Genomic DNA, 57671 nt, shown 5'->3' with positions numbered 1-57671 from the left:
TCTGATATCTTTAAGTTTCGGAAGCTTATAAACACATTTGCCCCTTTCAAATATGCGGACCAGCAGTTTTTTCGCTGTGAAATTTGTAAGCGTTTTATGTTTCCATATATGCTCTGGGTCAAAAATCTCATACGGGCGGGTTTCATCAATGTTTTCGTTGTATAGAGTAATTACATCGGCAATTGCTTTGCCGCTTTCGTTATCGAAAAGCCTCCAGACCTGCTTAAAGCCGGGGTTAGTTATTTTTTCAACATTCTCGCTGATTTTTATTTTAGGTATTATTTTACCGTTTTCCTCAACGGCGGACAATTTATACACACCGCCGAAAACAGGTTCGGAACGTGAAGTAATAAGCCGTTCGCCGACGCCAAAGGAATCAACCTTTGCGCCCTGCATCAGAATATCGCGAATAATATACTCGTCAAGCGAATTTGACGCAACAATCTTGCAGTCGGGGAATCCAGCGTCATCAAGCATTTTTCTCGCTTTTATTGAAAGATAAGTGATATCACCGCTATCTATACGGATACCCGCTGGCCTGAAGCCTTTGGGGACGATTACTTCGTTGAAGGTGCGGATTGCATTGGGTACGCCAGATTTCAGGACATTGTAAGTGTCGACGAGCAAAACGCAGTTGCTCGGATAGAGTTCAGCGTAACACTTAAAGGCTTCGAGTTCGGTGGGGAACATTTGTATCCAACTATGAGCCATTGTCCCAAGTGCCGGTACGTCGAATTCACGGTCGGAAATAGCGCAGGCAGTGCCAGTGCAGCCTCCGATATATGAAGCGCGAGCGCCGAGTATGGCGCCGTCTGGGCCTTGCGCACGGCGCGAACCGAACTCCATTACAGGCCTTCCTTGGGCAGCCCTTACAATCCTGTTGGATTTAGTTGCAATCAAGCTTTGATGATTAATTGTCAGCAGAATCATGGTTTCCAAGAGCTGTGCCTGAACAGCAGGGCCTCTGACGATGACTATTGGTTCGCCGGGGAAAATCGGTGTTCCCTCAGGGATAGCCCATACATCACATTCAAATTTAAAGTTCTTGAGGTAGTTTAAAAATTCCTCATTGAAAATCTTTTTAGTTCTAAGATATTCAATATCCTCGTCGCTGAAGCTGAGGTTATTTAAGTAGTCAATAACCTGCTCAAGTCCAGCCATTATCGCAAAGCCACCATTGTCGGGGATCTTTCTGAAAAACATGTCAAAGTAGGTTATCTTATCTTTAAAACCGCAGCAAAAATAGCCGTTTGCCATTGTAAGTTCATAAAAATCCATTAACATTGAGAGGTTATTGCGCTTTTCATCTTTCATAATTATACCTTCATTCTTTGGATATTATCAAAATTAACTATTAATATAAAAACTTTGATAGAAGTTTTATTGATAAATTATAGATTTCATCTATTCTATTATGTTTTCAAAAGTGTAATTTGTCAAAATAAATAATTAACGATTATGATTAACAGTTTTTAATAAGTTATATAAACTATGCACATTAAACAGGTGATTAAAAGGAAGAAAGGCAAGCTTGGATAATAGAAAGTATTTTATATAGTATGACAGGCAGTCATTTTAACAGGACACCCCGAATAACTTTTTATGTATGGTTTTATTGCCTCGGGGGTGTTTGAATGCCGAGAAGCACCAGAAGCAGTGTTGTCAAAGGCACAATGATTCTTATAGTCGGAAACATAATCGTAAAAATAATCGGTGCATTCTTTAAGCTGCCTCTTGCCAATATTATCGGTGCAGACGGTATGGGGCTATATAACTCGTCTTTTACAGTATATGACATCTTTCTGGTGCTTTCAACATCAGGTTATACACTTGCGATATCAAAAATGGTTTCGACCTGCTATGCCTACGGCAAGGACGGCGAGGCTTTGGAAATCTTGAGGATAACGAGAAATCTTCTTGCTGTGATTGGACTTGCATTTTCAGTAATAATGTTCGCCGGAGCGAGGATTTTCGCAGGCCTTATCGGAAACACACGTTCCTTTTACTGCATTTTGATGTTGTCGCCTGCAGTCCTGCTTGTTTCTATCATGTGCTCATACCGCGGATACTATCAGGGAACCAACGATATGATACCAACGACAGTTTCGCAGGTTATAGAGGCGGTTGTGCGGCTTGTTGTTGGTCTTGCAGCTTCTGCCTACCTCAAATACAAAGGATTCGGTATGGAGATAGTCGCTGCGGGTGCTTTGGCGGGCATAACGCTTGGCGAATTCTCATCAACATTTACGCTTGCCATGCTGCATAAGTTTAAAAGGCGGGGCAAGAGAATCAGGAGAATAAACGCCGCACGGCCAGCCCGAATATTAAAGACGCTTTTTGCGACATCAATTCCAATCGGAATCAGCGGAATTATCATTAGCATTATAAATATTATCGATAATTCTATACTTATGCACAGGCTGCAGTATATTGGCTGCAGCGAGCAAGAAGCGAATACTCTCAACGGCGCTTTTAATATGGCATATACTGTTTTCAGCCTGCCAATAACAGTTGTTATGGCGGTGACAACGAGTGTATTCCCTATATTGTCATATGCACACGCCTGCGGGAACAAGGTCCGTATTCAAAAGCTCGTAATGGCATCTCTCAGGATAATTATGATTGTTTCAACGGCAACGGCGGCGATTTTTCTATCACTTTCGAAGCCAATAGTCAGCATTATATACTTTGGTCAGCCGCGGGACGCAACAATAGCGGCTCCGTTGTTAATTTTGATGTCACCAGCGGCAATTCTCATTTCAATCGCAGTTATGACGGGAACGGTATTGCAGGCAGTTGACAAACTGCTTGTACCGTCGAGGTCGACAATTATCGGCGGATCCATTTGCCTTGTTATCAATTGGTATCTGATAGGAAATCCGAAAATCGGTATATATGGTGTGCCAATCGGCATTTGTATCTGCTATTTTATTGTTTCTGCCTTGAATATTATTGAGATAAAAAGGTGCGGCATAAAGCTGAAACTTAAAGAAATTATGATGAAACCGCTGCTGCCGTCTTTAGTTCTCGCGATATCACTTGCTGTGGTCTACTATATGACATATAGAACATTGGGCCTTATTTATGCAACGGTTTTGAGCCTTGCTGTTGGCCTCATTCTGTATCTGACAGTAATGTTCACGACAAAAACAATTGAAAAGGAAGACCTGGATATGATTCCAGGTGGGAAAAAGATTATTAAAATCCTTGAAAAGCTGCATTTCATAGATACTAAGGGCACTATTAAAACATATTAGTAAATTGAAACTGAATAGAAATTCTGCCATTTAGAATTTTGATATATTTCATAAAAAACTAAAATAAACCCGAATTTAAGCAAAAAACAAGCAGTAAATCATAGTTTCACAAAAAAGCATGGGCCGACATACGCTGTTATTGCATAAAAAGGCGTGGAGGTAGGTGTATGAATATGAATGACAGCATGAACGATGTAAAAATTATGTCAGATATAATGCGTATGCCGGATGAAGATTCAATGGATGAAGATATGCGCCGCTTCATGGCGGATGGATACATAATGGGGAAAACCTGCTTTGGAAGCGATTCCACACAGTATGCAGACAGATTAATGGAATTTGTAAACGATGAGTTTTCAGATTATCTTTATTACATTCAGCTGTCAAAAAGAGCGCCGACACAGTCGGCAAGGCGCATATTTAGGCAATTTTCAGAAGATGAGATTGGTCATGCGAGAAGATTTGCCGCGGCATATTTTTTGATTACAGGAAAAAGGTATTTCCCCACAAGGAATTCGGTCGAACCAGTTGTTGTTCCGCCCTTATACATACAGGCGCTGCGCCAGCGTTATCTCGCCGAATCGCGTGACGCGGTAAAATACCGTCTGTTTTCGCAGCATACAAGGGATCTGTGTTTAAAGAAAATCGCTGTTGATACAAGTGAAGATGAAAGAAAACACGCCCAGAAGCTAATGGAGCTGCTGCAGACGGTTTGACTTAGGCAAATGGCATTGTAGTTTGACAAGGCAGTGGTAATGGAGTATAATATAACAAAACTTAATAGGGGTGCTGACGGATGTCGGCTGAGAGGGAATATGAGTATTCCCAACCCATGAACCTGATCCGGATAATGCCGGCGTAGGGAGCTGCTTTGTAGTGAATTATTGCCGCGCCGGGTTTCCGGCACGGCAATTTTTTATAGGGAGAAATGGGAAATGAACCAAAAAACTTTAAGACTTGTTGAAACTGGTGTCCTTATCGCATTAGCTATTGCCCTTAGCAATGTCAAACTGTATCACATGCCATACGGAGGCTCGGTTACATTGTGCAGCATGCTGCCTGTAATGCTCATTTCGTATCGCCATGGGGTGAAGTGGGGCTTAGGCAGTGCTTTCGCATATTCGCTTGTACATATGTTTATTAGCATGTTTGTTTATGGAGATTTGCTTTCATGGGGTCTTACCGCACAAGCACTGATAGCCAGCATATTTCTTGATTATGTGCTTGCTTTTACAAGCCTCGGACTTGCCGGCATATTTGGAACAAAGTTATGGCAGTACATGGGCGGAATGAGTTTTGCGGTTGCGCTCCGTTATCTTTTCCACGTCATATCGGGTGTAGCTATTTTCGGCTCAGCACTCCCGGAAAACTTCTCAAACCCGCTTATATATTCTATTGTGTATAATTCGTTTTTAATTCCGGAGCTTGCGCTTTGCCTTATAATGGGAGCCCTGCTTTATGTTCCCCTCAAAAAATATATCAGTATAACTAAAAATGTATGATATATGGGAAAAAATAAAGAGCACCGGCATAATTGAAACTATGCCGGTGCTTTCTGTATGCAATATCGATTAAAGTTATCAATTGAAACTCTTTACTAATTTTTTTATACCTTCAATAGTTCGATTCGCATATTCCTCGCTGTGTGAATATGCTTTTTTGGGATATTCAATCAGCATACCTTTGGCCCCTGTAGTAGTGGCCCAGGCGCTGAAGTATCCGTGATTGGAACTTGTGAAGTTGCGCTGACTAGTGATTTTCAAACTGTCTTTAAAGTATTTCGCCAAAGAAGCGTCACCAATAAACATATTGCCCCATCCGTGACAGTCTATAACCACGTCTGGATTCAGTGACTCGACTAATTCTTTGAGTGCCTGCGTTTCTGGGGTGGCGAAGGGTTTCTTTAGGGTGTGATTGCGCTTTTGGTTGTAAACTTTAAAGCAGTAGTCAAAATCCCTGTTCATATCAACCCCTAATGAGACTTGGCATCTGCCGATACCGTTGTTTGTTTTGCCGTTTGATAGACCGTCCGGATTTAAAGAAGAGATTATATATAACTCTGTATTGCCAAGTTTGTCTCTGTTGTTTTTAAAATAGTCTGCTATCTGGTTGCCGATTTTGACGAGGACTTGTCCGTCTTTTGGGGCCAAATCTTCATAGCCGTGAATTTCAAAACCCATTAATACTTTGTGCTTTGCCACATTTGTCGGAGATATTTTAGTACATACCAAATCTGCGCCTAACCCGCTTTTGCCGTAAACAATTTGCCCATAATCCTCAATTGAAGTGTCCTGTGTGAGAATGGTCTTAGGAGTATACTCCAATGTACTTGTCTGAACCTTTTTGTTTGGCTTTTCCCCGGTTGATTCAAGCGGATATAATAGGAAGCAGACAATGATAGCGGACACAACCACTATTCCAAATGAAAAAAAGGATTTATATAAAGACATTGAATCATACCTTTGTTAAAAATTTTCCTGTAAGATTAATATAATTTTATCAGTAAAATGTTGTTCTGACAATATGAAGTATTAAAAATAATTACCGAATTATCCCGAATTTTGATTGTTAAATGTCTAAATCTGTCCATTTGCAAAACAATTACTGCGGCGGACAGCATACGCTGCATGGAGTATAGCCTGCCGCTTTTGCCTCTTTGAGTGAGATTTTTATTTTACTTCGCTTTAAGTATCTGCATCCTGAACAGTGATATTTTTTCCCGGTTTTCGTTATATAGACAATGGTTGATTTCTTATCTTCTGATTTTTTGGAACTTTTTTTGGTAGACTTGTTGCTTTGATCGGCTGAATTAGTGGTTTTCTTGTATTCTGAAGACGAAGTGTTTGATACAGTTGTATTGTCATTTGAAGTATCGGTTTGTGTATATAAGAAACCGGCGGATGATGTGTTTGAAGATTCTTCACTATATGTAGTATTATACGATATGTCCGAACTATAAGCTGAATCGTATAATGAACTGCTGCTGTTCGTTGAAATATCCGAACTACAGGACGTTAAAACAAATAAACTAAGAATCAAAGCAGACAGGATAACAGAAATTCCTTTTTTCATATTTGTACCTCCCGTCACTGACATATTACAACAGCAATATTGCGTAAAATGTCAAAAAAGGAGATACAAGCAGGTTTTAAATAAGAAAGTTTACAATTTGTTTTGCATTTATCTATTTTTATGTTATACAATTAAGTTGTTGATTTACTTCAACGTTAAAATATGAATTAGAATTTATTTATCTTAATACTGCATAAGGAGCAGAAAATTGTTTGGATATTTAAGGCCCTATAAGCCTGAGCTGAAAGTAAAAGACTATTCGATATATAAGGCCGTTTACTGTGGATTGTGCAATACACTTGGTAAACGGTATGGTTTCATTGCCCGTAATATTCTGACCTATGACGCAACGCTGATGTGCATAATTGACATGTCGAGAGGCAGCGCCTGCAAAGGTTTCAGAAGCGGAAGATGCCCGGTAAAACCGTATAAAAAATGTGATTTTGCAAACGAAAATGAGGCATTGGAATATTGGGCGGATGTCAGCGTCATACTCGCCTTTTATAAAGTGCTGGATAACTACAAGGACGGCGGATTTTTAAAGAAAGCTGCTATTCTGACTATCCTGCCCGTGATGAAGCACCTGTTCAAAAAAGCGGCGAAAAACAACCCATTCGCCGCTCAATGCGCGAAAGAATATATTAAAGCGCAGACAGCCGTAGAAGAAAAGAATACGCGTTCGGTTGACGAGGCGGCCCAGCCAACTGCTGAATTAATGTCAAAGCTTTTGTCGAAGAATGCGCAGAATGAAACTGAAAGGCGCGTGCTCGACCGAGCGGGGTATTTTATCGGGCGATGGATATATTTTGCCGACGCGGCGGATGACTTAAAAGACGATAAAAAAAGCGGCGCATATAACCCATTTGCCGCTCAGGAATACAGCGAGGGCATGAAAATCGCCGAACGTCTTTTAAATTCATGTATATTTGAAATTGGAAATGCAATTTCACTCCTGCAGGCTAACAGATTTGGTGAAATCATAAATAATGTAGTTTATTTGGGGCTTCCAAAGGTTAAAGAAGCTATTTTGTCTGGATTGGATAAGAAGGAGCGTATAAAGCGTTTCCCGGCTGTTTATAGAATTTGAAATTATTAATTGACAACAAGTTTGATACATTGGATAATATAATTATGTTTTGTTCATAGATTAAAGATTTAAAAATAAGGAGTTATAAATGGATCCATATAAAGTATTAGGAGTATCACCTGATGCAAGCGATGAAGAAATAAAAGCTGCATATAGGGCTCTTGCAAAAAAGTATCACCCTGATGCATACGCTAATAATCCACTGGCGGATCTTGCCGCGGAAAAAATGAAAGAGATTAATATGGCGTATGATCAGATTATGAAAATGCGCAAAAACGGTGGGAACAGTGGTTATTCCGGAGGTTATAACGACTACTCAAGCTCAGGTTCATATTCTTCCGGTGGATATACAAACAGCAGTTTCCCCAATATAAGGGAGCTTATAAACGCTGGAAGACTGGCTGAAGCGGAAGCAGCACTGAACGCTGTACCTCCGGCTTCGCGAAACGCAGAATGGCATTTTTTACGCGGTTGTGTGCTTTATAGATTCGGATGGGTCAATGAAGCATATCTCGAATTCCAAAATGCCGTGCAGATGGACGGAGGAAACGGTGAGTACCGCGAGGCCTTTGAAAGAATCCGACAGCAGATGAACGGAGGTTTCAATCCGTACGGCGGGTACTATCCCGGAGGAATGCAGAATTCTGGCTGTACCGCCTGTGACCTCTGCGCCGGATTAGCCTGTGCCGACTGTCTGTGCAACGGGGGCTGTTGATAATTGGAAAAGAAAATTACAACTTTTTCGATTGCGCTTGGCGGCATTCTGGCAGCGTTATCGGTAGCGCTGATGTTTTTGACTGCGCTTTTCCCGATTGCAGAATTTGTTTTTCCCGGTATGGCAGGTATCCTGCTTATTGCCGCCGTTTTTGAAATGGGCGAAAAGCGGGCATTCCTCATTTTTGCCGCGGTCGGAATCCTGTCTCTGCTGCTGCCTATAGAAAAAAGCTCGGCAGTGTATTATATACTCTTTTTGGGTCATTATCCGATTGTAAAAAGTTATATTGAAAGGATTCAGAACAATGTTATAAAATGGGCAGTGAAAGTTGTATTTTTCAATATCTGCTGCGCTTTGACACTGCTAATTTCAGTTTTCCTGCTGAACTTTGATGTCAACGCACTCAAATACGGTTTGCTTCTAACGATAATCTTGTTCAATGTGACTTTTATAATTTACGATATTGCAGTTTCAAAAATTATTGTTTTATATAGTTCAAAAATCAGAAAATTAATAAAGAGGCACTGAATAATATAAAAGGATAGGGGCCTTAGCGTATTTTTTAGCTGAGGTCCCTATCCTTATTTATGCAGTTTAGTCGGGTCTTAAAATTAAGCCTATTAAATCTAAGAGTTATATACGAATTCTTCTGGTTTTTCACCCATTCCGAAATAATAGAGAATAGCTTCAGCAATACGCTTACTCGCGCGGCCGTCACCGTAAGGATTGACTGCGTGAGACATTTTTTTATAGGCGCTTGTGCTTGTCAGCAGTTCTGCTGACAACGAGTAGATATTATCTTTTTCTATGCCGGCTATTCTGACTGTGTCGGCGTCTATCGCCTCAGGCCGTTCTGTCTCATTACGCATGACAATTACAGGTTTGCCCAAAGCAGGTGCTTCTTCTTGAAGCCCTCCGCTGTCTGTCAAAACGATGTATGAGTGCGCAATAAGATTGTGCATGTCTTCAACGCAGAGCGGCTCACACAATATAACATTTTGGATATTGCTAAGCATGGAGTACACTGTTTTTTGTACCGAAGGGTTTAAATGCACAGGATAAACGATTTTTACGTCTGGAAAATCTTCCGCAAGACGCTTTACCGCGGCACAGATGTTTTCAAGTGGGAGACCGAGGTTTTCACGCCTGTGCGCGGTGACGAGGACGATACGGTTTTTGCAGTCATGCAAGCTTTGGAGCGAAGATGATTTGAATTTATAGTCTTTTTTTACTGTCAATTTGATGGCGTCTATTACAGTATTGCCACAAACGAACACATTATCTGTTATGTTTTCACGCAGAAGATTTTCTTTATTTCTTTGTGTAGGAGCAAAGTGAAGAGTTGAAATATGCGAAGTCAGCCTCCGGTTTATTTCTTCCGGGAAAGGTGAATAAATATTATATGTTCGCAGCCCCGCTTCGACATGCCCCACAGGTATCTTAGCATAAAAAGCCGAGAGCGCCGCAGCAAAAGTTGTTGTTGTGTCCCCGTGAACAAGGACGAGGTCAGGGCGTTCTTCTGAAAGAATCTTGTCCAAACCATGCAGTACGCTGCTGGTTATATGAGATAGGCTCTGCGAAGGCTTCATAATGTCGAGGTCAAAGTCGGGCTTTATATTAAAAATCGAGAGAACCTGGTCAAGCATCTGCCTGTGCTGGGCGGTTACACAGATTTTAACGTCAAAGTGTCCGTCATTATTCAGTTCGAGGGCAAGAGGCGCCATTTTGATGGCTTCCGGTCGTGTGCCGAAAACCAGCATGACTTTTATTTTTTTCATCAGTGTCCTCCGTCATTCAAGTGCTTGGAGCCATTTAATTATTACAATTATACCACAGCGGCTGGCAGTATAAAACGGACATTCCAAAATATACCGTAATAAAACCTGTCCTCTTTTGCATATAATTTGCAAAGGAGGGATGTATTGTGAATGAAAGCCCCAATCGCGTCCGACCGAGGCTGAGTGACATTAGAAACAGCAGGACTGTCAAAAAGAAAGGCGGATTTTTTCTCACAGGGGCCCAAACGGTAATTTGCATAATATGCCTGATAACGGCGTTTGCATTAAAAACTTATGGCGGTGAGTATTATCAGTCTGCAAGGGCTTTTGCAAAAGACGCATATAACAATAGTATCAAGAAAGAAGATATAACCGAAGCGCTCAAATCTATCAGCGGGGATTTTCCAAGTGCCGAGGAAGTATTTAAAAATCAAGCCTCGTCCACTGCTAATTCATCAAAATCCACGTCATCAAAAACTGAATCAAGTTCAGATATGAACAGTTCATCAAATGCAACTACATCGTCTGATGTAGGCGACGATAATTCGGCTGATGCCGCGGCAGCTATAAAAACCGGTTTAAAACCACAGACACTGTCTTATCAGGGGGAAGGGGACCAGCCATTAGAAATAACAAAGGTCCTTTCCGGCAGCCCGCCAGTGGAAAAGACGATAAGTATGACACCGTATAAGTTGTCTGTCAAACCGGTTGAGCCGGTTAAAGGCAATATATCATCTAAATTCGGCAACAGGATTAACCCTATCACTAACGCACAGAGTTTTCATACGGGTATTGATATTGCTGCCCCATCCGGCACACCGATAGAGGCTGCATATGATGGAGTAGTTGAGAAAACCGGAGTTTCTGAGGTTTACGGGAATTATGTATTGATGGACAACGGCGGGGGTATCGAAACTTTTTACGGCCATTGCGGGACTATAAACGTAAAATCTAACGACAAGATCAGCGCCGGAACAACGATTGCGAGTGTTGGTTCAACCGGGATGTCTACCGGATACCATCTGCATTTCGAGGTGCGTATCAACGGAGTTTATGTGGACCCGCAATATTGTCTCTCGGAATAAAGCTGCTCGGGGGTATTGAAATATAAAGAAACGTCTGACAATTAGTATATACTTTGCGGTATTCGTTGCTTGTGTATTGATACTTGACAGATCAGGTCTTGCGGGGCTTGGTCTTTTATGCGTTTTAATACACGAATCTGGGCACATTATGGCGATTGAGTTATTGAAAGTACAGGTTGACAGGATTGAATTCAGACTGTTCGGCATCAATATTGTTTTAAAAAAGGGGACGACTGTAAGCTACAGGCAGGAAATATTGCTTGCTTTGGCGGGATGCGCTGCGAATCTTCTCGCTTGTATTCCTCTATATGTGCTATACAAATTTGGAATCGGCGGTAAATTCACGGGGACATTGTTATTATTTAATCTGCTTTTGGGCGGTTTTAACCTTATGCCGGTCGTTTCCCTTGACGGCGGGCGGGCACTTGAGTCTTATTTGTGCTTAAAAACTAACTATCAGAAAGCAGAAAGAATAATAATGATCTTATCGCTTATATTTTTGATACCGACTGCTGCGGCTGGGTTTTATATTGTAATGCAGACAGGATACAATATCTCGCTTGCGGCAGCAGCAGTTTATATTTTTGTAGCTCTTGTTATAAAAAGCGGCAAAAAGCTCTCTTGCCGTTGAAATTGTGCCGGTTTTGGGTTATAGTATTATGGAATCGTGATAATTATTTGCCATTTATATATTTCGCACGGAGGTACGGCGTTGGATAAAAAAGTTGAAATGGCGCTTCGAAAAGTTCAAAAACCGGCAAGATACACCGGCGGGGAACTTAACAGCGTTATAAAGGACAAGCATAATGTAGATGTTAGATTTGCCTTTTGTTTTCCTGACATATACGAGATCGGCATGTCGCATCTTGGCGGGAAAATACTTTATGGACTGCTGAATAGTATAGATTATGTCTGGTGTGAGAGAGTATTTGCCCCTTGGTTTGATTTTGAGGAGCAGATGAGGTGTAATGGTATACACCTTTACGGGCTTGAGAGCGGCGATGATATCAGCACGTTTGATTTCATCGGCTTTTCGCTGATGTATGAGATGAGTTATACAAACGTCTTGAATATGCTTGATCTTGCTGGCATTCCGATAAGGTCCGCAGACAGAAAGGATTTGTCGCCTATAGTGATATTGGGCGGCCCTTGTGCATGCAATCCTGAGCCCCTCGCCCCGTTTGCCGATATAGTATGCCTCGGCGAGGGCGAAGAAACTCTATGTGAAGTAATAGAACTTTACAGGAAGTGCAAGATTAATAAACTTTCAAAAACTGAGTTTTTGAAAAAAGCTGCCAAGATAAATGGTGTTTATGTACCGTCTTTTTATGATGTTGATTACAATGAAGACGGAACAGTTAAAGCGGTGACGCCAAATGTCAGCGAAGCGCCGGCCATTGTGCGAAAAAGCGTTGTAAAGGATTTTGACAAGGCGTATTTTCCGGACAAGTTTGTAGTGCCGTATATTGATATTGTGCACGATAGGGCTATGCTTGAGTTGTTCAGGGGTTGTATCCGCGGCTGCCGTTTCTGCCAGGCAGGATTTATTTACCGCCCAATCCGCTCAAGAAAACCAGAAACCTTGAATCGTCAAGCGTCGCTGTTGTGCAAAACCACCGGCTACGATGAAATCTCGCTTTCATCTCTTTCGACAAGTGATTACCGCTATCTTCCCGAACTTATGCCTGAGCTGATGGATTGGACTGAGAAAGAAGGCGTGAGCCTTTCGCTGCCATCGCTGCGTGTCGACAACTTCTCCCGTTCCCTTATGGAAAAAATCAGCTCAGTGAGAAAGAGCAGCCTTACGTTCGCGCCAGAAGCGGGTACGCAAAGGCTCAGGGACGCCATTAACAAGAACGTAAGCGAGGATGAAATCTTCAAGACCTGCCGGCTTGCGTTTGAAGGCGGTTGGACAAGCGTAAAACTCTATTTTATGCTGGGTCTTCCAACCGAGACAATGAAGGATGTAGAAGGTATTGCAGAACTCTCTCAGCGTATTGTTGATACTTATTACTCAATGCCGAATCGGCCGAAAGGCAAATCGGTAAATGTTTCGATCAGCGTTGCAACATTCGTGCCAAAGCCTTTTACGCCTTTCCAGTGGGAAGCGCAGGACACTTCAGAAATGATTATTGAAAAGCAGCAGCATTTGCGCGAAGCAATAAAGAGTAAAAAGATCTCGCTCAGCTGCCATGAAAATCACACGAGCTTTCTTGAAGCCGTTTTGGCGAGGGGAGACCGCAGGCTAGCGGATGTAATTGAAACTGCTTGGCGTTCTGGCTGCCATTTTGACAGTTGGGACGAAGGCTTCGATTATGATAAATGGATGGACGCGTTCAAAAAATGCGGCATTGACCCTGCGTTTTACGCAAATCGCAAGCGTTCCTTTGATGAAGTCTTGCCGTGGGACCATATTTTCTATGGTGTTAATAAGAAATTCTTGCAGAGAGAAAACGAAAAAGCATACAGGAACGAAACTTCATTTAATTGCCGTGAAAAATGCGGCGCTTGCGGAGCCTCAATATTGACAGGAGGTGTTTGCAATGCAGCCGATTAGGATATTCTTTAAAAAGGAAGGCCGGGCGAAATATATCTCACACCTCGATTTAAACCGCGTTATGCAGAGGGCATTAAGGCGTGCCTGTATTCCGGTATGGAGAACACAGGGGTTTAATCCTCATCCATATATCGCTTTTGGACTGCCGCTTTCGTTGTTTTATGAAAGCGACTGTGAAGTCATGGACGCAAGACTTGACGGCGATATGAGTCTTCCTGAAGTCAAAAAAAGGCTGTCTGAGCAAATGCCAGAGGGGATTGAGATAACTGCGGTAAAACGTCCAGAGCATAAACTGACAGACATCTGCTTTGCCTCATATCAACTTTCCCTTGAGTTCGACGGTATGGCAAAAAAGGACTTAGAAGATATGCTGTCAAAGGTCATGTCGAATGAACAGATAATAATAGAGAAGAAAACAAAACATCGTACAGTCGAACTTGATGTGAAGAAGTATTTTGAATCAGCAGATATAGTGGTATCGGACGGTTTAATAAGGATAGATGTAACTGTACCTGCTGGCCCCACGGAAAACCTCAATCCGGCTTTCTTTGCAACCGCTTTTGAGAAATATGGAGTAAAACCTGATTTCGAAAATGTGCGGAGATTAAGGTTGCTGACAAAAGATATGAACATTTTTTCTTAAATAAATTAAATTATACTTATTCAAAGCATTGACTATTTCTGCCGTTTGTGATAAAATATTTAGGCATTTGATATCCGCCGACGGTTTTTTCCGTCAGGTGAGGGTTAATTGCCGGGAAACCGGAAATTAAACGGGCAGTCCTCTGCGTTATAGATTGACGACAAGAATGCCTAAAGAAAAAGGGGAATTATAAATGGATGCTTTAAAATCATTGGTGAGCAGCCAGCTTAAGAGCGAGTTGCCAGAAGTGAACATCGGCGATACCGTCAGAGTTCACGTTAAAATCAAAGAAGGAGACCGTGAAAGAGTTCAGGTCTTCGAGGGCACAGTAATTGCCCGTAGAGGCGGAGGCATTTCCGAAACCTTTACAGTCCGCTCTATTTCTTATGGCGTAGGTGTTGAAAGGGTATTCCCGATCCACTCGCCGCATGTTGAAAAGGTTGAGGTTGTCCGCCGCGGTAAAGTTCGCAGAAGCAAACTGTATTATCTGCGTAACAGAGTTGGTAAGGCAGCCAAAGTTAAAGAGCGCTTATAATTTGCCGAATTTCAAAAGAGGGACTTTTTGTCCCTTTTTTGATTATATTCGAAACTATTTATTTTAAAGTTGCGCTTAGTCAGTATGTAAGGATAGGCAGCGTCGAATGGGGGCAAATGGGAATGAGCGAAAACAATGAGATAAATCCAGAAGTATTGAATGAGCAAAAGCAAAAAATCAGTGTTACTTCGGAATTATACGAATGGGTGGAATCAATTGTTTTTGCCCTCGCCTTCGTCGTTGTCATTTTCACGTTCCTATTAAGGCCTGTCGGTGTTGAAGGCATATCTATGATGGACACGCTTAAAAACGGTGACAAAGTTGTTATTTACAACATAAATTATGTACCGAAACAGGGCGATATCGTCGTTCTTTCAATACCTAATTCAAAAGAACTGAAAGCGCCAATAATTAAGCGTGTCGTTGCGGTCGGTGGTCAAAAGGTGCGTATAGACTACGATAACAACAAAGTTTATGTTGATGGCAAAGAGTTTGTCGCACCGATAAAGGAACCGATGGCTCCACGTGTAGGTAGTGACTTCTATCCGACTGAGCTGACAGTGCCTGATGATTGCGTATTTGTAATGGGTGACAATCGCAACAATAGTTTTGACAGCAGATATAAAGAAATCGGGCCTGTTAAGGTTAAGAATATTCTTGGGCGTGCTGTATTTCGCATATTGCCTTTCAGCGGTTTCGGTTTCTTGCAATAAAATTTTAACAATATGCTCAAACTGGCACTGGATTAACAATGGCTTTCAATATAAGCAAGACAAGACTACTTTAGTTAATTTGGAATAAATGGGAGTAAAAATGTCAGAGCAGGTTTCTATACAATGGTTTCCAGGCCATATGGCAAAAACGCGCAGGCTTATTAAAGAAAGCCTGCCGCTTGTCGACTGTGTGGCTGAAATCATCGATGCCCGTATTCCGAAAAGCAGCAGAAATCCTGAATTGGACGCTCTTTGCTCCTCAAAACCAAGAATAGTGCTGCTTAATAAAATTGACCTTGCAGACCCCGCAATAACAGAGCGTTGGGTTGAGTATATAAGAAAGAGCGGGGCAATGCCGCTTGCAGTTGACTGCAAAAGCGGACGCGGATTGAATAAGTTTCTCCCGCTTGTCAAGGAATTGCTTAAGGATAAGATTGAACAAAATGCAAGAAGAGGCATGTCGGGGAAAAAAATCAGAGTAATGGTGGCCGGAATTCCAAACTGCGGGAAGTCTACATTTATCAACAGGATGGCCGGTTCAAAAAAGCTGAAAGCAGAAGACCGGCCAGGTGTAACACGCGGTACTCAATGGATTGACCTTGGTTCTGGTATTGAAATGATGGACACCCCCGGTATGCTTTGGCCGAAATTTGAAGACCCAACCGTTGGTGAGAATCTTGCGTTTTGCGGGTCGGTCAAAGATGAAGTAATTGATATCGAATTGCTGGCACGCCGGCTACTGGAAACCATCGCAAAAACTTATCCTGATTTTCTAAGGGCAAGATATAAACTGAACGGTGAGCTTCCAGAGGAAGGCGCGGAGCTTCTTGCGCTTGTCGGACGCAAAAGAGGCATGTTGATTTCGGGCGGAGAAGTTGATACTGAACGCGCTTCAGCAGTGGTGCTTGATGAATTCAGAAGCGGCAAAATCGGCAGAATTTCGCTCGAAAAGCCAGATATGACAGAAAGCGGGCAGTAAATGGACCTATTTTATGAGAATAATTTAAAATCTGCGGGTTTTCAGAATATCTGCGGTATAGATGAGGCGGGGAGAGGGCCGCTTGCTGGCCCTGTCTGCGCTGCGGCAGTTATTTTGCCTGAAAACGCCGATTTGCCGGGGTTAAACGATTCAAAAAAACTAACTCCCCAAAAGCGTGACGTTCTGTTTGATTTGATAAAATCTCAGGCAATCGCATACGGAATAGGTTGGGCCACTGAAAAAGAGATTGATGAATTGAATATTCTAAACGCCACTTTTTTGGCAATGAAAAGGGCAGTTGAGAAGTTAAATATAGCTCCCGATGCTGCCCTTGTAGACGGAAATCGTGACCCAAAGCTTGGCATACCTACCCTTTGCGTTGTTGGTGGGGACGGAAAAAGCCCTTCAATTGCGGCGGCATCAATTCTCGCAAAAGTCAGCCGTGACAGATTCATGGATGAGCTTGACAAACGGTACCCCGATTACTTATTTGCCCAGCATAAAGGGTATCCGACAAAACTTCATTATCAGATGATTTTAAAACATGGAATATTGCCGATACATAGAAAAAGCTTTTTAAAAAATCTGTCAGAAAAGGCTGAGGCATATGGGGCGAAATAGTTCCGGAAAAATAGGCGAGGATGCAGCAGCAGAATTTCTGACAGATAAAGGCTGGAATATCATAGAACGAAATTATCACACAAGACAAGGTGAAATAGACATAATAGCTACTTTCGGGGGCTATATTATTTTTGTCGAAGTAAAAACAAGATTGGAAAATTCGCTGTTCCTTCCCCGCGAAGCTGTTGACCAAAAGAAACAGGCAAAGCTTATTCAAGCAGCGCTTATGTATATATCCTCGCATGAAATTGGCTTATTGCAGCCCAGATTTGATGTTATTGAGGTAATAGCTTCAAAAAATAAAGAAATTAAACAAATAAATCTAATTGAGAATGCTTTTGGATTATAGCTTATCCACTTTATTTAAATAACACATTAAAATTTATGCTTACAACGAATTTTGAAAAATGTTTTGACTGTCGTTAAAGTTGTAATAATATTATAAATGCTCATTAAAAAGCAGTTAACATTTACATGGTAAAACGGAGGGCAGCTCTATGATTTATAAGAGTACAAGAGACAGTTCTATTTCTGTCACTTCTGCGCAGGCAATCAGTATGGGAATTTCGTCTGAAGGAGGACTGTTCGTCCCAGCGAGTATGCCATGGCTCTCCTATAATGATATGAAAGAATTGGCGGAACAGAACTATGTCTCTCGTGCTGCATATGTACTGAGCCGCTTCCTCACAGATTACACCTCAACAGAAATAAATGATTGTGTATCTAAGGCATACACAATGGAAAAGTTTGAAACAGAAAGTATCGCTCCGCTTTACGAGCTTGATCCGTCAACCTATATGCTGGAGCTTTGGCATGGCCCGACTTGCGCGTTTAAAGATATGGCGCTGCAGCTTCTGCCGCATTTGCTTTCCTATGCCACAGAAAAATGCGGCAACAAAAAGACAATGGTTATACTTGTTGCTACGTCGGGCGATACAGGCAAAGCTGCCCTTGAAGGATTCAAGGATGTTCCGGGAACAAAGATCATAGTCTTTTATCCCAAAGAGGGCGTCAGCGCGCTGCAGAAGCTCCAAATGGCGACACAGCAGGGTGAAAATGTCGGAGTTTTTGCAATTGAAGGCAATTTTGATGCTGCGCAAAGCGGAGTCAAAAAAATATTTACAGATGAAGATATAAAAAAAGCGCTTGATGAAAACGGCATGATGTTCACCAGCGCAAATTCAATCAACTGGGGACGGCTTGTTCCTCAGATTGTGTACTATATTTCCGCATATGCCGACCTTATTAAAAATGGACGGGTAAGTTGCGGCGAATTTATAAATGTCGTAGTGCCGACAGGTAACTTTGGTAATATACTTGCTGCATATTATGCCAAGAAAATGGGTATCCCGATTGGCAGACTTATCTGCGCTTCAAATGCAAATAATGTTCTTACCGATTTTATTATGACGGGCAAATATGATAAAAACAGACAGTTCTATACGACAATCTCACCGTCCATGGATATCCTTATTTCAAGTAACCTTGAACGCCTGTTATATGATCTTTCCGGCTGCGATGACGCTAAGATCAGAAGTTATATGGATTCTCTCGCGAAAGAGGGAAAATATACTGTTGACGACAGCATTAAGAATTCAATCGGCGAATACTTCTGGGCCGGCTACTGTGACGATAACATGACAAGGCAGACAATAAAAGATATCTATAATAAATACGCTTATGTTTGTGACCCTCATACTGCTGTTGCAGTCAATGTACTTGAACAATACAGGGTAAAGACAAACGATATGTCAAAAACGATAATCGCTTCTACGGCAAGTCCATTTAAATTTGCCGGAGATGTACTTGAATCCATAAAAGGCGAAAAATCGTCTGGAAGTGAGCAGGAGCAAATTAATGAGCTTGCTGAGCTTCAGATGACAACGCCGCCAAAACAAATTTCCGATTTGTTTGAGCTGCCTGTGCGTTTCACACAATCCTGCGCTAAAAACGAACTTAAAGATGTAGTTTTCAAAGCACTTGGCATTTGAAATTACGATTTAAGTTAAAAGAGCAGCCGGATTCAACTTAAAAACCTCCGCCGCAGGGCGAAGGTTTTTAAGTCAGCAGCGGGCACGTCATTTATTTAGGTCTGAAGGTCGAACATGCAGTATCTGCACTGTTAGTGGCAAAGGTCGGCCCGACTTTTATTTGACTCGCACTGCATTTGTGTTTTGGATCGTGGTAAACGCAGTTTGTTACATCGCAGTGAATTCCGCTGATATGCTCTTTTTTCGTTAATTTTTCAGATATGCGTTCGACGACATTCATCGAATCCTCCCCTTTCAACTGTATTTTTCCCGTCTAAAAATTGTTTACGCTTTGAATATATTGTTCGCTATGGCAACTATATGAGAAAATTGCTCTGTGTAGGTATTGAATGCCGCTTATTTTAGGGGGTAAAAATGTCTTTATTTGCAATCTCCGACCTTCATCTTTCGTTTGGCACTGACAAACCCATGGATATATTTAAAGGTTGGGAAAATTACATCGATAAAATAAAAACCAATTGGCGGAAAGTCGTAAGCGATAATGATACAGTTGTGATAGCAGGCGATGTTTCATGGGCAATGTCGTTGGAAACGCTTCTGCCCGACTTTGAATTTATTAATAATCTACCCGGAAGAAAACTAATCATCAAGGGAAACCACGACTTTTGGTGGAACACGATGAATAAGATGAACAAGTTCCTTGATGAAAATAATCTTAATACAATTAAAATTATCCATAACAACGCTGAACTGTTTGACAATTATGCAGTGTGCGGAACAAGGGGGTGGTTCTGCGATGCAGAAGACAACAAAAAAATATTGCTGAGAGAAGTCGGCAGGCTGGAAACTTCCATCAAGAAAGCTGAAGAAGCATCAAAAGAACCATTAGTATTTCTTCACTACCCGCCTGTTTGCAACGGATACTGCTGTGAAGAAATAATGAACGTCTTAAAAGAACATAACGTTAAGAATTGCTATTTCGGTCATCTACATGGAAGAGCGGCAGATACAGCCTTTGAAGGTGAATACGACGGAATCATATTCCGCCTTATATCATGTGACCATACGCATTTTGCTCCTGTAATCGTCAGAAATGACTGAAATCAGAATTTTGATAGAATGTTTGTCTATTTTTAAGTAATTATTTCCGCACCCTTTATTAAAAATAACAGTGGCTAAATTTTCATGGATATGATATAATAGCTTGGATAAGTTGCTGGTGCCTATTTTCTGGCAACGGCTTATATAAATTTAGGAGGATGTTAAATGGGTTTAAATAGCGCTAATAAGATTGAGACAAACAAATACGAACTTGAGATTTCTGTAGATAAGGATAAATTTGCAGAAGCTGTAGACAAAGCATTCAAGAAAAATGCTAAACGCATAAATGTTCCTGGATTCAGAAAGGGCAAGGCACCACGCAGTGTTATTGAAAAGCTTTATGGCGAAGGCATTTTTTATGAAGATGCTGTAAATTCACTTTATCCGCAGGCTTATGAAGAAGCAGTTAAGGAAGCAGGAATCGAACCTGTCGATCGTGCTGATATAGAAGTTGTCGATATTAGTAAAGAAAAAGGCGTAACATTCAAAGCGAAAGTAACAGTAAAACCGGATGTTGAGCTTGGCGAGTACAAAGGCCTTAAAGCGGTCAAAAAGGTTTATACTGTAAGTGACGATGAAGTTAACCACGAGCTTGAACACGTCCGTGAAAGAAATGCTCGTATTATTACTGTTGAAGACAGGGCTGCACAGAAGGGCGATATCGCGGTAATTGATTATGAAGGTTTCCTCGACGGTAAACCCTTCAAAGGCGGAAAAGCTGAAAAGCAAGAGCTTGAGCTTGGTTCAGGTACATTTATTCCTGGTTTCGAAGACCAGATTATCGGCCATAAAATCGGTGAGAATTTTGAAATCAATGTAACATTCCCGGAAAATTACCATTCAAAAGAACTTGCCGGCAAACCTGCTGTTTTCAAAATTGTGCTTCATGAACTCAAAGTCCGCGAACTTCCGGAGCTTGATGATGAATTTGCAAAAGATGTAAGCGAATTTGATACACTTGATGAATATAAGGCTGATATTAAAAAGCGCATTCAGGAAGCAAAAGATAAAAGGTCTGAAACTGAAGTTGAGGATGCTTTGGTTGAACAGATTATTGGAAGCATGAAGGCAGAAATTCCGGAAGTCATGTTCGAACGCGCAATCGACAATATGGTAAATGATTTTAACTATCGTCTGCAGATGCAAGGCATGAACCTCAAGACATATTTGCATTATGCCGGCATGGAAATGGATGAGTTCAGAAAGACATTCCGTGAGCAGGCTGAGCGCCAGGTTAAGATGCGTCTTGCACTTGAAAAAATTGTTGCTAATGAGAAATTTGAAGTAACCGACGAAGATCTTGACGCAGAATATAAGAAGCTTGCAGGACAGTATGGCATTGATGCTGAGAAAATCAAGAATATCATTAATGCCGATGACCTTAAGAAGGACATTGCTGTCAACAAGGCAATTGACTTTGTCCGCGACAATGCTGTCATAACTGAGGAAGCGGCTACAGAAGAGACGCACAAACATGACGACAGCGAAAGCAAGGACAAAAAAGACAGCAAAGTTACTAAGGCCAGCAAAGATAGCAAGGCTAAAACAGAGAAGAAGACCACCAGAAAAACTAAAAAGGATAGCAGTGATAAAGAATAAATAACACTGTTATGCGTATTATAATTTTTATGTGTCAATAATTTAAAAGATCGGCTATAATTATTTATGCAAGGAGTGATATTATGAGTCTCGTACCTATGGTTATTGAACAGACTAACAGGGGAGAGCGTTCCTACGATATATTTTCGAGGCTATTGAACGACCGTATCATTATGCTTTCGGAAGAGATTAATGATGCAAGTGCGAGCATCGTCGTAGCTCAGCTTTTATTCCTTGAAGGCCAGGATCCGGACAAAGATATTCAGCTTTATATCAATAGTCCTGGAGGTTCAATTACCGCAGGAATGGCTATCTATGATACAATGCAGTATATTAAATGTGATGTATCAACAATTTGTGTCGGTATGGCAGCGAGTATGGCCTCATTCCTCCTTGCTGCAGGTGCGAAGGGTAAACGCTTTGCACTTCCTAACAGTGAAATAATGATTCATCAACCATTCGGTGGCGCACAGGGACAGGCTACAGATATCAAGATTCATGCTGAGCATATTATTAGAATACGTAATAAGATGAATAAAATGTATGCTGAATTTACAGGTAAACCGATTGAAGTAATCGAACGTGATACTGAACGTGACAATTTCTTGACTGCGGAAGAAGCAGTAGAGTATGGACTCGTTGATAAGGTGATTTATAAGAGATGAGATAGGTCGGGTGATTTATGGCTAAATTTGAAGACCGCAGGGTGCTAAAGTGTTCTTTTTGCGGAAAAACACAAGATCAGGTAAAAAGGCTAATTGCCGGACCGGGTGTTTATATATGCAACGAGTGCATCGAACTTTGTCTGAGTATCCTTGAAGACGAAAATGTCGTTGAAAGGCCGAAGTCTGCAAAAGAGGATAACGAAATTACCCTCATGAGTCCGGCCGAAATGAAAAAGAAGCTCGACGAATATGTAATCGGGCAGGATGACGCAAAGGTTGCACTGTGTGTTGCAGTTTACAATCACTATAAACGTATTTTTTACGGCGATACAAGTGATGTAGATTTACAGAAGAGCAATATTTTGCTATTAGGGCCAACGGGTGTCGGCAAAACTTTGCTTGCCCAGACTTTGGCCAAGATGCTTAATGTACCATTCGCAATTGCCGATGCAACGACACTTACCGAAGCGGGATACGTAGGTGAGGACGTCGAAAACATTTTGCTGCGTCTTATTCAGGTGGCAGATTATGATGTTGAGAGGGCAGAAAAAGGTATAATCTATATCGATGAAATCGATAAAATCGCCAGAAAGTCTGAAAATCCCTCAATAACCCGTGATGTAAGTGGCGAAGGCGTGCAGCAGGCACTTTTGAAAATCCTCGAGGGAACGATTGCAAACGTCCCACCTATGGGCGGGCGCAAATACCCCCATCAGGAATTTATACAGATAAATACAAAAGACATTCTGTTTATTTGTGGCGGGGCGTTTGATGGCTTGGAAAAAATTATTGACAAGCGAATTGGTCAAAATACTCTTGGTTTCGGCGCTGAAATTAAGAGCAAAAAGGAAAAGAACACTGGAGATATATTGAAACAGGTAATTCCTCAGGATCTCGTTCGTTTCGGCTTAATTCCGGAACTTGTCGGAAGACTGCCTGTTATAACGACACTGTCATCACTCGACAGAAAGGCTTTGATAAACATCCTAACGAAGCCCAAAAATGCAATTTTCAAACAGTATGTGAAGCTGTTTGAAATGGATGGCGTTTCTCTTAATTTTGATGAGGATGCATTCAATGCTGTTGCAGACTTGGCAATAGAACGTGAAACGGGCGCAAGAGGATTGCGCGCGATAATGGAGGATATTCTGACAAAGGTAATGTTTGAGGTGCCTTCCGATCCGACTATCGAAAAGATTACTGTTACAGGGAATTGTGTCAGAAAGAAGGAGAATCCGATTATTGAGTACAATCCGGATAAACGGGCTCAGCGGATGCTGATTCCGCATAAACAAACGCACAAAAGACGTGAGAATGCATCATAAATAAAAGGCAGCCTGCGGGCTGCCTAATTTTTTAATAATATATTTCTAAATTACGAAACCTCATTTGAACTTGCACAAAATATCGAAAAAATAATAAAACAAATTGGATAAATATACTATAACTATAAATGGAATGTCAAATCTGGATGTTTGATATTGTATGATAGGGCATTTTATAATATAATCTTAAAAGAACTCTTTTTTGATATATGAATAGCGCAACTTTCTTATCCCGGAGGATAATGATATGAATACAAAGGATAAAGCTATTGAAACGGTTACAATCCCTTTTATGCCGTTGAGGGGATTAACTGTTTTTCCAAATATGATAGTAAATTTTGATGTTGGCAGAAAAAAATCTTTTGAAGCATTGATGGCAGCTATGTCTGTCAACCAAATGATTTTATTGGCAGCACAGCGCGATGCTCGCGAAGATGACCCTGAAAAAGATGATATATATGAGATTGGCACAGCAGCGAAGATAAAACAGATTGTTCATCTTCCCGGCGAAAGTGCAAGAGTGCTGATTGAGGGCGTTTATAGAGCCAGAATCACCGATATAATAAGCGACGAACCTTTTTTCACCGCCGTTGCCGAACCTTGTTTTCAGGAAGGGCGCCCAATAAGCGCTACAAGGGCGCAGGCTTATATTAGGAAAGTCCAGGACCTTGTCTCGGAATATTCTGATATAGGGCCCAAATTGCCGCAAGACGTTTTTACTGAAATCTATAATGCAAAAGATATAGGCGCGCTGTCTGACTACATAGCTTCGAATTTAATTCTCAATTTTGAGGACAAGCAGGCGGTTTTAGAGGAGCTTAATCCCTCTAAACGCATACAGTTGGTTATAAGATTACTTCAGAATGAAATAAAAATACTGAATATTGAACGCGATATAAACAAAAAGGTTCACGAGGAAATAGATAAAAACCAGCGTGAATATTATATTCGTGAGCAAATTAAGGTTTTGTCGCAGGAACTTGATGAAGGCGATAACCCGAGAAGTGAAGCGGAAGAATATCATCAAAAAATAGATGCGCTTCAATTAGGAAAGTCAGGAAACAAGGAAAAAATTGAAGCCGAAAAAGAGGCAGCGGAAAAAATGCATGAACAGGCAGACCGCCTGTTTAAGATGCCGATAGGTTCCCATGAAGCGACAGTAGTCAGAACATGGCTTGATGCTTGTCTGGCTCTTCCGTGGAATAAGCAAACGAAAGATAAGATTGACCTAGATTACGCCAGAAAGGTTCTTGACCGGGACCATTATGGCCTTGATAAAGTCAAGGACAGAATTATAGAATACCTCGCAGTCAAAAAGTTATCACCAAATGTTTCCGGTCAGATTATCTGCCTTTATGGGCCTCCGGGCGTTGGCAAAACATCAATTGCACGCTCAATTGCCAAAGCAATCGGAAGAAAGTATGTTAGGGTTTCACTCGGCGGTGTCAGGGATGAGGCTGATATCCGCGGCCACAGGAAAACATACATAGGCGCCATGCCCGGCAGAATAATAGAAGCTCTTACAAGAGCCGGCGTATCAAATCCGCTGATGCTTCTTGATGAGATTGACAAGCTTGATGGCGATTTTCGTGGTGATCCCGCTGCGGCACTGCTTGAAGTTTTAGACTCAGAGCAAAACTATGCATTCAGGGACCACTTCATTGAAATACCGTTTGATCTCAGCCATGTTATGTTCATAACTACAGCAAACACACTTGACACTATTCCTGAGCCGCTTCTTGACCGTATGGAAGTAATCTCTCTTTCCAGTTATACAAGAGAGGAAAAGTTTAATATTGCGAAGCGGCATCTTCTTAGTAAGCAACTGAAGAAACACGGACTTAATAAGCGCAAGCTTATTATAGACGACGATGTGCTGTATGGTCTTATAGATTTTTATACACGCGAAGCAGGTGTCCGCAATCTTGAGCAGGAAATCGGAACACTGTGCCGAAAAGCAGCAAAGGAAATTGTGTCAGGTAAAAAGCAAGTAAGGATAAGGGAAGAAGACCTCGAAAAACTTTTAGGCCCGAAGCGCTATAAGCCTGAAACAATCTTGAAACGGGATGAAGTCGGCGTAGTTACCGGGCTTGCTTGGACAAGTGTCGGCGGCGAAACAATGACGATTGAAGTCAATGTAATGGATGGCAGCGGCAAGCTTGAACTTACCGGTTCTCTCGGTGATGTAATGAAAGAATCGGCAAAGGCTGCAATAAGTTATATAAGATGCCGCGCGGACGAGCTTGGCATATCCAATGATTTTTATCAGTCGAAGGATATACATATCCATGTGCCAGAAGGGGCAATCCCGAAAGACGGGCCGTCGGCAGGGGTTACTATGGCCACTGCAGTCGCGTCTGCATTGACAGGCTATCCAGTAAGACGTGACGTAGCAATGACAGGCGAGATAACACTGCGTGGACGCGTTCTTCCGATAGGAGGACTTAAGGAAAAGACAATGGCTGCATACCGCGCAGGAGTAAAAACAGTAATCATTCCAGAAGACAATAAAGCCGACCTTGAAGAAATTGACAAGACCGTCAGGGAAAAGCTGCATTTTATTACAGCTGATAACATGGACACCGTCCTCAAATCTGCTATAATATTCCCTAAGAAAAAGGCTTGCAATAATAATGACAAAAAAGAAGACTTGAATTTGCTAACTAATATTCCATCGGATAATATAGCAACAGTTATCAGGCAATAATTTTACTAAGATGTAAATATCAACTCCGTTAATTTTGGAGGAAAAAGTATTAATGGACAATATTTCGCTATTCAATAAGGCGGCGGCAGCTGCGGCATTTGAGACGTCAGCATATGTGCCTTCTCAATTAATTCCGTCGGATAAACCTGAAATTGTCTTTTCAGGCAAATCCAATGTCGGGAAATCTTCGATGATTAACAGGTTAGTATCCCGCAAAGGGCTTGCAAAGGTAAGTTCCGAGCCCGGAAAAACCGCTTCCATAAATTTTTATGACTGCGGTTTTTTCCGGCTCGTTGATTTACCAGGATACGGATATGCTAAGGTGTCAAAGAAAGATAAAGAAAAATGGTCAGAGCTTATTGAAGGTTATTTTGGACAAAACCGGAATATAAAGCTGGTTGTTCAATTAGTCGATGTTCGCCGCGAACCCTCACAGGATGACGTTTTAATGTTGGATTATCTAACTCAAAACAATCTGCCTTTTGTTGTTGCTTTGACAAAGACAGATAAACTTAAAGCAACCCAGCTTGCAAAACGTAAAATTGAGGTTCCGAAAGAACTTTCTTTCTGCTCGCCAAAAATTATTTTTACATCTGCTGATAATGGTATGGGGATAGATGAATTAAAAAGTGAAATTGTGCATGCGTGTTATAAAAATAATTTAGAAGATGGAGAGTAAGGAAATTGTTTAATTCAGATTGTTTGAACATCAATGAAAAGGGAAATCTCACAATTGGAGGATATGATACCACCGAGATTGCAGCAGAATTTGGGACTCCTGTTTATGTTATGGATGAAGAGACCGTAAGGAAAAATTGCAGACTTTATAAACAGTCGATTGACAATTATTACGGCGGTAATGGACTCCCTCTTTATGCAAGCAAGGCATTGAGCTGCAAAGAAATGTGCCGTATCGCAGCAAGCGAAGGCTTGGGGCTTGATGTTGTCTCAGGCGGTGAACTTTATACAGCTATGGAGGCTGGATTTCCGGCTGACAAAATTTATTTCCACGGCAATAGTAAAACGCGGGAAGAAATTGAATACGCAGTAGACTGCAAAATTGGTTGCTTTGTGGTTGACAATATTGATGAACTGATTTTGCTTAATAAAATATGCGATGAAAAAGGCACAAAGCAGGATATAATGCTGCGATTAAAGCCAGGCATAGACGCGCATACACACGATTTCATAAGAACTGGCCAAATAGACTCGAAGTTTGGATTTGCAATTGAAACAGGCGAGGCGGACCAGGCTGTTAAAAAAGCACTGGAGTATAAAAATTTAAACCTTGTTGGCGTGCATTGCCATATAGGTTCGCAGATTTTTGAGGTAGAACCTTTTGAGTTGGCCGCCCAAGTAATGATCAATTTCATGGCGGATATGAAGGAAAAATATCATGTCGTATTGTCCCGCTTAAACCTCGGCGGAGGTTTCGGTATTAAATACATACCTGAAAACAAGCCGATAAAGTATGATAAGTATATGGAAAAGGTTTCAGAGACAGTACGAAAGACCTGTGAGGAACGCGGCCTTGATTTGCCGTATATTTTGTTGGAACCGGGCAGGTCATTAGTCGGTGAAGCCGGAATAACGCTCTATCGGATATGTTCAGTCAAGACTATTCCCGGCGTTCGCACATATGTGTTGACAGATGGCGGCATGGGAGACAATCCGCGCTATGCCCTGTATCAAGCGGAGTATGACGCCGTAATAGCAAATAAGGCTAACGAAGAGAGAACAGTAAAAGTGACAATCGGCGGTAGGTACTGCGAAAGCGGTGATCTTATTCAGGAAAATTTGATGATACAGCAGCCTGAAACTGGAGATTTGCTTGCAGTTTTCGGAACAGGTGCTTATAATTATTCAATGGCGTCAAATTACAACCGCGTTCCGCGTCCGCCTATTGTTATGATCACAGACGGCAAACCGCGTGTTATTGTAAGAAGAGAAACTTATGCAGACATTGTAAATTGCGACATTTGAGGCTGGATTGTTTTGAGCGAGAACAGGATTAATTCTTTTGATCCGATCTACGATGAAAACAGCAAAATACTGATATTAGGGACAATGCCGTCAATAGCGTCTCTTGAACAGGGAATGTATTATTCCCACCCAAGAAATGCGTTCTGGAAGATACTGAAGGACTTGACTGGCGACGATCCCGGCAACACAAATGCATCAAAGCGCAGCTTCCTATTGCGCCACAATATCGCACTCTGGGACACACTTTCATCCTGTGAACGGCAAGGGTCACTTGACGGTAATATCAAAGAAGAACGTCCGAATAATGTGGCCGGTTTGATTAAGTCATGTCCTTTAATACAAGTTATTTTTCTTAACGGAGGGGCAGCGCTAAAATACTATAAGCGTTATCATGCCTCAAAGATTGAATTGCCATATATCGCTCTGCCCTCAACCAGCCCGGCTAATGCACGCGGCGGGTATGAGAAAAAGCTTGAGGCTTGGCGAAAGGTAGCAGACTATATCGTCAAATGACTTGTTTTGGCTATATTATATTAACCCACACTTGAATGTATAGAAATTATTGTATATAATTAATATAGGTTTGGCTAATTATTGATGATTTGGATTGACATAAGTAATATAACTATAAAGGGGGACATATAGATGATTTGTAGTTATTGTAAAAGCGATATAGTTTACCTCAAGGAGTCAGAAGGTAAAACTGGCGTCTATTGCCAGAACTGTGATCGCTGGTTAAAATGGGTTGATGGCGAAGAAAAGACTAAAATATTAAATGAAATAAATAAGCGTAAGCGTGAAATTCGTATAGATGGTGCCGATTATGACATTGTTAGGGAGAAGCTAAGGACATATAAGAAGAAATATGAAGCTCTTTCAGAAGAGTTGCGCTTTTTTAAGCAGAGAAGCGCAAAGCAAAATACAAGTGACCTTGAGGCATCAGCAATGTATGAGAAAGCCTTGAAGCTCAAAGAATTGACTGCAAAGATAGCTGCATATGACGAGGTACTATTAACTCTAAGATTAAAGTAATTAGAAAAAAACCACTTATTAGATTTCCTGTTTGCCTTAGTTTATATTACATATATGGTAAGCAGAAAACCTAATAGGTGTTTTTTTATTATTTGGAATAAATGTCTAAAATAACTTCAGGATTGAAAACTTAAGGAGGCGTTACTATTGAGCAATAAAGGCCCGCTCAGCGTCTATAAAGGCTTGCCCCGCGGCATCTATATAATATTTATTTCAAGAATTATAGACAATATGGGCAGTGTTGTTATGCCCATGATAACGCTTATCCTGACACAAAAAATAGGGCTACAAAAAGATATAACGGGTATATTAGCCACTGTTTTTATGGTGACGCAGGCGCCGTTTTTATTGCTGGGCGGAAGGCTTGTGGACAGAATGGGCAGCAAAAAGGTTATTGTTCTTTTCAATACACTTGGGGCACTTGCCTATATCCCATGCGGATTCATGAAACCCAGTATTGGAATGGCGCTGCTTATTGCTCTGGCCGCAAACCTTTTTGCTGTTGCGGCTCCGGCCTACAACTCAATAGTAATCGAACTTGTCGGAGAAGACAAAATAAAAAGTGCATATTCAATCCTGTTTCTCGGATATAATCTTGGGCTTGCCATAGGACCGGCAATAGGCGGTATGCTGTTCAATAAATACTTGCAGGCCCTGTTTTTTATTGACGCGATTACCTGCCTAATATCTGTCGTCCTCGTTTATTTTTATGTTCCGGACAATTCACTTGAGAAAAAGACTGATTCTGCCTTTACATTGAATGAGTCAGCTTTAAGACTTATCTTTAAGTCTCCAATGCTTATCGTTTTTTCAATATTATTGTTAGGGTATAACTTCTGCTACTCGCAGTGGGGCTTTATGCTGCCTCTGCAGTCAGCAAGCCTGTTCTTAGAGAATGGCGCAAAATATTATAGTATACTTGTAAGTGTTAATGCGGTTTGTGTCATTTTGTTTACACCCATTCTGACACATCTTACACAAAAGTTTAGGCCGCTGTCAGTAGTTACAATAGGCGGATTATTTTACATGCTCTCATTCCTGATTTTCGCGGAAGGGAAAATCCTTTTCATTTTTATTGTTTCGGCCGCGATTATGACTATAGGTCAAATTTTGATTAATATAAATGTGAATATATATATTGCGCAGCAGGTACCTCAGGCGTATATTGGACGTGCAAATTCAGTGCTTAGTATAGTAAACGGAGCAGGTGTTGCTGTGGGCCCGGTAATAATGGGATATGTTCTTTTGCGGATCAGCTATGAAACCGCGTGGTTTATTGTTGCGGGTTTAATGTTGCTGGGTTCTTTGGGGATGTTTGCTTTAAACGCACGCCGGTATCATTTTCTGAAAGCTAACAATCACTAATTGTTTTCACGTAGCCACTCCGGTATTTCAAGCCTTTTATAGCTCAAAAGGTGCCTTTTTCCATGCCTATACAAGTTTCTGTAGTTTTCAACTGCGTCTGAACCTGTAATATACTCATTATCCATAACACAAATAATGTTAGTAAACCCGCGGTCAATCAATGATGGGGGTTTCATGCTCTTAAGTATTTTCTCACATTTGTGTTTTTTTCCAAATCTAAATGTATATTCTTTGCATAATGAAATAGCGAGATTTCTCAGCCATATCCAATTTGATAGGGAAGTTCTTGCCCATCTGCAGCAGGGATGATTGGCGTGTGTAAGCTTATAAGGCGCGAGATTGCTTTCACCAGTAAAATAATAAGCGGAACTTAGTATTTGGGTATACTCCACAATCATTTTTACTACATGCTTGTCGCAGTGAAATCTTGCGCATTTATTTACATCATGGTCAAGATAGAAAATATTCAAATTTAATCCCTTCTGCCAGAAATATTGCATAATATTATAGTAAAACAGCAGTGTTAGACGCCAGAATTATAAAATATCCAGCTTGACAATATCTTATAATAGTGTATTATAAAAGAGTTGTCTGTTTTATTATAAAAGGAAAGGAAGTGAATAATGTATATAAAAAATTAATCAAAAGGAGGGGATTATGGTAATAATAAAATTAAATATTAAAGCGCCAGGACCGATATAAATCGGTTGACGAGGTGGGGAGTTATCGAAAGATTCGGCGGGTGCTCCTCCGGCCGTTAGTGTTGCGGTCGTTAGCTCATGCTACAAAAAACGCGGGTAACCGCGCAAAAAAAGGCTGAGCATTCAGCGCTATTATTATACCTTTTTTAGGAAATTACCGTATTTATCGAGTTTTTATATACATATTTGAGCGGTTCGTTTTATTTTTGAATTATTGGAGGATATTATATATATGTGCGGTATAGTTGGATATATAGGGGACAGAAATTGTGCCGACGTTTTGTTGGACAGTTTGGCGAGTCTTGAATACCGCGGCTATGATTCAGCCGGTGTTGCGATATATGACAATGATGACGGCGCAGTAAAATGTGTCAAAACTAAAGGCAGACTGTCGGCATTAAAAGAAAAGCTGAAAAGCGTTGGGACGCCATCCGGAACTTGCGGCATAGGACATACTCGGTGGGCAACACATGGAAAACCTTCAGATAAAAATGCACATCCACATTCGGGTAAAAATGTAACAATTGTGCATAACGGAATAATTGAAAACTATTCGTCCCTTAAGAATGAACTTAAGCAAAAAGGCTATGATTTCTCATCTGATACCGATACTGAAGTTGCTGCAAAACTTATAGATTATTTCTATAAAGGGAACCCTATTGCGGCAATAAAAAACGCAGTATCAAAAATCAGAGGTTCTTATGCCTTTGGAATACTTTTTCACGATATTCCGGATAGAATTTATGCTATAAGAAAAGACAGCCCGCTAATTGCGGCAAAAGGTTGCGGTGAGAATTTTATCGCTTCGGATATTCCCGCTATCTTAAAATATACCCGGGATTATTACTTGATTGACGAAAACGAGATTGCGATAATAAGCCGTGACGATTTAAGAATAGTAGATTTTGACGGCAATGAAGTAAATAAACCGCTCCAAAAGGCGACATGGACCGTATCCGCCGCCCAAAAAGACGGTTATCCGCACTTTATGCTGAAAGAAATCTTTGAACAGCCTAAAGCTGTTAAAGATACCGTTTCAACGAGGATAACTGAAAACGGCATCAACTTTGAAGGCATAAAAGACGGCGAATTCAAGGACATCGAAAGGATTCACATAGTCGCCTGCGGAACGGCAATGCATGCTGGAATGGTCGGGAAATACATTATCGAATCAATGGCAAGAATTCCAGTTGAGGTTGACATTGCCTCCGAATTCCGTTACCGCAACCCGATACTCGGCAAAAAGGATTATTTGATAATAATTTCTCAGTCAGGCGAAACAGCAGATTCACTTGCTGCGCTGAGACTGGGAAAAAAGATGGGTGTAAAAACCCTTGCTGTTGTAAATGTTGTAGGTTCTTCAATTGCAAGGGAAGCGGATCATGTGATTTATACATGGGCAGGTCCGGAAATAGCTGTTGCTTCAACCAAAGCGTATTCGGTACAGCTTGCTGTAATATATATGCTTGCAGGCCGGATTGCCTTTGAAAACGGTAAAATCGACGACAAAAGCTATGCAGAATTGCGCGCTCAGATACTAACTCTTCCGGATTATATCTCGAAAATGTTAAAGACACAGGAAACCTGCAAGAAACTCGCAGATAAGTACAGCAATGCGCAAAATATATTCTTTATTGGCCGCGGACTCGATTATGCCGTTTCTATGGAAGGTTCGCTTAAACTCAAAGAAATATCTTATATTCACAGTGAAGCATATGCGGCTGGTGAATTAAAACACGGCACAATTTCGCTGATTGTTGACGGAATGCCTGTTGTCGCTGTTGCCGCACAAGAAGAACTCTTTGAGAAAACTTTGAGCAACATTAAAGAGGTGAAAGCAAGAGGGGCCGATGTCCTATTGCTTTGCCGTGAAGGCGAAGAAGGTATAGATGCGGCTGATGAAATAATTCAGGTACCAAGAATACCGGGAATATTTATGCCGTCGCTTACAGTTATTCCTCTTCAGCTTTTTGCGTACTATATGGCTGTAAAGCGTGGCTGTGATGTCGATAAACCACGGAACCTTGCAAAGTCCGTCACAGTGGAGTAAAATAAAAATCAAACTTAATAGATTGAAAGGTAATCTCATGAACGCGGATGCATTAATTTTTGATATGGATGGAACCCTATGGGATTCTTCCGAGACTGTTGCCGCCTCATGGAATGAAGTGTTGGCGGATTACGGAGTCACGGAACCACTGACAGCGGAGAAGTTAAAGACATTAATGGGTAAACAATTACCACAGATTGGAAAAGAATTATTTCCAAATATGGAAACCGAAGAATGTATTCAGCTTATTCAAAAATGCTGTGACCACGAACAGGAAGTAATAAAAAAGCGCGGCGGAAAACTTTATGATGGACTGGAAGAAACATTAAAAAGTCTTTCGTCGCACATGAAACTGTTTATAGTCAGTAACTGTCAAGAAGGATATATTGAAGCATTTTTTGAATTTCACAAGTTAGACAAATATTTTAATGATTATCAATGTGCAGGCTTGGCCGGAAAAACCAAAGGTGAGAATATCATTGATATAATAAGCCGCAACAATATAAAAAGCGCGTATTATGTCGGTGATACTCAAATTGATTATGAAGCAACACGAAAGGCATGTATTCCGTTTATTTATGCTTCATATGGTTTCGGCGAAGTCACAAATTACGAATACAAAATCAGCGCGATAACAGATCTGACAGAAATGTTTAAATAACTTTCAACGCTGAATCAGTTCTGTTAATCTGCTGACCATTTTCACACAATATACTCCAAATGTATAACCAAAAAAAACTCGTGTCACAAATAAAAAAGTTGTGTTAAAAATAAAAAAGTCATGTTAAAAGTCATGGTGAAAATAGGGTAGAAAGCCTTATTGGAGCCATGATTTTTATTTTAGGATTGTTAGGGTTAAGGGGCAAGGTATAAGGTTAAAAGTATTGATTTTATTGGATTTGAATAGAGTATTGATAAAAGATATTGATAAAAACTTTCCCCTTTTCCCTTGAACCTTATCCCTATTTATGACACGACTTTTTTATCTAAAATCGGGCTAAAAGTAGGAAGAAAATAGGAGATAGGCATAAGGGAAATGGGTGTTTTTTGACATGACTTTTTTATGTGGATGAGATTGGAAAAATAGGGTTGAGAATAGATGGGACAAGTGGTTGAGGGGGATGGGAATTTGACATGAATTTTTATGTGTATACATAGTTAGGATTAAGTTTTATTCTAAAAAGGGTAAAGAGGTAAGGGTGGAGAATAAAAAACTTGTGTTAAAAATAATAAAGTCACATCAAATAGATAATAAAGTTATGTTAAGATTTTAATCACATAATTATAGTTAAAGGTTAAAAGCCCTTTTCTTTTAATGATAGAAGAATAATTACAAAAATAAAAATATACTGTCATAAAAAATATACTATCAAAAGGAGCAAAACTTGTTTAATTGAAAATGAAGTTATGTTATATTAAGGTCATAATAGTATTATAGTGCGAAATAATGAAGGAGAACATTATATGATGATATTGTTGAGCATTTTTATTTTAATTATAGGGATTATCATGTTGATTAGTCCAGATACATGGTGGCAAATTACAGAATCATGGAAATCATATGCCGCAGCAGAACCTTCAGATTTTTATATAAAAATAACTCGTGTTGTAGGCGTTTTTTTTCAATTGTTGGAGTTGGCGGCATAATAGTTTTTTTGTTATTACCATAAATATATGGAAAATTATAATGCTGTGAAAAATGATTTTAATGAAATACCAGAACTTGATGACCCGAAATGGAATCATAATAACTGTTATTTCAAACAATTCATGAAACTTATCTTAGATAATGTTAATACTTACCTTAACATCGGCTGCGGTAAAGGTGAACTCTCATTTATGCTGTCCAAAAAATCTAAAAGGGGGATATGTTATGATTGGTTTGCTTAATCTTGGTAGCCTAGTGCTTGGAGTAGTTGCCTGGATACTTCCTGTTGTCAATCTTATGCGATATAAGAATCAGGGCAACAGAAATTGGGCTTTTCTTTCTATTATGAGCATCAGCGCTTGTGCTATTTCACTATGTTTACAGATTCTTTATGGCTACCATCTAGTAAAGATTGAGGACTGGTCTGCTCTTATGGACACTACTGGTGCTGCGGCGTTTGCCGCTATTATTCTTCTCACTGTTACTATCATATTAAATGCAATTACTCTGATTGCATATCGAGACAAAACGTCAAAGTAGGAGGATAGGGTGTTTTTGTTTGCATATAACTTGAAATGAAAAGAAGAACAAATAGATAGAAAGGGAAATTTATAATGAAACAAAACAAATACGATGATGACACCTTTTTTAATAAATATAGTAATATGGATAGGTCGAAAAATGGTCTTGAAGGTGCGGGGGAGTGGCATGAACTGAAAAATATGCTGCCTGACTTCAAAGATAAAAGGGTTTTGGATTTAGGCTGCGGGTTTGGATGGCATTGTCGCTATGCTGTAGAGAACGGTGCCAGGTCAGTAATTGGAATTGATATTTCACAAAAAATGTTAAGTGAAGCAAAGAGTAAAACAAAGTGTGGAAATATCGAGTATATCTGTATGCCAATAGAAGACATAGATTTTCCTGAAGAATCCTTAGATGTTGTTATCAGTTCCCTGGCGCTTCACTATGTTAAATCCTTTGAGGATGTATTAGTCAGAGTATATAAATGCCTTTCAAGGGGTGGAGATTTTATATTTTCTGTAGAGCATCCCATTTTTACTGCCCAAGGCCCTCAGGATTGGTATTATGATGATAAGGGCAATATTCTGCATTGGCCAGTTGACCATTATTTCACAGAAGGCATTCGCAATGCTAAATTTCTAGGTGAGGAAGTTATTAAATATCATCGGACACTTACTACATACTTAAACAGTCTCATAAAAATAGGCTTTGAAATAACAGGTGTTGTCGAACCAAAGCCTGCAGAAAATATGCTCAACACAGTACCTGGGATGCGGGATGAACTGCGCCGGCCGATGATGCTGCTTGTGTCAGCAAGAAAGAAGTTAATACTCCAAAACTAAAAAATAATACAACAGACTTGCAAGATCCAAGCTGAATAACATAGTTTTTCGGCACTTTCCCGGTTAATTTGCATAAAAACGGGGCTGTATCTGACGTCGATAATCTCGGCGTTTTGATACAGCCCCGTTTTTATTCTCAATGGAGCAAATAACAGAACTATATAACTAAAATAAACTCCACTCCATGATAATAAAGTTGACTCTATAAAAATAAAGTCCATTCCAAAATTCCGTAGTAGATGCAGGAGAAATCCTGAACGGCTGCGGGGTTTGCTTTTTTTACAGGGGAAGGGGCTAAGGTGTAGGGGCTAAGGTGTAGGGGTTAAGATTGTTAGGGTTAAGTGGTAAGGAATAAGGCTAAAGGCATTGATTTTAAGGGATTGAGAGTAATATATTGATTTAAGGCAATACCTAAGACGCAGGCATCTGGTATACCGAATTACACTTTACATCTTCACAGCCGGGAGGCAAATTGTAATATTTGCCTTTGCAGCTCAGACAATGGACATTAATGAGAAAGAAATTGCTGCTTTGTTATCTGAATATAACTGTAAAAGAACATTCAGTAGCCATTTTCCTTATAAAGTTATATAAAATTATTGAAAAAAAGTGTTGACGTTGATATACCAGATTGATATAATAATACATATCAATAACCTAATAATCCCTATATGAAATGCGATGAAGGAGTCCAGTGTTCCTGTTAAACCGCTTCAGAGAGCCGGTGGTTGGTGTGAACCGGCACGGTTTTGGAGCATGCCTCCCTCCCGAGCAGGTCTTCTGAAATTCGATGGCGAAAAATAGGAAGGCACGGTTAACCCCGTTACAGGTGAAGGTTTGTTAGAACCTCATGAGGTCCTTATCGTGAGATAAGGATAAAAATAGGGTGGTACCGCGTGGAGTGTATCCCTCGCCCCTGTTGTTGTATATAACGACGGGCGCGAGGGTTTTTTTATAACCTTTTTTAACCTAATTTGACTAACTGACAGTATTTCCTGAAAGCTTAGAGCCAATGGCTGACTGCGAAAGGGGGGTGACAAGAGTGAAAACATCTTAAATGTATATGACGCCCTGAGAAGATCAAAGATAAACCACATCATGGTAAGACAGGAGCAGGCTGCTGCTCACAGCGCAAGCGGCTATAAAACGGAAACGCATTTGATATACAGCTAAGTAAAATCTTACAGTCAAGCTTAATCTGAACCAAGTTGAAAATCTTATTAAACATAAAACCTATGAACCTATAAGCCGGCTTAATAAAAATAAACACTTGAAAGCGAAGGGAGTGAGCGCATGAAAAGGCACGTTTTATCTGTACTTGTAGAAAACCAGTCGGGTGTCTTGATCCGCGTATCGGGCTTGTTCAGCCGCAGGGGCTACAATATTGACAGCCTTTCGGTGGGAGAGACCGAAGACCCAAAGGTATCCCGAATGACCATAGTGGTCCGCGGTGACGACCACATACTTGAACAGATAAAAAAACAGCTAAAAAAGCTAATTGACGTCATCAAGGTGGTGGATCTGGATCCTGAGCAGTCGGTATTCAGGGAGCTTGCCTTAATAAAGGTTAAGACCAACATGACCACCCGGGCGTCGGTTATCGAAATTGTTGACATTTTCAGAGCCAATATCGTTGATGTGGCAGCCGATACCCTGACAGTTGAAATGACCGGGGACGAAGCTAAGATTGAAGCATTTATAGCTCTTATGGATTCATACGGCATTGCTGAAATTGTTCGTACCGGCCTTACGGCACTTCAAAGAGGAAATAAAGCAATTAAAAATCTTAATGAGATATAGGAGGATAATTATGGCAAAGTTGTATTATGAAAAGGATTGCAATCTGGAATTATTAAAGGGAAAGACTGTGGCTATTATCGGTTATGGAAGCCAAGGTCATGCACATGCCCTTAACCTTCATGAGTCAGGAGTAAATGTTATAGTTGGACTATATCATGGAAGCAAGTCTTGGAAGCTTGCAGAGGAAGCGGGCCTAAATGTTGCAACCGCTTTTGACGCCGCAAAGCAGGCCGATATTATAATGATTCTTGTTAATGACGAAAAACAGCCCAAACTCTATCAGGAGAGCATTGCTCCCAATCTTTCTGCAGGAAAGAGCCTTGTATTTGCTCATGGCTTTAATATTCACTTTGGTCAGATTGTGCCTCCGTCAGACGTAAATGTATTCATGATTGCTCCCAAGGGGCCCGGACATACTGTAAGAAGCCAGTTCCAGGAGGGTAGAGGTGTTCCGTGCCTTATCGCAGTTCATCAGGATGCAACAGGAAACGCAAAGGACCTTGCATTAGCTTACGCAGCAGGTATAGGCGGTGCAAGAGCAGGAATTCTTGAAACCACCTTCAAGGAAGAGACCGAAACCGATCTATTCGGTGAACAGGCAGTTCTCTGCGGCGGTGTTTGCGAGCTTATCAAGGCAGGCTTTGAAACACTGGTTGAAGCAGGCTATCAGCCCGAAAGCGCATATTTTGAGTGCTTACATGAAATGAAGCTCATTGTTGACCTTATCAATAAAGGCGGATTGAGCTTTATGCGCTACTCAATTTCAGACACAGCCGAATACGGCGATTATGTGACCGGAAAGCGCATAATCACTGAAGAAACCAGAAAAGAAATGAAAAAGGTTCTTAAGGAAATCCAGGACGGAACCTTTGCAAAGAACTGGATACTTGAAAATCAGGCTAACCGCCCGTACTTCAACGCAAGAAGGAAGATGGAGCAGGAAAGCCAGATTGAACAAGTAGGCAGAGAATTAAGAAAGATGATGAGCTGGAACAAATAAAAAACAATTTGTAAGCTTAAACCAGCGGAAAGGAGCATTATGGCAGGACGGATATATATTTTCGATACAACCTTAAGAGACGGTGAGCAGTCTCCCGGTTGCAGCATGAACCTTCAGGAAAAAATTGAGGTTGCAAGGCAATTGGAACGCCTGAAGGTGGATGTCATTGAAGCCGGGTTTGCCATAGCGTCACCGGGTGACTTCCAGTCAGTCAAGGCTATTGCCGAAACCATTAAGGACTGTACTGTGGCAAGCCTTTCAAGAGCAGTGGAAAAGGATATAGACAGGTCGACAGAAGCTTTAAAGGGAGCGGTTAATCCGCGTATTCACACCTTTTTGGCAACATCCGACATACATATGAAATATAAATTAAGGATGACCCCCGACGAAGTTCTGGAACGCACAAAGAAAATGGTTGCCTATGCCAAAAATTATTGCTCTGAAGTGGAATTCTCGGCAGAGGATGCCACAAGAAGCAATCGCGAATTTCTTTGCCGGGTGTTTGAGACGGCAATAAATGCAGGCGCAACTGTTATAAATGTTCCGGATACAGTGGGCTACACCACCCCTGACGAATTCTATGATCTCATTCAGTACCTTAAAAATAATGTTCCCAATATAGATAAGGCCATAATTTCAGTACATTGCCACAATGACCTGGGAATGGCTGTTGCAAATACCCTTGCTGCCGTAAAGGCAGGGGCAACCCAGGTGGAATGCACCATAAACGGCATCGGAGAGCGTGCAGGAAACGCGGCTCTTGAAGAAATCGTCATGGCAATGAAGACCAGAAATGACATGTTCAATACCACATGCCGTGTGGAAACCACCCAAATATACCGTTCATCCAAGCTTATCAGCAGCATTACAGGTGTTTCGGTACAGCCCAACAAGGCCATTGTAGGAGCAAATGCCTTTGCTCATGAGTCAGGCATCCATCAGCATGGAGTATTGGCTGAAAAGAGCACCTATGAAATAATGACACCCGAATCCATAGGGCTTTCCAAAAACACCATGGTTTTAGGCAAGCATTCCGGACGCCATGCATTCGATGATCGCCTGAAAGTTTTGGGCTATACACTTTCCAAGGAAGAGCTGGATGCTGCCTTTGAAAAATTCAAGATTCTGGCTGATAAGAAGAAAGTGGTTCAGGATGCAGACATTGAAGCACTCCTGTCCAATAAGGCCATTGAAATTCCCGAAACCTATAAGCTTGACCGGTTTGTTATAAACACCGGCAATACCATTACAGCTACCGCTAATGTAAGGGTCATCAAGCAAAATGGCGAACCCAAGGTTATAGAAGAGGTAGCAACCGGCGACGGTCCCATTGATGCGGCCTTTAATGCCATTGACAAAATTGTCGGTGTTACATTCAGCCTTGAAGATTATCAGCTAAAGTCGGTAACCGATGGCCAGGATGCCCAGGGTGAAGCCTATGTCAAGCTTCGCCGCGATACCAGGCTCTATACCGGCAAGGGAGTCAGTACCGACGTGTTTGAGGCAAGCGTTCTTTCCTATCTTAATGCAATTAATAAGATGATTTACCAGGAGAAGCTTGAGGAACAGCTGTAAGCATGACAGGAGAGGAGGCAATGCTGATGCAGCAGAAAGTTGACATATTTGATTCCACTCTACGTGACGGAGCCCAGGCAGAGGGGATATCCTTTTCGGTGGAAGACAAACTTAAAATAGTGAAAGCCCTGGATAACCTGGGAGTTGCATATATTGAGGCGGGAAATCCCGGTTCAAATCCCAAGGATATAGAGTTTTTCAACCGTATGCAGGGCGTTACCCTGAAGAACGCAAAGCTGGTCGCCTTTGGCAGCACAAGGCGCAGGGATATAAGTGCCAAGGACGATAAAAACGTAATGTCCCTGTTATCTGCCAACACTCCTGTTGTTGCAATCTTCGGCAAGAGCTGGGATTTTCATGTGACCAATGTTATAAAAACCACCCTTGAGGAAAACCTCAGAATGATTTCCGAAACCATTGCCTTCATGAAGGAAAAAGGAAAAGAAGTGATTTTTGACGCCGAGCATTTCTTTGACGGCTATAAAAGCAATCGTGAATATGCCATGAAGGCTCTTTCGGCAGCGGTGGAAGGCGGAGCCGACTGCCTTGTTCTCTGCGATACCAACGGAGGATGCTTCCCAAGCGAGGTTTACGAGATTGTTAAAACCGTTAAGGAAGCCTTCGGCGATGTGCAAATAGGCATACACACCCATAATGACGGGGGCATGGCTGTTGCCAATTCCATCATGGCGGTGGAGGCAGGAGCAACCCATGTTCAGGGTACCTATATAGGCTTTGGCGAAAGGTGCGGAAATGCAAATTTAAGTACTATAATTCCAAACCTGCAGCTTAAAAAGAATATAATGTGCATACCGCAAGAACAGCTTGTAAACTTAACCTTTACCGCCAGAAAGATTGCCGAAATTGCCAACATAACCTTAAGTGAACGGGAGCCCTATGTAGGAAACAGCGCCTTTGCTCATAAGGGAGGCATGCATATTGACGGTGTCTGCAAAGCTTCAAGCTCCTTTGAGCATATTGATCCATCCCTTGTAGGCAATAAGCGCAGATTCTTGATGTCCGAGGTGGCGGGAAGAAATACTATCCTTGACAAAATCCGTGAGATTAATCCGTCCATCAGTAAGGAGTCACGTGAGGCCGAAGAAATCATTAACCGTCTTAAAGAGCTTGAGCATCAGGGATATCAGTTTGAGGGAGCTGAAAGCACCTTTGAACTGGTAATAAGAAAGCAGCTTGGAAAATACAAGCCCTTCTTTGAGCTTGAGACTTTCAAGCTCATGACAGAGCAGCCAAGCCAGACAGGACCATCAGCATCAGCCCTTATTAAGGTTAAGGTGGACGGTAGATCCGAAATTACCGCCGCAGAAGGGAACGGTCCTGTGCATGCTCTTGACAGGGCGTTAAGAAAAGCTCTTGAAGTCTTTTATCCTGAACTGTCACATGTGCACCTGACCGACTTTAAAGTGCGCGTCATTGACTCCAATAAGGCCACTGCGGCAAAGGTTCGAGTATTAATTGAATCAACGGATGGAGAATCGGTATGGACCACCGTAGGTGTATCCACCGACATAATAGAAGCAAGCTGGATAGCCCTTGTGGATTCAATAGAATATAAGCTGTTAAAAGAACTTGAAAAGAAGATAAAAGTTTATTTATGACAGGGGGAAATTTAAAATGGGTATGACAATGTCGCAGAAAATTCTCGCGGCTCACGCAGGTCTTGACAAGGTTGAGCCGGGACAATTAATCGAAGCACAACTGGACCTGGTGCTGGGAAATGATATCACCACTCCTGTCGCAGTTAAGGAGTTTGAAAAGACCGGATTTACAAGGGTTTTTGATAAAAGCAAGGTTGCAATTGTACCAGACCATTTTACACCCAACAAAGACATTAAAGCTGCAGAGCAGTGCAAAATGATCCGCTGTTTTGCAAAGAAAATGGATATTGAAAACTATTTTGAGATAGGCGAAATGGGAATTGAGCACTGCCTTATTCCTGAAAAGGGTCTGGCAGTACCCGGGGACCTTATTATAGGTGCTGACTCCCACACCTGTACATACGGAGCTTTAGGCGCATTCTCAACAGGTATCGGCAGCACTGACATGGCTGCCGGCATGGCTACCGGAAAGTGCTGGTTCAAGGTACCCTCTGCCATAAAGTTTGTTCTGAAGGGCAAGCCTCAAGGTTGGGCATCCGGAAAGGACGTTATTTTGCACATCATTGGCATGATAGGTGTGGACGGTGCCCTTTACAAATCCATGGAGTTTGTAGGGGACGGGGTTAAGAACCTGACCATGGACGACCGCTTCACAATGGCAAACATGGCAATAGAAGCAGGTGCCAAGAACGGCATATTCATTGTGGATGATATAACCCTTGATTATGTGAAGAAACACTCCACAAAGCCATTTACTGTATATGAGCCTGACCCTGACGCAGTTTATGATGAGGTTTATGAGATTGATTTGGGAGAGATTAGGCCAACAGTTGCCTTCCCGCATCTTCCTGACAATACAAGGACCATTGATGAAGTCGGGGAAGTTGAAATTGACCAGGTAGTAATCGGCTCCTGCACAAATGGCCGTATGGAAGATTTAAGGGCTGCCGCAAGAATCCTTAAAGGCAACAAGGTAAAGAAAGGGGTAAGGGTTATTGTATTCCCCGGCACCCAGAATATTTATCTTGAAGCTCTGAAAGAGGGTCTTATCCAGGACATGGTTAAAGCGGGTGCTGTAGTATCAACACCTACCTGCGGACCCTGCCTTGGCGGGCACATGGGCATACTTGCCAAGGGGGAAAGAGCCATTTCCACCACCAACCGCAACTTTGTAGGACGTATGGGACACCCGGAATCCGAGGTGTATCTTGCAAGTCCCGCCGTAGCAGCAGCGTCTGCCATAACAGGCAAAATCACTGATCCTGATACCATATTAAAGCGTGATTGAGCAACGCTCCTATAGCATCGGAGGCTTGCTGCCCAAAAGGGTATCCTTAAAGGTTATCCCGGCAGGTTAAATTTTAAGGAGGAGAATTTATGAAAGCAAAAGGCAAGGTTTTTAGATATGGAGATAACGTAGATACTGATGTCATTATACCTGCCCGTTACCTTAATACCTCGGATCCTAAGGAACTGGCACTTCACTGCATGGAGGATATAGATAAGGATTTTGTTAAAAACGTTAAGCCGAGAGACATTATTGTTGCCGGAAGGAACTTTGGCTGCGGCTCATCCCGCGAGCATGCGCCAATATCCATTAAGGCGTCCGGCATATCCTGTGTAATTGCATCAACCTTTGCCCGGATATTCTATCGCAATGCCATTAACATAGGACTTCCAATCCTCGAGTGTGAAGCTGCTGTCGAGGGAATTGAGGCCGGTGATGAGGTTGAGGTTGATTTCGATTCGGGAATCATCAGGAATGTAACAAAGGGAAGCACCTTCAAAGCACAGGCGTTTCCTGAGTTCATGAAAAAAATTATGGCGGCGGATGGTCTTGTAAATTACCTTAAGTCCAAAGCCACAGATGATTTATAAAAATTTCAAAATAGCGGAGGATATCCCATGAACTATAAAATTGCAGTAATTCCCGGTGACGGGATTGGCCCGGAAGTGGTTGAACAGACCATCCGGGTTCTTGATAAAATTGGTTCAATTTACGGTCATACTTTTGAGTATTCCAAATATCTGGCTGGCGGATGCGCCATTGACGCAACAGGCGAACCTCTTCCTGAGGAGACTGTTGAAGGCTGCAGAAACAGCAATGCGGTGCTTCTGGGAGCTGTGGGTGGCCCCAAATGGGATACGCTTCCCGGGGATAAAAGACCTGAAAAAGCTCTTTTGGGCCTTAGAGGCAAGCTTGGGCTTTACGCAAATTTAAGGACGGCTGTACTTAATAAAGAGCTTAAGGATGCATGTCCGTTAAGGCCTGAGATTGTTGGCGACGGAATTGACATAATGGTTGTGCGTGAGCTTACCGGAGGCATTTATTTCGGAGAAAGAGGAATAAGAGAAAACGGAAAAATGGGCCCTGAGGCTTTTGATACCGAAACCTACAGTGTAGGAGAAGTTGAGCGCATAGCCCGCATTGCCTTTGATATAGCTTTAAAGAGAAACCGCAAGGTTACAAGTGTGGACAAGGCAAATATATTGGAAAGCTCAAGGCTCTGGCGTGAGGTTGTTGAAAGGGTTTCAAAAGATTATCCTAATGTTTCCCTTGAGCACATGTACGTTGACAACGCTTCAATGCAGCTTGTAAGAAACCCCAACCAGTTTGACGTAATTGTTACCACCAATATGTTTGGAGATATATTGTCCGATGAGGCAAGCATGATTACAGGCTCAATAGGCATGCTGCCTTCAGCAAGCCTTGGCGAGGGAAGTTTTGGACTCTATGAACCTGTACATGGCTCAGCCCCTGACATTGCGGGTCAGGATAAGGCAAACCCCATTGCCACCATCCTTTCTGCGGCAATGATGCTTAAATATACCCTGAACCTTCCAAAGGAAGCAAAGGCCATTGAACTTGCTGTTGACAGGGTTCTTGAAGAGGGCTACAGAACAGGAGATATTATGAGCCCGGGTAAAACTCTTGTTGGCACAACTAAGATGGGAGAGCTTATAGTAAGCTTCATTGAATAATACAAACATTTTTGGGAGCAAAAACGCAAGACAGCGTTTTCTCCCAAAATGGTCAGCAGCGGTTAATTAATCTTTATAAATAATAATGGGATCTATCATAAAGTAAAAAATCTTTAAACGTGGAAATCCATAAGAAAAGCACTACATTAAATCTTTTTAATACATTTTATATTCAAAATCTAAACCATTGAGTTAAGGAAGGGCGTGAAAATATGCGCAGCCATGCAGTTAAATCAGGTCTTGAGAGGGCTCCTCACAGATCACTTTTAAAATCCCTGGGCCTTACGGATGAAGAAATAAAACGTCCCTTAATTGGTATTGTAAATGCCAAAAGTGAAGTTGTACCGGGGCACATGCACCTTGATAAAATAGGAGAAGCCGTAAAAGCCGGTGTACGTATCGCCGGAGGCACACCCATTGAGTTTCCGTCAATAGGAGTATGCGATGGTATAGCTATGGGGCATATTGGAATGCATTATTCCCTTGCTTCCCGTGAGCTTATTGCAGACAGTGTCGAATCCATGGCGCTTGCTCATGGCTTTGACGGTCTTGTGCTTATACCAAACTGCGATAAGATTGTTCCCGGAATGCTTATGGGAGCGGCTCGCGTTAACATTCCCACCATTGTTGTTAGTGGCGGCCCCATGCTGGCTGGGCGCACCTGCGCAGAGGGAGTAAGCCTTACAAATATGTTTGAGGCCGTTGGAGCGGTCAAGGCCGGGAAAATGACAGAAGAAGAGCTTTCCGACCTTGAAAATACCGCTTGCCCTAGCTGCGGTTCATGTTCCGGTATGTTTACCGCTAACAGCATGAATTGCCTCTGCGAGGCAATAGGTATGGCTCTTCCTGGCAACGGCACAATACCTGCGGTGTATTCTGAAAGGCTTCGCCTTGCAAAAAAGGCAGGCATGAAAATTATGGAGCTTGTTGAAAAGGATATTAAGCCCAGAGATATTCTCACAGAAAAAGCTTTCAAGAATGCCCTTACCGTAGACATGGCACTGGGCTGCAGCACAAACAGCATGCTGCACCTGCCGGCTATAGCTTTCGAGGCTGGAATTCCTTTTGATCTGGATATGGCAAACTCCATCAGCGAAAAGACTCCCAATTTATGCAAGCTTGCTCCTGCAGGAAATCACTTCGTTGAGGACCTTAATGCTGCAGGAGGTATTTCAGCTGTTATGAAAGAGCTGTCCAAAAAGGACCTCATAGAAGAAGACTGCCTTACCGTAACATGCAAAACCATCGGAGAAAACATTAAGAATGCCGAAAACCTTAATACCAAGGTTATCAGGCCAAATGACAACCCTTACTCACAAACTGGAGGCATTGCTGTTCTCAAAGGAAATCTTGCGCCTAAGGGCAGTGTTGTAAAGAGAAGCGCCGTTGCTGAGAATATGCTTGTTCATAAGGGGCCAGCCAGGGTTTTTGATTCTGAAGAAGAAGTTATAAAGGCAATTCTTTCAGGCAGCATCAACAAGGGAGAGGTTGTAGTAATAAGGTATGAAGGTCCTAAGGGAGGACCCGGTATGAGAGAAATGCTCATGCCCACATCAGCTCTTGCCGGAATGGGGCTGGATGCCGATGTAGCATTAATAACCGACGGACGGTTCAGCGGTGCTACAAGAGGAGCCAGCATTGGCCATGTTTCTCCCGAAGCTGCCGAAGGCGGTCCCATTGCCCTTGTTAAAGACGGGGACATTATTTCAATTGATATGAATGCCTGTACCCTTACTCTGGAGGTTTCGGATGAAGAACTGGAAAGAAGAAAAGCAGAGTGGAAATGCCCGCCTCCAAAAGTTAACACAGGATACCTTGCCCGCTATGCGAAAATGGTTACATCAGCAAGCGAAGGGGCGGTATTGAAGATTTAATCCTTAGTTCAACCAAAATAGGCTGCAAGGAGGATTTGACATGCGGATGACAGGTGCTGAAATACTGATTAACTGTCTTTTGGAGCAGGGAGTAGATACCATATTTGGCTTTCCTGGAGGGGCAGTTTTACATATATACGACGCATTATACAAATACCAGGACAAAATAAGGCATATCTTGACTTCCCATGAGCAGGGTGCTGCTCATGCTGCCGACGGCTATGCAAGAGCTTCAGGCAAGGTGGGAGTTTGCCTTGCAACTTCGGGCCCCGGAGCAACAAACCTTGTAACAGGTATTGCAACGGCATATATGGATTCCATACCCATGGTTGCAATTACTGGCAATGTTGCGTCCAACCTCCTTGGAAAGGACAGTTTTCAGGAAGTTGATATTACCGGTATTACCATGCCCATTACAAAACATAATTTTGTAGTGAGGAATGTAAACGATCTTGCAGATATAGTAAGAAAAGCATTTAAAATTGCAAAGGAAGGCCGTCCGGGACCTGTACTTATTGACATACCAAAGGATATAACAGCTCAGTTTGCGGAGTATGAGCCTCAACAGAAGGAAGAGTCTGTGAGATGCATCGGAACCATAAGGGATGAAGATGTTGAAAAAGCTCTGGAGCTTATTAATGAAAGCAAAAAGCCAATTATATATGCAGGCGGAGGAGTGTGTTCCTCCGAAGCTTCCGAGGAGCTTCTGGAACTTGCTGAAAAGCTTAATTCTCCAGTTACATTGAGCCTTATGGGAATGGGAGCATTTCCAGCCACCCACGACCTTTATACGGGAATGGTTGGCATGCATGGCACTAAGACGTCCAATCTTGCCGTTACCCAGTGCGATCTGCTCATTGCCGTAGGGGCTCGGTTCAGCGACAGGGTTATTAGCAGGCTTGACAGGTTTGCTCCCAATGCCAAGATACTTCATATAGATATTGACGAGGCAGAGGTCAATAAAAACGTTATTGCGGAGCACCACATAATCGGGGATGCCAAGGAAGTCTTAAAAAGACTCAATAAAGGTATCGTGACAAAGGATCGTTCCCAGTGGCTGAGATTTATTAAAGACCTGAAACAAAAATACCCTCTCCAATATTCAGGCAACGGTTTATCGCCGCAGTACATACTGAATAAGATTTATGAGCTGACCAATGGGAATGCAATTATTGCCACAGAGGTAGGACAGCATCAGATATGGACTGCCCAGTATTATAAATTTACTAAGCCTCGTTTATTCATAAGCTCCGGAGGCCTTGGAACCATGGGCTTTGGCCTTGGCGCATCTATTGGAGCGTCCATTGCCCGTCCGAGTAAAAAAGTGTTCAATATAGCCGGAGACGGGAGCTTCAGGATGAATCTGAACGAGCTTGCAACTGCGGTTGAGTACAATGTTCCTGTAATTGTGGTTATAATGAATAACCATGCTCTGGGTATGGTTCGCCAGTGGCAGAACATGTTCTATGATGGCAGGTATTCCCAGACTACTCTTGACCGCTGCACAGATTTTGTTAAACTGGCTGAAGCCTTTGGAGCAGTTGGTTTTAACCTGACAGAAGAATCTCAGGTTGAAAGCACTTTAAAAGAGGCTATGAGTCTTGGAAGGCCCGTCGTTATAAACTGCGAGATAGACAGGGATCTTAAGGTATGGCCAATGGTTCCGCCGGGCGCAGCTCTTGAAGAGGTAATAGTTGGCGAGTCGGATATCGGCAATTAAATCCGATAAATTCTTGACAATAAATTTAATCCATCGTTGCAAAGAATGCATGGGGAAATCAAATATATGGGAGAGCGTATCAAGTACGGCCAAGTTTTATGGCAAAACCCGGTATCCCCATCAAAAGCTCTCAAATGAGAGCTTTTTTTCTGGTTTTTGAATAATACTTATTGGAGGTTGTTCTATGTGTATAATTCAAATAAACTCCACTCCGTAATAATAAACTTCGCTCTATAAAAATAAAGTTTGTTCCAAAACCTCGCGGTAGATGCAAGAGAAATCTTGTTTTGCTGCGGGGTTTGCTTTTTTTACAGGGGAAGGGGCTAAGGTGTATGTTAGGGTTAAGGAGTAAGGAATAAGGCTAAAGGCATTGATTTTAAAGGGATTAAGGAGAGTATTGATTATAGTATTGAGAGAAATATTGATACCAGGATTGATAAAAAGATTAGAAAAAGAACATGGGAAAATGCAACCTTATACCTTTTCACTTGCACCTTACCCCTAAAAAGAACCAACTTTATTTTAAAAATTGTTACAAGAATTAAGGAAAACATGTTATTAAATGGGATAAAAATATGAGAAAATAGAGCGGACTTTATTATCTGGAAAGAAATAGGGAAATAGGTTCAAGGCGAGAAGGCATAAGGGTTTGAGGGTGTGGGGGGTGGAGTGGAGTTTATTTTAAATATACATAGTTAGGGGTATGGATTTTTAGGGAAAAGGAATAAGGAAAATGTTTTAGAAATAATAAAGTTGACTCTATGATAATAAAGTTGGTTCTAAAATAATAAAGTTATTCCCAAAATTAGATTTTCACATCGTAGGGGAGGTTTGGGGTATGTTATGGGAACGTATTCTTGAATTATGTGATAAATATAAAAAACATATTTTTTGATTTATAAGATAATGTATTTATTGTTGACAGAGAAATAAATCAAAACTATTATATATATGAGTATAATTGAATATAATCATATGGTGGTGATAAATTGGATTTAATAGAAATCTTTAAAGCGTTGGGAGATGAAAACAGAATTAGAATACTCAATTTGCTAATAAGACAGGAACTCTGTGTGTGCGAGATAGAAACAGTGCTGGATATGACGCAGTCTAATGCTTCAAGACATCTAAATAAATTAAAAACTTCAGGTATTATAACCCGTGAAAAGAAATCTCAATGGGTCTATTACAGAGTAGATAACAAGTTTATTGAAGAAAATAACCTACTGTATGAATTTATTAAAAACAAGATGGCTGAAAATACACAATTGTTAAGAGATATAGAGACACTTAAAAAATATAAAAACAGTAACTTTACATGTGAGCAACTACGGGAAGATAAAAGTCAGGTTCTTAAGTATCTTCGAGAGCAGTGCAATAACAATTAATGAAAATTATTAATAATAGAAAACTGATTTTAGTTATTTTTCTGTAAAAACTTTAAATTAGTCACTATATGATTATAACTGAATATAATCATATAGTAAGAACAAGATAATTTAAATTGATAGGGGGCATAAAACTTGAGTGACAAAGAAACAATGCAAGAAAATAAAGGATTAGGTTTTTTTGAAAAGTACCTTACAGTATGGGTAGCAGTATGCATTATAGTAGGAGTTGCAATAGGACAATTAGTTCCTTCAATCCCTGAAACTTTAAGCAAATTTGAATATGCAAATGTATCAATTCCTGTTGCTATTCTCATATGGCTAATGATTTACCCAATGATGCTGAAAATTGATTTTTCAAGCATTGTCAGGGCAACAAAAAAACCGAAGGGACTAATAGTTACTTGTGTAACAAACTGGCTTATCAAGCCTTTTACAATGTATCTTATTGCAGCGTTTTTCTAGAAAGTAGTGTTCAGTAGGTGGATTGGTCCGGATTTAGCGACAGACTATCTTGCAGGTGCAGTATTATTAGGAGCCGCACCATGTACCACTATGGTATTCGTATGGAGTTATCTGACAAAAGGCGACCCTGCTTATACATTAGTGCAGGTAGCAGTGAATGACCTGATAATATTGTTTGCATTTACACCAATTGTTGCATTCCTATTAGGGGTAAGTAATGTGACCGTTCCTTATGACACGCTGATATTATCAACAATCCTGTTTGTTGTTATTCCATTGGCAGGAGGGTACCTTACTAGAAGGAACATCATTAAACATAAGAGTATAGAGTATTTCGAGAACATTTTTCTCAAGAAATTTGATAATGTAACAATCGTAGGTTTGCTTCTCACTTTAGTAATTATTTTCTCGTTCCAGGGTGAAATAATTTTAAGTAATCCCTTGCATATTATATTAATTGCCATACCATTAATTATCCAGACATTCTTTATATTCTTCATTGCTTATGGATGGGCAAAGATATGGAAACTTCCCCATGATATTGCAGCACCTGCGGGAATGATTGGAGCAAGCAATTTCTTTGAACTTGCAGTTGCAGTGGCAATTTCACTCTTTGGACTGGAATCTGGAGCCGCTCTTGCAACAGTTGTAGGGGTATTGGTTGAAGTCCCGGTCATGCTTACATTGGTCAGGATTGCAAATAGTACAAGGCATTGGTTTCAATAACCTTGTAGAAAAAGGTGGTATCGAATGAAAAAGAAGGTTGCTTTTGTATGTGTCCACAACTCTTGCCGTTCTCAAATGGCAGAAGGTTGGGCAAAGAAGTTGGAAAGTGACGTATTAGAAGCATATTCGGCAGGGACGGAAAAATACCCTGAAGTGAAGCCACTAGCAGTACAGGTAATGGAAGAAGCAGGAGTGGATATGAGTGACCATCATCCGAAACTATTAAGCGATATTCCGGCGGAAGTAGATATATTAATAACGATGGGATGTAATGTAGAATGCCCTTATGTACCATGCCAGCATATAGAAGATTGGGGGCTTAGTGACCCGTCAGGCGGACCAATAGAGGATTACAGAAAAACAAGAGATATAATTAAGGAAAAAGTCGAGGATTTAATACAGAGCGTAAAGAACAATCAGATTTGATAAGCGGTATGTAATTAATCAAAATAAGAGAATTGCAGTGAAGTTGAAAAGTGCAAACATGTTGAAAAATAACTTGAAGTGTGTAAGGGGTAAAGGGGATGTTTTCATATGAACATATTAGCCATGATATTCGGTTGGTTAAATGACCAACTATTAAAAATGAGATGGCTTTCAGAATTGGTAAGACTTCTTGTGGAAAAAGTATTTGGTTTACCTGTTAGCGAAAGGATAGGCGGAAGTATTCACTTTTTTATATACGATACAATTAAAATATTTATATTATTATCACTATTAATATTTGTCATATCCTATATCCAGAGTTATTTTCCGCCAGAGAGGACAAAGAAGATTCTCGGAAAGATAAAAGGCATTAAAGGGAATATACTTGGGGCACTGCTTGGTACGATAACTCCCTTTTGCAGTTGCTCCAGTATACCAATTTTTATAGGTTTTACTTCGGCTGGATTGCCTTTAGGCATAACCTTTTCTTTCTTAATATCTTCGCCAATGGTAGATTTGGCGTCATTAATGTTGTTAATTTCATTTTTCGGTCTTAAAATTGCCATAGCCTATGTTGTAGTAGGCTTAATTTTGGCAGTTATTGGAGGAACTTTAATAGAAAAGTTTAGACTTGAAAAATATGTAGAAGGATATGTAAGGGAAATTGAAAATGTTGATGCGGAAGTGCCTGAAATGACTCGTAAGGAAAGAATATCATATTCAAAGGAACGGGTCAGAGATATTATCAAAAGGGTTTGGCTATATGTATTAATCGGTGTAGGCATAGGGGCGGCTATTCATAACTGGATTCCACAGTCATTCATAGAAAATGTGGTTGGAGGTAATAATCCATTTGCAGTGATGCTTGCTACTGTAGTGGGCATTCCAATGTATGCTGATATATTCGGTACTCTTCCAATAGCCGAAGCGTTATTTGCAAAAGGAGTGGACGTAGGAGGAATTGTTATGAGAAACAGGATTTTATTAGGCCTTGATAATGGTAACAAATGTACAAAAACAAGTGAAGGTTATATTAGCGAATCTGGTTTTACTAAATCTAATACTGAACCAATATCATCAAGCAATCTTTTAATTTATGAAGGTAAATTTTATAGCATAGGAGGCCAGAGGTTAAGTGTTCAAATGGACAAGACAATCAACCAGGATGAATCCTATTAGAGCGAGAACTAAGAAGGTGAGTTTATGGCAATAAAAAGGATAAACCTCTCATTTTCTATGGATAGGGAGGATGATGCTAAGGTATATAACATACTTTCTTTACAAAAGTACAAAACAGATTATGTAATTAAGGCGGTGTTAAGTTATATAGGGGGAAGAGATAAAGGTCTTGATGAGGAAATGATAAAACAGGTAGTGAAAGAAGCAATAAAAGAATGTGGAGAAATTATACTAGAAAACAAAGAGAAAGAAAATAATAGTTGTGACCAACATGAACTACCTGACGACATATTTAATATGTTTGATAATCTATAGGCATAATAAATAGTGGAGTTTAAGACTTTCTGATTTATTCTCGGCTATATATGCAATAAATAAGCAATATATTATAAATTTTGATTAAACTGTTTTTACCCTTTTCTCTTTGTTTTCTATGCCTTAATAAAATGTTCTCAAACGAACTGGAATAAAAAGTTAGGAACTAAAAGGAACTATAATATGAGGATAACTAAAATTAAAGATATACTTCTTTACAAATAATTCTAGGATATGCTATATTTAAAGTGCATTCTGGGGAATGTAGTTGGCAAACGGGCAAAATAGGGGAAGAGATTGCTTTGTTGCGGTTTCTTTCCCTATTTTGTTTTATACAAATTAATTTTTTTCAGGAGCGCAAAGTATAAAATCCGATTTTAGAAACGGTTTCCTTAATTAGAAAATAAGTAAGATAAATTATTAGAATTCAAGCATTTCACATTAAAAACAGAGCAAATGCATAGGTTTTGAACAGGTAAAAGGATTAGAAACGGTTTTAAGGGTTAAGGGGTATAAAAGTGATTCTAAAATTAAAAAATTTAAGTGAATGGGGATTATAGGTTAGAGTACAGGTGGCTTAGAATGAGAAACTGCATAGTAGAATTTAAAGCAATTGAAGAGATTCAATTTTCTTACCCATTATCTTATTAAATAAAAAAGAATAAAAAAGACTTTCCAGTTTTCTTGCTGGAAAGCCTTGTAAGATAATTAGTTAGTAAGCCATTCATCTAAATAAGCAATCATTTGACTTATGCTTGGATATTTTTCTCTAAACTGCTCAGGTGATAGTTCAGGTATTTCTTTTGATAGTTTTGCAAGAAGAGCCTTTGATTCTTCTAGTAAATCCTTCTCACTGTCATAGTTGCATTCATAAACAGTTACTAAAATATCAAGAATGTAATCCAATTTTTGGTATTGAATAGAGTCTTTACCTAACACCTTCTCGACATTACTTAATAGTCCTTTGATTTATGATTTAAGATTCTCATTTTTCATACAGCACCAACTCCTTTCCAAGATTTACAGTATTGTAGGAAAGGATAAACATAAAAGTCAAATATTTTTACAATAAATTTATTCTAAAATGGCATATCTTCAGGTTCAACCAGGATTGGTTTAAAATCTTCGTCTACTAAAGTTGGTGGTGTAAATTTTTCGGGAGAAAAATATTCATCAAGTTCAAACGGAATGCCATTTATTATCTTACCCACTATATTGATAATTTGTTCTCTTGTACATTTCTCATCAATTTCTTTAATTGTATCTATATCAAATTTCTGCTTAAGACGGTACAACTGGGCATCTGAAATGTTCTGTAAAACGGATACATCACAAAAAACCGAATACTATTTTATTAACCCCTCCTTCTCGTAATGAAGTAGAGTTATTGGTTATCATCCTGGATTGCAACAGCGACATCCGTCAAATCCTTTCCTTGCCCGGGAAAGGTGCGGACAATTTTTATTTTTCTAAATCCACTGTTCCATAACTTATAGGCTATTTGGATGCTATTACACTGTCCGATGTTATTATTATCATTATCAAAAAAGAGCAGTACTTCAATTTCACAGCCAAAATAGTGTTTTAACAGATTTATTTGTTCGTCAGTCAGGTTAGATTGACCGGGGGAAACGGCATTAATATATCCTAAGGATATCAGTTTCAGGCAGTCGGCAACACCTTCAGTAACCAATAATTTGGTTACTTTATTATTTTTAATTTCAAACAAATTAAACAAAAACTGTCCTATTGAAAAAGGTTTTATACCATAATACTGATACCCATTATCTTTAGTTTTAAATTCGCCATAGTCAACAATATTTAAGTATTTTGCACTATGTTTACTTTTTTCTTCTCCTTTTTTGTGTGAGGCAAGTCTGCAATGTAGTCCTGCTATTATGCCTGATTTATGGTCTTTGAATGGAAATATTACTCTGTCACTAAGCCCATAAAAATTAGGATGAGTGAGTTTACTTTTGCTTTGTCTGTCAAAATACATAAGTCCATATTTTTCTATAATATCGCCAGAAATATAATACTTTTTATGCATGAAATCCTGCAATTTATCAATTGAATTGAACTGTTCTTTATTTAACAGGATTTCATGCAGCAATATACTGTTTTTTGCGTCTTCTGTCGCTTGTATATAAATATTATGTTCAGCATCTTTCTTCGAAGATGATTCAATAGGAAATTCATTTTTGTTATTCACAGAAGAATTATCTGGTTTTCTCGTTACTGTATTGACCGGTAAAGCAGATTTATCGGGTAATATTGAGATATCATAATAATCCTTAATGTCTAAACTTTTTGTTGCCTCATATCTTTTTATGACTTTCTGCTTTATTTTTTCTCTATAATCACTTATTGAATTAAAAGCAAGGTTCAAATGAGCAAAATGTACTGCAGCAAATATTTTGGCTTCATTAAGAGCATTTGAAGTAAATCCCTGAATTAATGCAACAGGCAAAGCATGTAAAACTTTTTTCGTTATCGTTAAAGATAAATTCTGTTTTATTGGAGGCTCCTTGGTGAAAAGGACAAACACATCGCCAGTGGCCGTACTGATAAGTTGCATTCAGGTTATAAAATTTAACTAAATTTTCCCCAGTTATCTGAGATGATATATAAGTATTCTCTATTTCATTTAGGTAATTATACAGTTGTCCCATTTCGTATTTGATTTTGTTTTCTATAATTAAATTTATATTCATTGCCATCGTCCTTTCATAAAAATTTATCCTCTAATTATAAAATAACACATAAAAATCAAACACCATTTGGCGGTGTATTTAATGATGACGGCATTATATTTGGAAATAAAATAAAATCAAATTTTTAGATAAAAATTTTTCATGAAATGTAACAAAAATTTAATAAAAAAAAGAGCCATGAAAATTTGACAAAAAGTTTTTGGGCTTTATAATAACTCATGTAATGAAGTATTAAACATGTACTTCATTACGAGAAGGAGAGGTTAACCAAATTCCTTCCTTCCGTAATGAAGTATAGGTTTGAAGTATTTTAATTAATACTTCATTACATAAATGTAAGAAACCAAGAAACTTGAAATTATGAGAAATCCCTTCCTATAATGCTTGAAACATTAAGGAGGGATTTTATAATGAGCATACAGGTACTAAAGGTATCGGGTACCAGCAATGTTAATGCAGTTTCAGAGGCTGTAATTAAAAATGTTGTAAGTGATTCTATTGTTCATGTTGATTGCATAGGAGTAAAAGCATCATATACTGTTACAAAGGCTCTCATCCAGGTAACGGAGTATCTTGTAGAAAATTGTTATAAATTTAATATGAGGCCATACTATATAAAGGTTCAGGTAAATGGACAAGATGAAGAACAAAAAATAAAAACGGCTATACGCTGGACACTGATTGCAAAGAAAAAATAATATTTGCCCTTGTATTACCTACGGAAATATGTGATATCAAAGTATACAGCCGAAAGGGGCACACCTTTCTTATACTGGGTTAAAGTATAGAAAGGTGTGTTTTTTATGTTGTGATGAAAAGAGATAAGCAAATAGGGGTGATATGAAAAGAAAAATTGTAAGACAAAGAATAAATGTTGTTAATTTTGTGGGATGCAGGGTATATACTATAATGTTCTGTATTAGAACAAAAACTTATTTATCTAGACCCAATAACCAACTGACACTTACATTTAGCACTTGGGATAAGGCTAAAAGTTCAATATCAGTAATTATTCTTTTGCGCTGTTCAATTTTTGAAATACTTGCTCTGTCAATATAGACGGCAAGTGTTTCGAGTTTAGCCGCAAGTTCCTGTTGTGTCATATTGTTTTTTAGTCTGGCGATTTTAACCCTGGAACCCGCAATATTGCGTTCCTCGGAATCAAGTATTAATTTCATAATAACACCAACCTTATGTTCTTTATTGGAACAGTTGTATTTTATTCTAAATTGTGCAATAATATGTTCTAATAAAGAACAAACAGAAAATTTGGGGGCTAATTATTATGTGTAAGGAAGATAAAAATAAAGAGATA

The 57671-nt window shown here is 40.4% G+C and carries 57 protein-coding genes, 1 pseudogene, 1 riboswitch and 1 other annotated feature (1 of these 60 running past the window's edge); of the genes and pseudogenes, 48 read left to right on the top strand and 10 right to left on the bottom strand.

The genetic code is table 11. The annotated features are described in order from the left end of the window. Nucleotides 1–1314, bottom strand: partial view of a nicotinate phosphoribosyltransferase gene (locus V6C21_RS07775; protein ID WP_034842050.1) — the 5' portion only. It extends 123 nt beyond the left edge of the window; 1314 of the gene's 1437 nt are visible here — the first part of the coding sequence; the start codon lies at nt 1312–1314; its stop codon lies off the left edge, out of view. 320 nt (nt 1315–1634) lie between these two features. On the opposite strand from V6C21_RS07775, the gene V6C21_RS07770 reads away from it, so the two are divergent. The 3 genes from V6C21_RS07770 (at nt 1635) to V6C21_RS07760 (ending at nt 4759) form a co-directional block, all read left to right on the top strand. Next, nucleotides 1635–3257, top strand: coding sequence for a putative polysaccharide biosynthesis protein (locus V6C21_RS07770; RefSeq protein ID WP_479268744.1), 1623 nt, complete (start codon nt 1635–1637; stop codon nt 3255–3257). A gap of 167 nt (nt 3258–3424) precedes the next feature. Next, nucleotides 3425–3973: a ferritin-like domain-containing protein gene (locus V6C21_RS07765; protein WP_045085524.1), complete on the top strand. Its 549-nt coding sequence runs from the start codon at nt 3425–3427 to the stop codon at nt 3971–3973. Nucleotides 3974–4029: 56 nt separating this feature from the next. Next, nucleotides 4030–4139: riboswitch (TPP riboswitch) on the top strand. Nucleotides 4140–4192: 53 nt separating this feature from the next. Continuing rightward, a complete protein-coding gene (locus tag V6C21_RS07760; RefSeq protein ID WP_034842044.1) occupies nt 4193–4759 on the top strand; it encodes an energy-coupled thiamine transporter ThiT in 567 nt (188 codons plus the stop codon). Nucleotides 4760–4837: 78 nt separating this feature from the next. On the opposite strand, the gene V6C21_RS07755 is transcribed toward V6C21_RS07760, so the two are convergent. Then, nucleotides 4838–5665: a M14 family zinc carboxypeptidase gene (locus tag V6C21_RS07755; protein WP_479268743.1), complete on the bottom strand. Its 828-nt coding sequence runs from the start codon at nt 5663–5665 to the stop codon at nt 4838–4840. A gap of 193 nt (nt 5666–5858) precedes the next feature. Beyond that, nucleotides 5859–6329 carry a hypothetical protein gene (locus V6C21_RS07750; protein WP_479268742.1) on the bottom strand — a complete coding sequence of 157 codons (471 nt, stop codon included), beginning with the start codon at nt 6327–6329 and terminating at the stop codon, nt 5859–5861. Between the two features lie 208 nt (nt 6330–6537). On the opposite strand from V6C21_RS07750, the gene V6C21_RS07745 reads away from it, so the two are divergent. From V6C21_RS07745 to V6C21_RS07735, 3 genes are all read left to right on the top strand, one after another. After that, on the top strand, nt 6538–7416 hold the full coding sequence (locus V6C21_RS07745) for a DUF5685 family protein (RefSeq protein ID WP_045085522.1): 879 nt from the start codon (nt 6538–6540) through the stop codon (nt 7414–7416). Nucleotides 7417–7504: 88 nt separating this feature from the next. After that, complete coding sequence (locus V6C21_RS07740; RefSeq protein ID WP_045085521.1) at nt 7505–8131, top strand: J domain-containing protein; 627 nt, start codon at nt 7505–7507, stop codon at nt 8129–8131. Nucleotides 8132–8134: 3 nt separating this feature from the next. Next, on the top strand, nt 8135–8659 hold the full coding sequence (locus V6C21_RS07735) for a hypothetical protein (protein WP_479268741.1): 525 nt from the start codon (nt 8135–8137) through the stop codon (nt 8657–8659). Between the two features lie 98 nt (nt 8660–8757). Here V6C21_RS07735 and wecB read toward each other — a convergent pair whose 3' ends face one another. Further along, nucleotides 8758–9909 (bottom strand): non-hydrolyzing UDP-N-acetylglucosamine 2-epimerase, encoded by a 1152-nt coding sequence (gene wecB / locus V6C21_RS07730; protein WP_479268740.1) that lies wholly within the window; start codon nt 9907–9909, stop codon nt 8758–8760. Between the two features lie 146 nt (nt 9910–10055). Here wecB and V6C21_RS07725 point away from each other — a divergent pair, with 146 nt between their 5' ends. The 10 genes from V6C21_RS07725 to thrC all read left to right on the top strand — a co-directional run bounded on the left by V6C21_RS07725 (nt 10056) and on the right by thrC (nt 19033). Next, nucleotides 10056–10994 (top strand): M23 family metallopeptidase, encoded by a 939-nt coding sequence (locus V6C21_RS07725; RefSeq protein ID WP_051492544.1) that lies wholly within the window; start codon nt 10056–10058, stop codon nt 10992–10994. A gap of 76 nt (nt 10995–11070) precedes the next feature. Beyond that, a complete protein-coding gene (locus V6C21_RS07720) occupies nt 11071–11625 on the top strand; it encodes a zinc metalloprotease (protein WP_479268739.1) in 555 nt (184 codons plus the stop codon). 99 nt (nt 11626–11724) lie between these two features. After that, complete coding sequence (locus tag V6C21_RS07715) at nt 11725–13551, top strand: TIGR03960 family B12-binding radical SAM protein (protein ID WP_479268745.1); 1827 nt, start codon at nt 11725–11727, stop codon at nt 13549–13551. Further along, nucleotides 13538–14194, top strand: a complete 657-nt coding sequence (locus tag V6C21_RS07710) for a TIGR03936 family radical SAM-associated protein (protein ID WP_479268738.1) — start codon at nt 13538–13540, stop codon at nt 14192–14194. Before V6C21_RS07715 ends, V6C21_RS07710 begins: the two co-directional genes overlap by 14 nt. Nucleotides 14195–14387: 193 nt before the next feature. Beyond that, nucleotides 14388–14729 carry a 50S ribosomal protein L19 gene (gene rplS, locus V6C21_RS07705; RefSeq protein WP_045085518.1) on the top strand — a complete coding sequence of 114 codons (342 nt, stop codon included), beginning with the start codon at nt 14388–14390 and terminating at the stop codon, nt 14727–14729. Between the two features lie 122 nt (nt 14730–14851). Then, on the top strand, nt 14852–15442 hold the full coding sequence (lepB, locus tag V6C21_RS07700; RefSeq protein WP_479268737.1) for a signal peptidase I: 591 nt from the start codon (nt 14852–14854) through the stop codon (nt 15440–15442). A gap of 100 nt (nt 15443–15542) precedes the next feature. After that, nucleotides 15543–16421, top strand: a complete 879-nt coding sequence (ylqF, locus tag V6C21_RS07695) for a ribosome biogenesis GTPase YlqF (protein WP_045085516.1) — start codon at nt 15543–15545, stop codon at nt 16419–16421. Then, a complete protein-coding gene (locus tag V6C21_RS07690) occupies nt 16422–17042 on the top strand; it encodes a ribonuclease HII (protein WP_034842032.1) in 621 nt (206 codons plus the stop codon). It begins immediately after the preceding gene. Beyond that, nucleotides 17029–17391, top strand: a complete 363-nt coding sequence (locus tag V6C21_RS07685; protein ID WP_034842031.1) for a YraN family protein — start codon at nt 17029–17031, stop codon at nt 17389–17391. The genes V6C21_RS07690 and V6C21_RS07685 overlap by 14 nt, the downstream gene beginning before the upstream one ends. A gap of 148 nt (nt 17392–17539) precedes the next feature. Then, nucleotides 17540–19033 carry a threonine synthase gene (gene thrC, locus V6C21_RS07680; protein WP_034842030.1) on the top strand — a complete coding sequence of 498 codons (1494 nt, stop codon included), beginning with the start codon at nt 17540–17542 and terminating at the stop codon, nt 19031–19033. Between the two features lie 91 nt (nt 19034–19124). On the opposite strand, the gene V6C21_RS07675 is transcribed toward thrC, so the two are convergent. After that, entirely contained in the window at nt 19125–19313 is a 189-nt protein-coding gene (locus tag V6C21_RS07675; RefSeq protein ID WP_034842029.1) for a DUF1540 domain-containing protein, read from the bottom strand. A 134-nt stretch (nt 19314–19447) separates the two neighbouring features. Between V6C21_RS07675 and V6C21_RS07670 the strand changes: the two genes are divergently transcribed. From V6C21_RS07670 to V6C21_RS07625, 10 genes are all read left to right on the top strand, one after another. After that, the gene (locus V6C21_RS07670; protein WP_034842028.1) at nt 19448–20134 is read left to right on the top strand and encodes a metallophosphoesterase; all 687 of its coding nucleotides are present in this window, start codon (nt 19448–19450) and stop codon (nt 20132–20134) included. A 165-nt stretch (nt 20135–20299) separates the two neighbouring features. Beyond that, nucleotides 20300–21733, top strand: coding sequence for a trigger factor (tig, locus tag V6C21_RS07665; RefSeq protein WP_479268736.1), 1434 nt, complete (start codon nt 20300–20302; stop codon nt 21731–21733). Between the two features lie 83 nt (nt 21734–21816). Next, nucleotides 21817–22398: an ATP-dependent Clp endopeptidase proteolytic subunit ClpP gene (clpP, locus tag V6C21_RS07660; RefSeq protein WP_034842026.1), complete on the top strand. Its 582-nt coding sequence runs from the start codon at nt 21817–21819 to the stop codon at nt 22396–22398. A gap of 17 nt (nt 22399–22415) precedes the next feature. Then, on the top strand, nt 22416–23723 hold the full coding sequence (clpX, locus tag V6C21_RS07655) for an ATP-dependent Clp protease ATP-binding subunit ClpX (RefSeq protein WP_479268735.1): 1308 nt from the start codon (nt 22416–22418) through the stop codon (nt 23721–23723). 247 nt (nt 23724–23970) lie between these two features. Continuing rightward, a complete protein-coding gene (gene lon / locus V6C21_RS07650; RefSeq protein WP_479268734.1) occupies nt 23971–26430 on the top strand; it encodes an endopeptidase La in 2460 nt (819 codons plus the stop codon). 52 nt (nt 26431–26482) lie between these two features. Continuing rightward, nucleotides 26483–27109: a ribosome biogenesis GTP-binding protein YihA/YsxC gene (yihA, locus tag V6C21_RS07645; protein ID WP_034842023.1), complete on the top strand. Its 627-nt coding sequence runs from the start codon at nt 26483–26485 to the stop codon at nt 27107–27109. Nucleotides 27110–27114: 5 nt separating this feature from the next. Then, a complete protein-coding gene (gene lysA / locus V6C21_RS07640; protein WP_479268733.1) occupies nt 27115–28413 on the top strand; it encodes a diaminopimelate decarboxylase in 1299 nt (432 codons plus the stop codon). 12 nt (nt 28414–28425) lie between these two features. After that, nucleotides 28426–28926: a DNA-deoxyinosine glycosylase gene (locus tag V6C21_RS07635; RefSeq protein WP_034842019.1), complete on the top strand. Its 501-nt coding sequence runs from the start codon at nt 28426–28428 to the stop codon at nt 28924–28926. A gap of 132 nt (nt 28927–29058) precedes the next feature. Then, nucleotides 29059–29445: a hypothetical protein gene (locus V6C21_RS07630; protein WP_034842018.1), complete on the top strand. Its 387-nt coding sequence runs from the start codon at nt 29059–29061 to the stop codon at nt 29443–29445. A gap of 147 nt (nt 29446–29592) precedes the next feature. Continuing rightward, nucleotides 29593–30810 carry an MFS transporter gene (locus V6C21_RS07625; RefSeq protein WP_479268732.1) on the top strand — a complete coding sequence of 406 codons (1218 nt, stop codon included), beginning with the start codon at nt 29593–29595 and terminating at the stop codon, nt 30808–30810. Here V6C21_RS07625 and V6C21_RS07620 read toward each other — a convergent pair. Continuing rightward, nucleotides 30807–31280, bottom strand: coding sequence for a hypothetical protein (locus V6C21_RS07620; protein WP_479268731.1), 474 nt, complete (start codon nt 31278–31280; stop codon nt 30807–30809). The genes V6C21_RS07625 and V6C21_RS07620 overlap by 4 nt on opposite strands. A gap of 463 nt (nt 31281–31743) precedes the next feature. Here V6C21_RS07620 and glmS point away from each other — a divergent pair, with 463 nt between their 5' ends. The 21 genes and pseudogenes from glmS (at nt 31744) to V6C21_RS07515 (ending at nt 53642) form a co-directional block, all read left to right on the top strand. Further along, the gene (gene glmS, locus V6C21_RS07615; protein WP_479268730.1) at nt 31744–33561 is read left to right on the top strand and encodes a glutamine--fructose-6-phosphate transaminase (isomerizing); all 1818 of its coding nucleotides are present in this window, start codon (nt 31744–31746) and stop codon (nt 33559–33561) included. Between the two features lie 37 nt (nt 33562–33598). Then, the gene (locus V6C21_RS07610) at nt 33599–34222 is read left to right on the top strand and encodes an HAD family hydrolase (RefSeq protein ID WP_479268729.1); all 624 of its coding nucleotides are present in this window, start codon (nt 33599–33601) and stop codon (nt 34220–34222) included. A gap of 803 nt (nt 34223–35025) precedes the next feature. Further along, complete coding sequence (locus V6C21_RS07605) at nt 35026–35208, top strand: DUF6199 family natural product biosynthesis protein (protein WP_479268728.1); 183 nt, start codon at nt 35026–35028, stop codon at nt 35206–35208. A 27-nt stretch (nt 35209–35235) separates the two neighbouring features. Continuing rightward, complete coding sequence (locus V6C21_RS07600) at nt 35236–35451, top strand: hypothetical protein (protein WP_068558037.1); 216 nt, start codon at nt 35236–35238, stop codon at nt 35449–35451. Then, the gene (locus V6C21_RS07595; RefSeq protein ID WP_034844800.1) at nt 35435–35749 is read left to right on the top strand and encodes a hypothetical protein; all 315 of its coding nucleotides are present in this window, start codon (nt 35435–35437) and stop codon (nt 35747–35749) included. Before V6C21_RS07600 ends, V6C21_RS07595 begins: the two co-directional genes overlap by 17 nt. A gap of 74 nt (nt 35750–35823) precedes the next feature. Then, a complete protein-coding gene (locus V6C21_RS07590; RefSeq protein WP_479268727.1) occupies nt 35824–36573 on the top strand; it encodes a class I SAM-dependent methyltransferase in 750 nt (249 codons plus the stop codon). A gap of 672 nt (nt 36574–37245) precedes the next feature. After that, nucleotides 37246–37494 (top strand) — a binding site (T-box leader). Between the two features lie 99 nt (nt 37495–37593). Continuing rightward, entirely contained in the window at nt 37594–37746 is a 153-nt protein-coding gene (locus tag V6C21_RS07585; RefSeq protein WP_084228910.1) for a thiamine pyrophosphate-binding protein, read from the top strand. Between the two features lie 120 nt (nt 37747–37866). Beyond that, a complete protein-coding gene (gene ilvN, locus V6C21_RS07580) occupies nt 37867–38373 on the top strand; it encodes an acetolactate synthase small subunit (protein WP_045085511.1) in 507 nt (168 codons plus the stop codon). Nucleotides 38374–38383: 10 nt separating this feature from the next. Next, nucleotides 38384–39373 (top strand): ketol-acid reductoisomerase, encoded by a 990-nt coding sequence (gene ilvC / locus V6C21_RS07575; protein WP_479268726.1) that lies wholly within the window; start codon nt 38384–38386, stop codon nt 39371–39373. 39 nt (nt 39374–39412) lie between these two features. After that, on the top strand, nt 39413–40948 hold the full coding sequence (locus tag V6C21_RS07570) for a 2-isopropylmalate synthase (RefSeq protein ID WP_479268725.1): 1536 nt from the start codon (nt 39413–39415) through the stop codon (nt 40946–40948). Nucleotides 40949–40974: 26 nt separating this feature from the next. Next, nucleotides 40975–42567 (top strand): citramalate synthase, encoded by a 1593-nt coding sequence (cimA, locus tag V6C21_RS07565; RefSeq protein WP_479268724.1) that lies wholly within the window; start codon nt 40975–40977, stop codon nt 42565–42567. A gap of 16 nt (nt 42568–42583) precedes the next feature. Then, nucleotides 42584–43855: a 3-isopropylmalate dehydratase large subunit gene (gene leuC, locus V6C21_RS07560; protein WP_479268723.1), complete on the top strand. Its 1272-nt coding sequence runs from the start codon at nt 42584–42586 to the stop codon at nt 43853–43855. Between the two features lie 89 nt (nt 43856–43944). Further along, nucleotides 43945–44445, top strand: a complete 501-nt coding sequence (leuD, locus tag V6C21_RS07555) for a 3-isopropylmalate dehydratase small subunit (RefSeq protein ID WP_479268722.1) — start codon at nt 43945–43947, stop codon at nt 44443–44445. A gap of 27 nt (nt 44446–44472) precedes the next feature. Further along, nucleotides 44473–45549 (top strand): 3-isopropylmalate dehydrogenase, encoded by a 1077-nt coding sequence (leuB, locus tag V6C21_RS07550; protein ID WP_479268721.1) that lies wholly within the window; start codon nt 44473–44475, stop codon nt 45547–45549. A gap of 212 nt (nt 45550–45761) precedes the next feature. Then, nucleotides 45762–47423 carry a dihydroxy-acid dehydratase gene (gene ilvD, locus V6C21_RS07545; protein WP_479268720.1) on the top strand — a complete coding sequence of 554 codons (1662 nt, stop codon included), beginning with the start codon at nt 45762–45764 and terminating at the stop codon, nt 47421–47423. 40 nt (nt 47424–47463) lie between these two features. Beyond that, nucleotides 47464–49143 carry a biosynthetic-type acetolactate synthase large subunit gene (gene ilvB / locus V6C21_RS07540; protein WP_479268719.1) on the top strand — a complete coding sequence of 560 codons (1680 nt, stop codon included), beginning with the start codon at nt 47464–47466 and terminating at the stop codon, nt 49141–49143. Nucleotides 49144–50132: 989 nt separating this feature from the next. After that, nucleotides 50133–50531 carry an ArsR/SmtB family transcription factor gene (locus V6C21_RS07535; RefSeq protein ID WP_479268718.1) on the top strand — a complete coding sequence of 133 codons (399 nt, stop codon included), beginning with the start codon at nt 50133–50135 and terminating at the stop codon, nt 50529–50531. 153 nt (nt 50532–50684) lie between these two features. After that, nucleotides 50685–51722, top strand: a pseudogene (arsB, locus tag V6C21_RS07530) (ACR3 family arsenite efflux transporter). A 24-nt stretch (nt 51723–51746) separates the two neighbouring features. Continuing rightward, nucleotides 51747–52148: an arsenate reductase ArsC gene (locus V6C21_RS07525; protein WP_479268717.1), complete on the top strand. Its 402-nt coding sequence runs from the start codon at nt 51747–51749 to the stop codon at nt 52146–52148. A 108-nt stretch (nt 52149–52256) separates the two neighbouring features. Further along, on the top strand, nt 52257–53327 hold the full coding sequence (locus tag V6C21_RS07520; protein ID WP_479268716.1) for a permease: 1071 nt from the start codon (nt 52257–52259) through the stop codon (nt 53325–53327). 24 nt (nt 53328–53351) lie between these two features. Beyond that, nucleotides 53352–53642: a hypothetical protein gene (locus V6C21_RS07515; protein WP_479268715.1), complete on the top strand. Its 291-nt coding sequence runs from the start codon at nt 53352–53354 to the stop codon at nt 53640–53642. Nucleotides 53643–54350: 708 nt separating this feature from the next. Here the strand turns inward: V6C21_RS07515 and V6C21_RS07510 are convergent. The 3 genes from V6C21_RS07510 to V6C21_RS07500 all read right to left on the bottom strand — a co-directional run bounded on the left by V6C21_RS07510 (nt 54351) and on the right by V6C21_RS07500 (nt 56220). After that, nucleotides 54351–54548: a hypothetical protein gene (locus V6C21_RS07510; protein ID WP_479268714.1), complete on the bottom strand. Its 198-nt coding sequence runs from the start codon at nt 54546–54548 to the stop codon at nt 54351–54353. Nucleotides 54549–54721: 173 nt separating this feature from the next. Then, nucleotides 54722–54937 (bottom strand): hypothetical protein, encoded by a 216-nt coding sequence (locus tag V6C21_RS07505; RefSeq protein WP_479268713.1) that lies wholly within the window; start codon nt 54935–54937, stop codon nt 54722–54724. 89 nt (nt 54938–55026) lie between these two features. Next, nucleotides 55027–56220 (bottom strand): toprim domain-containing protein, encoded by a 1194-nt coding sequence (locus V6C21_RS07500; protein WP_479268712.1) that lies wholly within the window; start codon nt 56218–56220, stop codon nt 55027–55029. Nucleotides 56221–56766: 546 nt separating this feature from the next. Here V6C21_RS07500 and V6C21_RS07495 point away from each other — a divergent pair. Then, on the top strand, nt 56767–57054 hold the full coding sequence (locus V6C21_RS07495; protein ID WP_463210016.1) for a stage V sporulation protein S: 288 nt from the start codon (nt 56767–56769) through the stop codon (nt 57052–57054). A 234-nt stretch (nt 57055–57288) separates the two neighbouring features. Here V6C21_RS07495 and V6C21_RS07490 read toward each other — a convergent pair whose 3' ends face one another. After that, complete coding sequence (locus V6C21_RS07490; protein ID WP_463210014.1) at nt 57289–57534, bottom strand: helix-turn-helix domain-containing protein; 246 nt, start codon at nt 57532–57534, stop codon at nt 57289–57291. Between the last annotated feature and the right edge of the window lie 137 nt (nt 57535–57671).

The organism is [Clostridium] cellulosi (genome assembly GCF_036762875.1).
Classification (GTDB): domain Bacteria; phylum Bacillota; class Clostridia; order Oscillospirales; family Ethanoligenentaceae; genus Ruminiclostridium_D; species Ruminiclostridium_D cellulosi.
This window is presented reverse-complemented; position numbering and strand designations above follow the sequence as displayed.

Coding starts and splice junctions, on each gene's coding strand:
- V6C21_RS07770 (WP_479268744.1), top strand. CDS start 1,635: ATGCCGAGAAGCACCAGAAGCAGTGTTGTCAAAGGCACAATGATTCTT.
- V6C21_RS07765 (WP_045085524.1), top strand. CDS start 3,425: ATGAATATGAATGACAGCATGAACGATGTAAAAATTATGTCAGATATA.
- V6C21_RS07760 (WP_034842044.1), top strand. CDS start 4,193: ATGAACCAAAAAACTTTAAGACTTGTTGAAACTGGTGTCCTTATCGCA.
- V6C21_RS07750 (WP_479268742.1), bottom strand. CDS start 6,329: ATGAAAAAAGGAATTTCTGTTATCCTGTCTGCTTTGATTCTTAGTTTA.
- V6C21_RS07740 (WP_045085521.1), top strand. CDS start 7,505: ATGGATCCATATAAAGTATTAGGAGTATCACCTGATGCAAGCGATGAA.
- wecB (WP_479268740.1), bottom strand. CDS start 9,909: ATGAAAAAAATAAAAGTCATGCTGGTTTTCGGCACACGACCGGAAGCC.
- V6C21_RS07715 (WP_479268745.1), top strand. CDS start 11,725: ATGGCGCTTCGAAAAGTTCAAAAACCGGCAAGATACACCGGCGGGGAA.
- V6C21_RS07710 (WP_479268738.1), top strand. CDS start 13,538: ATGCAGCCGATTAGGATATTCTTTAAAAAGGAAGGCCGGGCGAAATAT.
- rplS (WP_045085518.1), top strand. CDS start 14,388: ATGGATGCTTTAAAATCATTGGTGAGCAGCCAGCTTAAGAGCGAGTTG.
- lepB (WP_479268737.1), top strand. CDS start 14,852: ATGAGCGAAAACAATGAGATAAATCCAGAAGTATTGAATGAGCAAAAG.
- ylqF (WP_045085516.1), top strand. CDS start 15,543: ATGTCAGAGCAGGTTTCTATACAATGGTTTCCAGGCCATATGGCAAAA.
- V6C21_RS07690 (WP_034842032.1), top strand. CDS start 16,422: ATGGACCTATTTTATGAGAATAATTTAAAATCTGCGGGTTTTCAGAAT.
- V6C21_RS07685 (WP_034842031.1), top strand. CDS start 17,029: ATGGGGCGAAATAGTTCCGGAAAAATAGGCGAGGATGCAGCAGCAGAA.
- thrC (WP_034842030.1), top strand. CDS start 17,540: ATGATTTATAAGAGTACAAGAGACAGTTCTATTTCTGTCACTTCTGCG.
- V6C21_RS07675 (WP_034842029.1), bottom strand. CDS start 19,313: ATGAATGTCGTCGAACGCATATCTGAAAAATTAACGAAAAAAGAGCAT.
- V6C21_RS07670 (WP_034842028.1), top strand. CDS start 19,448: ATGTCTTTATTTGCAATCTCCGACCTTCATCTTTCGTTTGGCACTGAC.
- tig (WP_479268736.1), top strand. CDS start 20,300: ATGGGTTTAAATAGCGCTAATAAGATTGAGACAAACAAATACGAACTT.
- clpP (WP_034842026.1), top strand. CDS start 21,817: ATGAGTCTCGTACCTATGGTTATTGAACAGACTAACAGGGGAGAGCGT.
- clpX (WP_479268735.1), top strand. CDS start 22,416: ATGGCTAAATTTGAAGACCGCAGGGTGCTAAAGTGTTCTTTTTGCGGA.
- lon (WP_479268734.1), top strand. CDS start 23,971: ATGAATACAAAGGATAAAGCTATTGAAACGGTTACAATCCCTTTTATG.
- yihA (WP_034842023.1), top strand. CDS start 26,483: ATGGACAATATTTCGCTATTCAATAAGGCGGCGGCAGCTGCGGCATTT.
- V6C21_RS07630 (WP_034842018.1), top strand. CDS start 29,059: ATGATTTGTAGTTATTGTAAAAGCGATATAGTTTACCTCAAGGAGTCA.
- glmS (WP_479268730.1), top strand. CDS start 31,744: ATGTGCGGTATAGTTGGATATATAGGGGACAGAAATTGTGCCGACGTT.
- V6C21_RS07610 (WP_479268729.1), top strand. CDS start 33,599: ATGAACGCGGATGCATTAATTTTTGATATGGATGGAACCCTATGGGAT.
- V6C21_RS07605 (WP_479268728.1), top strand. CDS start 35,026: ATGATGATATTGTTGAGCATTTTTATTTTAATTATAGGGATTATCATG.
- V6C21_RS07600 (WP_068558037.1), top strand. CDS start 35,236: ATGGAAAATTATAATGCTGTGAAAAATGATTTTAATGAAATACCAGAA.
- V6C21_RS07595 (WP_034844800.1), top strand. CDS start 35,435: ATGATTGGTTTGCTTAATCTTGGTAGCCTAGTGCTTGGAGTAGTTGCC.
- V6C21_RS07590 (WP_479268727.1), top strand. CDS start 35,824: ATGAAACAAAACAAATACGATGATGACACCTTTTTTAATAAATATAGT.
- ilvN (WP_045085511.1), top strand. CDS start 37,867: ATGAAAAGGCACGTTTTATCTGTACTTGTAGAAAACCAGTCGGGTGTC.
- ilvC (WP_479268726.1), top strand. CDS start 38,384: ATGGCAAAGTTGTATTATGAAAAGGATTGCAATCTGGAATTATTAAAG.
- V6C21_RS07570 (WP_479268725.1), top strand. CDS start 39,413: ATGGCAGGACGGATATATATTTTCGATACAACCTTAAGAGACGGTGAG.
- cimA (WP_479268724.1), top strand. CDS start 40,975: ATGCAGCAGAAAGTTGACATATTTGATTCCACTCTACGTGACGGAGCC.
- leuC (WP_479268723.1), top strand. CDS start 42,584: ATGGGTATGACAATGTCGCAGAAAATTCTCGCGGCTCACGCAGGTCTT.
- leuD (WP_479268722.1), top strand. CDS start 43,945: ATGAAAGCAAAAGGCAAGGTTTTTAGATATGGAGATAACGTAGATACT.
- leuB (WP_479268721.1), top strand. CDS start 44,473: ATGAACTATAAAATTGCAGTAATTCCCGGTGACGGGATTGGCCCGGAA.
- ilvD (WP_479268720.1), top strand. CDS start 45,762: ATGCGCAGCCATGCAGTTAAATCAGGTCTTGAGAGGGCTCCTCACAGA.
- ilvB (WP_479268719.1), top strand. CDS start 47,464: ATGCGGATGACAGGTGCTGAAATACTGATTAACTGTCTTTTGGAGCAG.
- V6C21_RS07525 (WP_479268717.1), top strand. CDS start 51,747: ATGAAAAAGAAGGTTGCTTTTGTATGTGTCCACAACTCTTGCCGTTCT.
- V6C21_RS07520 (WP_479268716.1), top strand. CDS start 52,257: ATGAACATATTAGCCATGATATTCGGTTGGTTAAATGACCAACTATTA.
- V6C21_RS07515 (WP_479268715.1), top strand. CDS start 53,352: ATGGCAATAAAAAGGATAAACCTCTCATTTTCTATGGATAGGGAGGAT.
- V6C21_RS07500 (WP_479268712.1), bottom strand. CDS start 56,220: ATGCAACTTATCAGTACGGCCACTGGCGATGTGTTTGTCCTTTTCACC.
- V6C21_RS07495 (WP_463210016.1), top strand. CDS start 56,767: ATGAGCATACAGGTACTAAAGGTATCGGGTACCAGCAATGTTAATGCA.
- V6C21_RS07490 (WP_463210014.1), bottom strand. CDS start 57,534: ATGAAATTAATACTTGATTCCGAGGAACGCAATATTGCGGGTTCCAGG.